The 55665-nt window shown below is 73.0% G+C and carries 52 protein-coding genes and 7 tRNA genes (2 of these 59 only partly in view); 38 read left to right on the top strand and 21 right to left on the bottom strand.

What is annotated here, in order from left to right; genetic code table 11:
- Window positions 1-399: the final stretch of a serine hydrolase domain-containing protein gene (locus BA175_RS22620; RefSeq protein ID WP_069173331.1), read on the top strand. Its footprint begins 753 nt before the window's first position; 399 of the gene's 1152 nt are visible here — the last part of the coding sequence; its start codon lies off the left edge, out of view; its stop codon occupies window positions 397-399.
- A 96-nt stretch (window positions 400-495) separates the two neighbouring features.
- Here the strand turns inward: BA175_RS22620 and BA175_RS22615 are convergent, their stop codons facing one another.
- Complete coding sequence (locus tag BA175_RS22615) at window positions 496-1287, bottom strand: LysR family substrate-binding domain-containing protein (protein ID WP_069173330.1); 792 nt, start codon at window positions 1285-1287, stop codon at window positions 496-498.
- A gap of 58 nt (window positions 1288-1345) precedes the next feature.
- Here BA175_RS22615 and BA175_RS22610 point away from each other — a divergent pair, with 58 nt between their 5' ends.
- Window positions 1346-1747 (top strand): DUF5997 family protein, encoded by a 402-nt coding sequence (locus BA175_RS22610; protein WP_069173710.1) that lies wholly within the window; start codon window positions 1346-1348, stop codon window positions 1745-1747.
- Between the two features lie 370 nt (window positions 1748-2117).
- On the opposite strand, the gene BA175_RS22605 is transcribed toward BA175_RS22610, so the two are convergent.
- Window positions 2118-2750: an SRPBCC family protein gene (locus BA175_RS22605; RefSeq protein WP_069173329.1), complete on the bottom strand. Its 633-nt coding sequence runs from the start codon at window positions 2748-2750 to the stop codon at window positions 2118-2120.
- Window positions 2751-3019: 269 nt separating this feature from the next.
- On the bottom strand, window positions 3020-3580 hold the full coding sequence (locus BA175_RS22600; protein WP_069173709.1) for a cysteine hydrolase family protein: 561 nt from the start codon (window positions 3578-3580) through the stop codon (window positions 3020-3022).
- A gap of 278 nt (window positions 3581-3858) precedes the next feature.
- On the opposite strand from BA175_RS22600, the gene argC reads away from it, so the two are divergent.
- The 5 genes from argC to BA175_RS22575 are packed head-to-tail and all read left to right on the top strand — an operon-like array spanning window position 3859 to window position 8701.
- Window positions 3859-4887, top strand: a complete 1029-nt coding sequence (gene argC, locus BA175_RS22595) for an N-acetyl-gamma-glutamyl-phosphate reductase (protein ID WP_069173328.1) — start codon at window positions 3859-3861, stop codon at window positions 4885-4887.
- On the top strand, window positions 4884-6038 hold the full coding sequence (gene argJ / locus BA175_RS22590) for a bifunctional glutamate N-acetyltransferase/amino-acid acetyltransferase ArgJ (protein WP_069173327.1): 1155 nt from the start codon (window positions 4884-4886) through the stop codon (window positions 6036-6038). Before argC ends, argJ begins: the two co-directional genes overlap by 4 nt.
- Window positions 6035-6961: an acetylglutamate kinase gene (gene argB / locus BA175_RS22585; protein WP_069173326.1), complete on the top strand. Its 927-nt coding sequence runs from the start codon at window positions 6035-6037 to the stop codon at window positions 6959-6961. The genes argJ and argB overlap by 4 nt, the downstream gene beginning before the upstream one ends.
- Window positions 6958-8154: an acetylornithine transaminase gene (locus BA175_RS22580; protein WP_069173325.1), complete on the top strand. Its 1197-nt coding sequence runs from the start codon at window positions 6958-6960 to the stop codon at window positions 8152-8154. Before argB ends, BA175_RS22580 begins: the two co-directional genes overlap by 4 nt.
- Before the next feature lie 10 nt (window positions 8155-8164).
- Entirely contained in the window at window positions 8165-8701 is a 537-nt protein-coding gene (locus BA175_RS22575) for an arginine repressor (RefSeq protein WP_069173324.1), read from the top strand.
- Between the two features lie 153 nt (window positions 8702-8854).
- On the opposite strand, the gene BA175_RS22570 is transcribed toward BA175_RS22575, so the two are convergent.
- Window positions 8855-9556 (bottom strand): L,D-transpeptidase family protein, encoded by a 702-nt coding sequence (locus BA175_RS22570; RefSeq protein ID WP_069173323.1) that lies wholly within the window; start codon window positions 9554-9556, stop codon window positions 8855-8857.
- A 64-nt stretch (window positions 9557-9620) separates the two neighbouring features.
- Window positions 9621-10223 carry a pyridoxamine 5'-phosphate oxidase family protein gene (locus tag BA175_RS22565; RefSeq protein WP_069173322.1) on the bottom strand — a complete coding sequence of 201 codons (603 nt, stop codon included), beginning with the start codon at window positions 10221-10223 and terminating at the stop codon, window positions 9621-9623.
- A 243-nt stretch (window positions 10224-10466) separates the two neighbouring features.
- Between BA175_RS22565 and argH the strand changes: the two genes are divergently transcribed.
- The 4 genes from argH (at window position 10467) to BA175_RS22545 (ending at window position 15283) form a co-directional block, all read left to right on the top strand.
- Window positions 10467-11900, top strand: a complete 1434-nt coding sequence (gene argH / locus BA175_RS22560; RefSeq protein ID WP_069173321.1) for an argininosuccinate lyase — start codon at window positions 10467-10469, stop codon at window positions 11898-11900.
- Window positions 11901-11963: 63 nt separating this feature from the next.
- Entirely contained in the window at window positions 11964-12935 is a 972-nt protein-coding gene (locus BA175_RS22555; protein ID WP_069173320.1) for an aldo/keto reductase, read from the top strand.
- Window positions 12936-13187: 252 nt separating this feature from the next.
- Complete coding sequence (locus tag BA175_RS22550) at window positions 13188-13739, top strand: TetR/AcrR family transcriptional regulator (RefSeq protein WP_069173319.1); 552 nt, start codon at window positions 13188-13190, stop codon at window positions 13737-13739.
- A complete protein-coding gene (locus tag BA175_RS22545; RefSeq protein ID WP_069173318.1) occupies window positions 13736-15283 on the top strand; it encodes an MFS transporter in 1548 nt (515 codons plus the stop codon). Before BA175_RS22550 ends, BA175_RS22545 begins: the two co-directional genes overlap by 4 nt.
- A gap of 87 nt (window positions 15284-15370) precedes the next feature.
- Here BA175_RS22545 and BA175_RS22540 read toward each other — a convergent pair whose 3' ends face one another.
- A complete protein-coding gene (locus BA175_RS22540; protein ID WP_069173317.1) occupies window positions 15371-16042 on the bottom strand; it encodes a lysophospholipid acyltransferase family protein in 672 nt (223 codons plus the stop codon).
- 234 nt (window positions 16043-16276) lie between these two features.
- Between BA175_RS22540 and BA175_RS22535 the strand changes: the two genes are divergently transcribed.
- The 3 genes from BA175_RS22535 (at window position 16277) to BA175_RS22525 (ending at window position 18799) form a co-directional block, all read left to right on the top strand.
- Window positions 16277-17437 (top strand): glycerophosphodiester phosphodiesterase, encoded by a 1161-nt coding sequence (locus tag BA175_RS22535; RefSeq protein ID WP_069173316.1) that lies wholly within the window; start codon window positions 16277-16279, stop codon window positions 17435-17437.
- A gap of 263 nt (window positions 17438-17700) precedes the next feature.
- The gene (locus BA175_RS22530; RefSeq protein WP_069173315.1) at window positions 17701-18258 is read left to right on the top strand and encodes a sigma-70 family RNA polymerase sigma factor; all 558 of its coding nucleotides are present in this window, start codon (window positions 17701-17703) and stop codon (window positions 18256-18258) included.
- Between the two features lie 37 nt (window positions 18259-18295).
- Window positions 18296-18799: a GNAT family N-acetyltransferase gene (locus tag BA175_RS22525; protein ID WP_069173314.1), complete on the top strand. Its 504-nt coding sequence runs from the start codon at window positions 18296-18298 to the stop codon at window positions 18797-18799.
- A 70-nt stretch (window positions 18800-18869) separates the two neighbouring features.
- Here BA175_RS22525 and BA175_RS22520 read toward each other — a convergent pair whose 3' ends face one another.
- Both BA175_RS22520 and BA175_RS22515 read right to left on the bottom strand, forming a co-directional pair.
- Window positions 18870-19316 (bottom strand): hypothetical protein, encoded by a 447-nt coding sequence (locus tag BA175_RS22520; RefSeq protein ID WP_069173313.1) that lies wholly within the window; start codon window positions 19314-19316, stop codon window positions 18870-18872.
- Between the two features lie 2 nt (window positions 19317-19318).
- Complete coding sequence (locus BA175_RS22515; protein ID WP_069173312.1) at window positions 19319-19678, bottom strand: hypothetical protein; 360 nt, start codon at window positions 19676-19678, stop codon at window positions 19319-19321.
- Window positions 19679-20240: 562 nt separating this feature from the next.
- Here BA175_RS22515 and BA175_RS22510 point away from each other — a divergent pair.
- From BA175_RS22510 to BA175_RS22475, 8 genes are all read left to right on the top strand, one after another.
- The gene (locus BA175_RS22510) at window positions 20241-21311 is read left to right on the top strand and encodes a methionine ABC transporter ATP-binding protein (protein ID WP_069173311.1); all 1071 of its coding nucleotides are present in this window, start codon (window positions 20241-20243) and stop codon (window positions 21309-21311) included.
- A complete protein-coding gene (locus tag BA175_RS22505) occupies window positions 21308-21979 on the top strand; it encodes a methionine ABC transporter permease (RefSeq protein ID WP_069173310.1) in 672 nt (223 codons plus the stop codon). The genes BA175_RS22510 and BA175_RS22505 overlap by 4 nt, the downstream gene beginning before the upstream one ends.
- 69 nt (window positions 21980-22048) lie before the next feature.
- The gene (locus BA175_RS22500; protein ID WP_069173309.1) at window positions 22049-22915 is read left to right on the top strand and encodes a MetQ/NlpA family ABC transporter substrate-binding protein; all 867 of its coding nucleotides are present in this window, start codon (window positions 22049-22051) and stop codon (window positions 22913-22915) included.
- 101 nt (window positions 22916-23016) lie between these two features.
- Window positions 23017-23700, top strand: coding sequence for a GNAT family N-acetyltransferase (locus BA175_RS22495; RefSeq protein WP_069173308.1), 684 nt, complete (start codon window positions 23017-23019; stop codon window positions 23698-23700).
- Between the two features lie 121 nt (window positions 23701-23821).
- Window positions 23822-25060: a precorrin-6y C5,15-methyltransferase (decarboxylating) subunit CbiE gene (gene cbiE / locus BA175_RS22490; RefSeq protein ID WP_069173307.1), complete on the top strand. Its 1239-nt coding sequence runs from the start codon at window positions 23822-23824 to the stop codon at window positions 25058-25060.
- Window positions 25061-25393: 333 nt separating this feature from the next.
- Entirely contained in the window at window positions 25394-29182 is a 3789-nt protein-coding gene (gene cobT / locus BA175_RS22485) for a nicotinate-nucleotide--dimethylbenzimidazole phosphoribosyltransferase (protein ID WP_069173306.1), read from the top strand.
- A gap of 228 nt (window positions 29183-29410) precedes the next feature.
- Complete coding sequence (gene cobA, locus BA175_RS22480; RefSeq protein WP_069173305.1) at window positions 29411-30664, top strand: uroporphyrinogen-III C-methyltransferase; 1254 nt, start codon at window positions 29411-29413, stop codon at window positions 30662-30664.
- A gap of 81 nt (window positions 30665-30745) precedes the next feature.
- The gene (locus tag BA175_RS22475) at window positions 30746-31564 is read left to right on the top strand and encodes a TrmH family RNA methyltransferase (RefSeq protein WP_069173304.1); all 819 of its coding nucleotides are present in this window, start codon (window positions 30746-30748) and stop codon (window positions 31562-31564) included.
- 241 nt (window positions 31565-31805) lie between these two features.
- Here BA175_RS22475 and BA175_RS22470 read toward each other — a convergent pair whose 3' ends face one another.
- Window positions 31806-33131, bottom strand: coding sequence for a serine/threonine-protein kinase (locus tag BA175_RS22470; RefSeq protein ID WP_069173303.1), 1326 nt, complete (start codon window positions 33129-33131; stop codon window positions 31806-31808).
- A 213-nt stretch (window positions 33132-33344) separates the two neighbouring features.
- On the opposite strand from BA175_RS22470, the gene BA175_RS22465 reads away from it, so the two are divergent.
- The 4 genes from BA175_RS22465 (at window position 33345) to BA175_RS22450 (ending at window position 35742) form a co-directional block, all read left to right on the top strand.
- Entirely contained in the window at window positions 33345-33596 is a 252-nt protein-coding gene (locus tag BA175_RS22465) for a hypothetical protein (RefSeq protein ID WP_069173302.1), read from the top strand.
- 351 nt (window positions 33597-33947) lie between these two features.
- Entirely contained in the window at window positions 33948-34154 is a 207-nt protein-coding gene (locus tag BA175_RS22460; RefSeq protein ID WP_069173301.1) for a hypothetical protein, read from the top strand.
- Between the two features lie 208 nt (window positions 34155-34362).
- On the top strand, window positions 34363-35394 hold the full coding sequence (locus BA175_RS22455) for a phosphotransferase family protein (RefSeq protein WP_069173300.1): 1032 nt from the start codon (window positions 34363-34365) through the stop codon (window positions 35392-35394).
- 63 nt (window positions 35395-35457) lie between these two features.
- Window positions 35458-35742 (top strand): zf-TFIIB domain-containing protein, encoded by a 285-nt coding sequence (locus tag BA175_RS22450; protein WP_069173299.1) that lies wholly within the window; start codon window positions 35458-35460, stop codon window positions 35740-35742.
- A 557-nt stretch (window positions 35743-36299) separates the two neighbouring features.
- On the opposite strand, the gene BA175_RS22445 is transcribed toward BA175_RS22450, so the two are convergent.
- The 5 genes from BA175_RS22445 to BA175_RS22425 form a co-directional block, all read right to left on the bottom strand.
- Window positions 36300-36371 (bottom strand) — tRNA-Val (locus tag BA175_RS22445).
- A gap of 23 nt (window positions 36372-36394) precedes the next feature.
- Window positions 36395-36466: transfer RNA gene (locus tag BA175_RS22440), tRNA-Val, on the bottom strand.
- Window positions 36467-36485: 19 nt separating this feature from the next.
- Window positions 36486-36557, bottom strand: a tRNA-Val gene (locus BA175_RS22435).
- Between the two features lies 1 nt (window position 36558).
- Window positions 36559-36632 (bottom strand) — tRNA-Cys (locus tag BA175_RS22430).
- Between the two features lie 37 nt (window positions 36633-36669).
- Window positions 36670-36742 (bottom strand) — tRNA-Gly (locus tag BA175_RS22425).
- Window positions 36743-36887: 145 nt separating this feature from the next.
- On the opposite strand from BA175_RS22425, the gene BA175_RS22420 reads away from it, so the two are divergent.
- The 3 genes from BA175_RS22420 to BA175_RS22410 are packed head-to-tail and all read left to right on the top strand — an operon-like array spanning window position 36888 to window position 39650.
- Window positions 36888-37940, top strand: a complete 1053-nt coding sequence (locus BA175_RS22420) for a chorismate-binding protein (RefSeq protein ID WP_069173298.1) — start codon at window positions 36888-36890, stop codon at window positions 37938-37940.
- Entirely contained in the window at window positions 37937-38758 is an 822-nt protein-coding gene (locus BA175_RS22415) for an aminotransferase class IV (protein ID WP_069173297.1), read from the top strand. Before BA175_RS22420 ends, BA175_RS22415 begins: the two co-directional genes overlap by 4 nt.
- 55 nt (window positions 38759-38813) lie before the next feature.
- Entirely contained in the window at window positions 38814-39650 is an 837-nt protein-coding gene (locus BA175_RS22410) for a GNAT family N-acetyltransferase (RefSeq protein ID WP_069173296.1), read from the top strand.
- Window positions 39651-39681: 31 nt separating this feature from the next.
- Here the strand turns inward: BA175_RS22410 and BA175_RS22405 are convergent, their stop codons facing one another.
- The gene (locus tag BA175_RS22405) at window positions 39682-40197 is read right to left on the bottom strand and encodes a DsbA family protein (RefSeq protein ID WP_069173295.1); all 516 of its coding nucleotides are present in this window, start codon (window positions 40195-40197) and stop codon (window positions 39682-39684) included.
- A 154-nt stretch (window positions 40198-40351) separates the two neighbouring features.
- Here BA175_RS22405 and BA175_RS22400 point away from each other — a divergent pair, with 154 nt between their 5' ends.
- The 3 genes from BA175_RS22400 (at window position 40352) to BA175_RS31250 (ending at window position 42461) form a co-directional block, all read left to right on the top strand.
- Complete coding sequence (locus tag BA175_RS22400; RefSeq protein ID WP_069173294.1) at window positions 40352-40819, top strand: hypothetical protein; 468 nt, start codon at window positions 40352-40354, stop codon at window positions 40817-40819.
- A 311-nt stretch (window positions 40820-41130) separates the two neighbouring features.
- Complete coding sequence (locus BA175_RS22395) at window positions 41131-42150, top strand: LacI family DNA-binding transcriptional regulator (RefSeq protein WP_069173293.1); 1020 nt, start codon at window positions 41131-41133, stop codon at window positions 42148-42150.
- Window positions 42151-42305: 155 nt separating this feature from the next.
- Entirely contained in the window at window positions 42306-42461 is a 156-nt protein-coding gene (locus BA175_RS31250) for a hypothetical protein (protein WP_175420900.1), read from the top strand.
- 45 nt (window positions 42462-42506) lie between these two features.
- Here BA175_RS31250 and BA175_RS22390 read toward each other — a convergent pair whose 3' ends face one another.
- Both BA175_RS22390 and BA175_RS22385 read right to left on the bottom strand, forming a co-directional pair.
- Window positions 42507-43064 (bottom strand): CGNR zinc finger domain-containing protein, encoded by a 558-nt coding sequence (locus tag BA175_RS22390; protein WP_069173292.1) that lies wholly within the window; start codon window positions 43062-43064, stop codon window positions 42507-42509.
- Window positions 43065-43721: 657 nt separating this feature from the next.
- Window positions 43722-44135, bottom strand: a complete 414-nt coding sequence (locus tag BA175_RS22385) for an SsgA family sporulation/cell division regulator (protein ID WP_003959770.1) — start codon at window positions 44133-44135, stop codon at window positions 43722-43724.
- Window positions 44136-44325: 190 nt separating this feature from the next.
- On the opposite strand from BA175_RS22385, the gene BA175_RS22380 reads away from it, so the two are divergent.
- A complete protein-coding gene (locus BA175_RS22380) occupies window positions 44326-44781 on the top strand; it encodes a TIGR02611 family protein (RefSeq protein ID WP_069173291.1) in 456 nt (151 codons plus the stop codon).
- Window positions 44782-44835: 54 nt separating this feature from the next.
- A tRNA-Val gene (locus tag BA175_RS22375) sits at window positions 44836-44907 on the top strand.
- 242 nt (window positions 44908-45149) lie between these two features.
- Here BA175_RS22375 and BA175_RS22370 read toward each other — a convergent pair.
- Window positions 45150-47591 (bottom strand): SCO7613 C-terminal domain-containing membrane protein, encoded by a 2442-nt coding sequence (locus BA175_RS22370; protein WP_175420899.1) that lies wholly within the window; start codon window positions 47589-47591, stop codon window positions 45150-45152.
- Between the two features lie 90 nt (window positions 47592-47681).
- Between BA175_RS22370 and BA175_RS22365 the strand changes: the two genes are divergently transcribed.
- From BA175_RS22365 to thrS, 3 genes are all read left to right on the top strand, one after another.
- Window positions 47682-48128, top strand: a complete 447-nt coding sequence (locus BA175_RS22365) for an SRPBCC family protein (protein WP_069173289.1) — start codon at window positions 47682-47684, stop codon at window positions 48126-48128.
- 39 nt (window positions 48129-48167) lie between these two features.
- A tRNA-Val gene (locus tag BA175_RS22360) sits at window positions 48168-48239 on the top strand.
- A gap of 483 nt (window positions 48240-48722) precedes the next feature.
- On the top strand, window positions 48723-50708 hold the full coding sequence (gene thrS / locus BA175_RS22355) for a threonine--tRNA ligase (RefSeq protein ID WP_069173288.1): 1986 nt from the start codon (window positions 48723-48725) through the stop codon (window positions 50706-50708).
- Between the two features lie 36 nt (window positions 50709-50744).
- On the opposite strand, the gene BA175_RS22350 is transcribed toward thrS, so the two are convergent.
- A complete protein-coding gene (locus tag BA175_RS22350; protein WP_069173287.1) occupies window positions 50745-51422 on the bottom strand; it encodes a potassium channel family protein in 678 nt (225 codons plus the stop codon).
- A 66-nt stretch (window positions 51423-51488) separates the two neighbouring features.
- Here BA175_RS22350 and BA175_RS22345 point away from each other — a divergent pair, with 66 nt between their 5' ends.
- Complete coding sequence (locus tag BA175_RS22345; RefSeq protein WP_069173286.1) at window positions 51489-52061, top strand: HIT family protein; 573 nt, start codon at window positions 51489-51491, stop codon at window positions 52059-52061.
- 75 nt (window positions 52062-52136) lie between these two features.
- Here BA175_RS22345 and BA175_RS22340 read toward each other — a convergent pair whose 3' ends face one another.
- Window positions 52137-53807, bottom strand: coding sequence for a hypothetical protein (locus BA175_RS22340; RefSeq protein WP_069173285.1), 1671 nt, complete (start codon window positions 53805-53807; stop codon window positions 52137-52139).
- Between the two features lie 151 nt (window positions 53808-53958).
- Window positions 53959-55665: the 3' portion of an elongation factor G-like protein EF-G2 gene (locus BA175_RS22335; RefSeq protein ID WP_069173708.1), read on the bottom strand. 513 nt of this gene lie beyond the right edge of the window; only the last 1707 of its 2220 coding nucleotides appear in the window; its start codon lies off the right edge, out of view; the stop codon is at window positions 53959-53961.

The following is a 55665-nucleotide window of genomic DNA, read 5'->3' as shown; positions in this document are numbered from 1 at the left end:
GCCGAGATCCCCGCCGCGAACGGCCACGGCACCGCCCGCGCGGTCGCCGCCCTCTACGGCATCGTCGCCGGACGCGGCAGCCTGGACGGCCGGCGCGTCCTCTCCGAAGAGGCCGCGGAACGGGTCCGCGAGGGGCAGGGCAGCTGCCGGGACCTGGTGCTGGGCACCGGCTTCACCCACGACACCGAGCTGGGCCTCGGGCTCTGGCTGAGCGGTCCCCACGCCTCGTACGGCCCCAACCCGCGCGCCGTGGGGCACGACGGCGCCGGCGGTTCCTGCGGGCTCGCCGACCCGGAGGCCGGCCTCGCGCTCGGATACGTCATGAACCGCATGGGCCCGCACATCGCGGACGACCCGCGCAAGATGGCACTGGTCGAGGCGGTGTACGGGGCCCTATGAGCCCGTGCGGTACCCGGCCGGAGGCATCGGCGGGCCGACCGGCCGGTGCGCACGGCAGCCCGCGGCCGGTCCCTGCGGGCCCGTTCGCCCGGCCCGCTACGGGCGGCGGCGGGGCTTTCCGCGCTTCGCGCCGCCTTTGGTGTTCTTCGCGCCGCTCCTGGGGCTCTTCGCGCCGCCCGAGCCGCCGCGGGAGGTCTGGCCCGCCGCCGGTTTGCGGGGGGTACCGCTCTTCTTGTCAGCGGCCTTGGCCTTGCTCCTGGGCTGCGGAGGCGTCGGCGGCCGGCCCCGGGTGCTGTTGACGGTACGGCCGCGGACGATCCCGATGAACTCCTCCACCAGGTCGGTTGTCCGCTCCTCCGGCCACGACAGCGCGATCCGCGACTCGGGGGCGCCTGTCAGGGGCCGGTAGGTGAGGTCCTTGCGGTGGTGCAGACGGGCCAGCGACTGCGGGACGACGAGCAGTCCCACCCCCGCCGCGACCAGCTCGACGGCGTCCGCCGTCGTGGCGGGCCGTTCGAAGGCGGGCAGGCCGGGCGGGTGCTCCCAGTCGAGGCTGTCGTCGAGGGGGTGCAGCACGACCTCCTCGGCGAGGTCCTCGGCCGACATCTCCTCGACGGCCGTGGCGACGTGGTCCTTGGGGATCACGACCACGGTCGTCTCGGTGTACAGCGGGATGGCGCTGAGATCCGTCCGGTCGACGGGCAGCCGCACGAAACCGGCGTCGGCGCCGCCGTCACGCAGCAGACCGGCCGCCTCCGCGGCGGGCACGCCGACGAGGGTCAGAGGGGTGCCGGGCAGTCGCTCGTTCCAGATTCGCACCCACTTGGTCGGGGTCACGCCCGGGACGTAGGCGAGCCGGAACGAAGGGGGTACTTCCGAGCCTGTCACCCCGCCAGGTTACCGGCCGTGGTCGGAGGCGTCGTACGTGGTGGATACCCTGGGCTTCATGACGTCGCACCAGACCACCCAGACGATGAAGCCCGCCACCGCGGCGAAGAAGCTGGGTGTGTACCTCGAAGCCACCCCCGCCGAGTTCCAGGAAGGCGTCGTCTCGCGCGCCGAGCTGAACGCGCTGCAGTCCGACCCGCCCGAGTGGCTGCAGGAACTGCGCCGCAACGGCCCGCACCCCCGGCCCGTGGTCGCCTCGAAGCTGGGCGTCTCCATCGCCGGGCTCGCCCGCGGCGGGGTCACGGAGCCGCTCACGACCGAGCAGATCGACGAACTGAAGAAGGAAAGCCCGGAGTGGCTCCAGAAGGAGCGCGCCACCCAGGCCGATGTCCGCAAGGAGGCCGCGCGGATCAAGGAGCGCGACGCGGCCCGTGCTCAGGACTCCGGACGCCGCTCCTGACCCGCGTCCTCCGGGGACGGTGAGCTGTGCCGGCCGTCCCGCACGGCCCGTGCGGGACGGCTGTCCCCCGGAGGTGTACGCCCTGAGCGGAGGACGGACCGGGCGGCGGCCGCGGCCGACCGGACAGGGGCCTGCGACCTTCGCGGAGAGGATCCCTCCCGGCAGAGGTCGGGCCTCCCGTGCGACCCCTCACAGCGAGCGCCCGCCCCGCTCCCGCCCCGGTGCCTGCGCCGGTTGCCGGACCGCCGGTCATCCGCACGACCATCGATGCCGGGTCAGCCGCCGCCATGCGCCCCTCCGCCCGTACGACAGCCGTGGTCGGTACGGGGCATACCGTTCCCCGCAGACGTGACCCGGGGAACGCAGGCGCTCACGTCTGCGTGTAGAAGCCGATCGTCGCCGCCGTGGTGGCCGCCACGACCTCCGCGTCCGCACCCGACGCGGCGTACGCGGCACCCCACGCCTCTCCCGAGAGCGTCACGAAATCCTTCGCCTCGGGGGAGGCCGGCCAGTCCGCCCCCGCCTCCACGTCGCTCGCGGCGCCGGAGAGGTGCCTGCTGAGCCCCAGGAGCATCAGGTCCCAGCCGACCCCGGCCGCCCCGGGGCCGAACTGCCGCCAGAATTCCTCGGGCACCTCGGAGGCATGCTCGAGTTCGAGGACCGTGCGGCCTGCGCCGTCCGGCGCCAGCCGCAGTTCCACCTCGCTGAACCCGGGGTCAGGCCCGGCCAGCCAGCTGACCCGCAGCCGCTCCGGCGCCACGCACGCCAGGATCTCGCCCTCGGCGCTCCCCTCGATCCGGTACCGCCCACCGGCCCGGAGATCCCCGTCCACCGGGAGGAACCACGTGCGCAGCCGCTCGGGAGAGGTCACCGCGTCCCAGACCTCGGCGACCTCCGCGTCGAAGACGCGCCGCGCCAGCACGGTGCGAACCGGGCCGGCGGCCCCACGCCGCTCGCCGGTCTCCCGGTGGACGCGGTAGATCTCGTCCGCGATGTCACTCATCGCCGCTCATTCCCTCCGGGGGCCCGTGCCCGCGTTCGCCCCGCGCGAGCTCTGTGTCGCGTAGGTCCGGGCGGGGTTCCGCGCTGTTCCCGGCACGGTCCGCAGCCCGAAGGCCTCACCCCACCACTCTGCCACCTGTGACCCGCGCGGGGTCCGCAACCGGCCCGCCGGCCCGGGCGGCCGGGTGGCCGGGTGGCCGGGCGGACCGGTGCGCGATCCGGCCGGCCCCGGGTGTGCGTCGTGGCCGCCGACGGGCGCGACGCGGGGCGTCAGGAGGCGCCGCCGAGGACGACGTCCGCGCTCGCGACCGCCTCAGCCGTCCGTCCCGGAGCCGTCTGGTACGTCCAGTACAGGTTCGTGTGCGCGATGACCTGGTCCGGCGGCGGCGCGCCCCATGCCGTTCTGTCGCCCGTCGTGTGGGCGTCGCTGACCAGGGTCGCGTCGTACCCCCTGGTGAACGCACCGTGCAGGGTCGAGCGGATGCAGGCGTCCGTCTCCGCGCCGACGACGACGAGCCGTCCGACACCGAGTTCCGAGAGCACGGTCTCCAGAGTGGTGTCCTCGAAGGAGTCGCCGTAGCTCTTCTCGACGAGCGGCTCGGCGTCCACGGGAGTGAGCTCCGGCACGATCCGCCAGTCGTCGCTCCCCCGAGTGAGTTCCTCGTCGGAGTGCCGGACCCAGATCACCGGGATCCGCTCCTGCCGCGCCCGCTCGACGAGGCCGGCGATGTTCGAGACGACCGCGTCGCGCCGGTGGCCCTCCTCGACGACGCCCTTCTGCACGTCGACGACCAGGAGGGCGGTGTTCGGCCGGTTGTCCAATGTGGTCATGATCATCTCCTGCTCGCGCCGGGCCGTTTCCACGCACGGTAGCCCCGCCCACCGACAGGGGGCCGGTCGGCGCCGCCGCCCCGTCCCGCAGCATCCGCGCGGGTGGGCAGGGCGGGCCTCCGCCCGGTCTGCGGCCGCGGCTCTCACCGAGCCGGTCGAGCCGGTCGAGCGCTCGTGGGCCGGGTCGGCGCGCAGTCGTACCCGGGTGCCCCGGAACCCGAGTCTTTGCATAAAAGTGCGTAGCTGCGTATAGTCATGCCATCGACGAGGAGGTTTCGATGGTGGTACGAGCGGCCGTGGCCGGAGCGAGCGGATACGCGGGCGGGGAGCTGCTGCGTCTGCTGCTGACGCACCCCCTCGTCGAGATCGGCGCGCTCACCGCCCACTCCAACGCGGGCCAGGAACTCGGCGCGGTGCAGCCGCACCTGAGGCCGCTCGCGGATCGGGTGCTGCTGCCGACCACGGCCGAGGTGCTCGCCGGGCACGACGTCGTCTTCCTCGCCCTGCCGCACGGGCAGTCCGCCGCCGTCGCCGAGCAGCTCGGTGACGAGGTGCTCGTCGTCGACATGGGCGCCGACTTCCGGCTGGCGGACGCCGCCGACTGGGAGAGGTTCTACGGCTCGCCGCACGCCGGCACCTGGCCCTACGGCCTGCCCGAACTACCCGGGGCCCGCGCGGCCCTGGAGGGCTGCAAGCGCATCGCCGTGCCCGGCTGCTACCCGACCGCCGTCTCGCTCGCGCTGTTCCCGGCGTACGCCGCCGGCCTCGCCGAACCCGACGCCGTCGTCGTCGCCGCCTCCGGTACGTCCGGCGCGGGCAAGGCGGCCAAGCCGCACCTGCTCGGCTCCGAGGTGATGGGCAACATGTCCCCGTACGGCGTCGGGGGAGTGCACCGGCACACCCCAGAGATGATCCAGAACCTCAGCGCCGCGGCCGGTGAGCCCGTCACGGTCTCCTTCACGCCGACCCTGGCGCCCATGCCGCGCGGCATCCTCGCCACCTGCAACGTGAAGGCGAGGCCCGGAGTGGACGCCGGGGTGCTGCGCGCGGTCTACGAGAAGGCGTTCGCGGACGAGCCGTTCGTCGACCTGCTGCCCCAGGGGCAGTGGCCCGCGACCGCGGCCGTGTACGGGTCCAACGCCGTCCAGGTCCAGGTCGCGTACGACGAGGCGGCCCGCCGGATCGTGGTGATCAGCGCCATCGACAACCTCGCCAAGGGCACCGCCGGAGGCGCCCTGCAGAGCATGAACATCGCCCTCGGGCTTCCCGAGGACACAGGTCTTTCCACGATCGGAGTCGCACCGTGAGCGTCACGGCAGCCAAGGGATTCACGGCGGCGGGCATCGCCGCCGGAATCAAGGAGAGCGGTAACCCGGACCTGGCCCTCGTGGTCAACGACGGGCCCCGCCGCGCCGCGGCCGGCGTCTTCACCTCCAACCGCGTCAAGGCCGCACCCGTCCTGTGGACGGAGCAGGTGCTCAAGGGGGGCGAGGTCACCGCCGTCGTCCTCAACTCCGGTGGCGCCAACGCCTGCACGGGTCCTCAGGGTTTCCAGGACACGCACGCCACGGCCGAGAAGGCCGCCGAGGTCCTCACCGGCCACAGCGCCGGCGAGATCGCGGTCGCCTCCACCGGGCTGATCGGCGTGCTCCTGCCCATGGACAAGCTGCTGCCCGGCATCGAGAAGGCCGCCGCGGCCCTGAGCGAGCACGGTGGCGAGAAGGCCGCCCTCGCGATCAAGACCACCGACACGGTCCACAAGACGGCCGTGGCCGACGGTGGGGGATGGACCGTCGGCGGCATGGCCAAGGGTGCCGGCATGCTCGCCCCGGGCCTCGCCACGATGCTGGTCGTCCTCACCACCGATGCCGACGTCGACGCGCCCACTCTCGACACCGCGCTGCGCGCCGCCACCCGCACCACCTTCGACCGGGTCGACTCCGACGGCTGCATGTCCACCAACGACACCGTGCTGCTGCTCGCCTCCGGGGCCAGCGGAATCACCCCCGGCGAGGCCGAGTTCGGCCGGGCCGTGCACAGCGTCTGCGCCGACCTGGCCCGACAGCTGATCGGTGACGCCGAGGGGGCCTCCAAGGACATCCGGATCGAGGTCGTCAACGCGGCCACCGAGGACGACGCCGTCGAGGTCGGTCGGAGCATCGCGCGCAACAACCTCCTCAAGTGCGCCATCCACGGTGAGGACCCCAACTGGGGCCGGGTCCTCTCCGCGATCGGCACCACGAAGGCCGCCTTCGAACCCGACCGGCTCAACGTCGTCATCAACGACGTCTGGGTGTGCAGGAACGGCAGCGTCGGCGAGGACCGCGACCTGGTCGACATGCGCTACCGCGAGGTCAGGATCACCGCCGACCTCGCGGCGGGGACGGAATCGGCCGTCATCTGGGCCAACGACCTCACCGCCGAGTACGTCCACGAGAACAGCGCGTACAGCTCATGAGCGCGGCGAGGAAGCACACCGCGCTGCCCAAGGCCCAGATCCTCATCGAGGCGCTGCCCTGGCTGACCCGCCACAACGGCAGGACCGTCGTCATCAAGTTCGGCGGCAACGCCATGATCGACGAGGAGCTGAAGGCCGCCTTCGCCCAAGACGTGGTCTTCCTGCGGCACGCCGGCCTGAAGCCCGTCGTCGTGCACGGCGGAGGCCCGCAGATCAGTGCCCAGCTCGACAAGCAGGGTCTCGTCAGCGAGTTCAAGGCGGGGCTGCGCGTCACCACACCGGAGGCCATGGACGTCGTCCGCATGGTGCTGGCGGGCCAGGTGCAGCGTGAACTCGTCGGCCTGCTGAACCAGCACGGTCCGCTCGCCGTCGGCATGACGGGCGAGGACGCCCACACCATCACCGCCACCCAGCACCGCCCGGTGATCGACGGCGAGTCCGTCGACATCGGCCGGGTCGGGGAGATCACCTCGATCGACACCGGAGCCATCCAGGCCCTGCTGGACGACGGCCGGATCCCGGTCGTCTCCTCCATCGCCCGCTCCGCCGAGGACAACCACGTCTACAACGTCAACGCCGACACCGCGGCCGCCGCCCTCGCCGCCGCGCTGAACGCCGAGACGCTGATGGTCCTCACCGACGTGGAGGGCCTGTACGAGGACTGGCCGAACAGCGACGACGTGATCAGCCGCCTCACCGCCACCGAGCTGGAGAAGCTTCTGCCCGACCTCTCCAGCGGCATGGTGCCCAAGATGCAGGGGTGTCTGCACGCCGTCCGCAACGGCGTCGAGACCGCCCGGGTCATCGACGGCCGCGTCCAGCACTCGATCCTGCTGGAGATCTTCACCGACGAGGGGATCGGCACGATGGTCGTGCCCGACCCGGCACCCGCCACCGCGGACGACGCCGAGGGGGAGTCATGAGCAACGAGGGGTTCACCCGGCGCTGGCAGGGCGCGCTGATGGACAACTACGGCACCCCGCAGCTTCCCCTGGTACGCGGCGCGGGCGCCCGCGTGTGGGACGCGGAGGGCACCGAGTACCTCGACTTCGTCGGCGGTATCGCGGTCAACGCGCTCGGTCACGCCCACCCCGCCGTGGTCGAGGCCGTCGCCACACAGATCGCCTCCCTCGGCCATGTCTCCAACCTCTACACCGCCGAGCCGCCCATCGCGCTCGCCGAACGGCTCCTCCAGCTCTTCGGCCGGAAGGGCAGGGTCTACTTCTGCAACTCCGGCGCCGAGGCCAACGAAGCCGCGTTCAAGATCGGCCGGCTGACCGGGCGCACGCACATGGTCGCCACGGACGGCGGTTTCCACGGCCGGACCATGGGCGCCCTCGCCCTGACGGGCCAGCCCGCGAAGCGCGAGGCGTTCCTGCCACTGCCCGGCGACGTCACGCACGTGCCGTACGGCGACACCGAGGCCCTCCGGGCCGCGGTCACGACCGATACCGCCCTCCTGGTCATCGAGCCCGTGCAGGGTGAGAACGGCGTCGTCGTCCCGCCGAAGGGCTACCTGGAGGCCGCCCGGGAGATCACCCGTGCCACCGGCACCCTGCTCGTCCTGGACGAGGTCCAGACCGGGATCGGGCGCTGCGGCCACTGGTTCGAGCACCAGGCCCACCAAGGGGTCGAGCCGGACGTCGTCACGCTCGCCAAGGGTCTCGGCGGCGGACTGCCCATCGGCGCCACCGTCGCGTTCGGTGCGGCGGCCGACCTGCTGAAGCCGGGGCAGCACGGTACGACGTTCGGCGGCAACCCCGTCGCCTGCGCCGCCGGGCTCGCCGTCCTGGACACCCTCGCCGCCGACGGCGCCCTGGACCGGGTGAAGCGGATCGGCGAGAAGATCAGGAACGGCGTCGAGGGCCTCGGGCACCCCCTGGTCTCCCACGTCCGCGGCTCCGGACTGCTGCTGGGTATCGTGCTCACCGGACCCCTCGCACCGCAGGTGCAGCAGGCGGCTCAGGGAGCCGGACTCCTGGTCAACGCGCCCGCCCCCGATGTCGTCCGGCTCATGCCGCCGCTGATCATCGGTGACGCGGAGGCGGACGCGTTCCTGCGGGTCCTTCCGGGAGCCCTCGACGCGGCTTACGGGGACGGACGAACCGGAGAATGAGGCCACGACGATGAACGAGGCGCACGAGACCGACCACGGCGGGCCGTCGGTGCCGCAGACCCGCACGGCGCGCCACCGCAGGATCGTGGACATCCTGAACCGGCAGCCGGTGCGGTCGCAGAGCCAGCTCGCCAGGCTCCTCGCCGACGACGGGCTGAGCGTCACCCAGGCGACCCTCTCCCGCGACCTCGACGAACTCGGCGCGGTGAAGATCCGCAACACCGGCGGCGAGCTGATCTACGCGGTGCCCAGCGAGGGCGGTTTCCGCACCCCGCAGGCGCCGCTCGGCGGGTCGGCGAAGGAGGAACGGATGCGCCGGCTCTCCGCGGAGCTGCTGATCTCCGCGGAGGCCTCGGCCAACCTCGTGGTGCTGCGCACCCCGCCGGGCGCCGCCCAGTTCCTCGCTTCCGCCATCGACCAGGCCGAACTCCAGGCGATCCTCGGCACGATCGCGGGCGACGACACGCTGATGCTCATCAGCCGTGACCCGGCCGGCGGGCAGGCGCTGGCCGACCATCTGCTGCGGCTGGCGCAGAACGACGTCTGAGGGCCTGTCGGGTGACCTCTGATCGAGCGGACGTGGTCCGGCACGCACGCTTCCGAGGCGCCGACAGGCTCGTAGGCCGTGTGGCGAAAGTGGCGTCGTCTGCCCGGAGGGCAGACGGGACTTTCGCAACACGGCCTAGCCGCCCGGCGCCGGTCAGTACCGGGTGATCGCGGTCGGGCCCGACCGGGTCCCGACCGCGATGTGCGGCCGGCGGGCCGGGTCGGCCCAGGCCAGGATCCGCTCCATGGCGGCCGCGGGCACCGACACGCAGCCGGCCGTCGCGCCCCGGCCGTCGACGTGGAGGAAGATCCCGGCGCCCCGGCCGCGCACCGGCCGCGCGTAGTTGAAGCCGATCACGAGCGCGCGGGCGTACTGCGTCCCGTACGAGGCGAGGTGTTCGGACTCCTCGGCCCGGCAGTCGTCCGGCCGTGGTTCCACCCAGCGGTTGTACGCCCGCGAGGCGTTGTCCTGGCACCACCAGGAGCGGTCGCCGACCCGGCGGTAGGGGTAGCGGGTACCCGGCCGGGCGGGCTCGGTGCCGAAGGCGTACGGCAGGTCGTACAGGCCGGTGGGGGTGGTGTTCGTGCCCTGCGTGCGGGTGGCCCCCTCGGCCAGGCCGTTCGCGCCGAAGCGTGCCGGGGCCGAACCGGCGGCCACCCACCCTTCCCGTCGGCGGTCCCACCACCGGAGCCGGCCCGTGGTGGAGCCCGTGGTGGGTGCCTCCGCCGTGATCAGCTGCGTTCCGCCGCCCGTGTCGGCCAGCCGGGCGGGCAGCGGCGGAGGGCCGGCGGGCCCCGCCGCGAGGGAACCGGCCAGCGCCGTCAGGACGGCAGCGGTCACCACGAGTCTGCGCATGCTCCGGACCGTACGGCGGGCAGCGGCGGGACGCCCTCCCGTCTGCTCCGGACGGCCCAGTCCTTCATCCGGCGGCCGGTGGCGCGGGCATCGCGGGCAGCGGCAGCGGCAGACCCGGCAGCCCGTCGATACTGGTCGCGATGTGGTCCTTCTTCCGGAAGTAGGCGCCCAGGCTGTCGTCGTCCTCGCGCCGGAAGCGGTCCGCGTGCAGGGTGCGCTCCTCGTCGTAGGACATGAACGGCACCGCGTACCCACAGGTGTCCCGGACCAGTTCGGCCGTCACGAGGATCACCGCACGAAGCCCGTGCGCGGCCGGGTCGGCCGTCGGGAAGTGGGCGAGCAACCCGGGGAACCGGGGGTCGTCACGGAAGACGGGCTCACCGCGCCCGTGCACCCGGACGATGTTCGGCGGGCCCTGGAAGGCGCACCACATCAGCGTGATGCGCCCGTTCTCGCGGAGGTGTGCGACCGTCTCGGCGTTACTGCCGGCGAAGTCGAGGTAGGCCACGGTCCGTTCGTCGAGGACGGCGAACGAACCCCTGATCCCCTTCGGGGAGAGATTGACGGTGCCGTCGCCGTCCAGGGGCGCCGTCGCGGTGAAGAACAGGGGCTGCTCCTCGATGAAGGCCCTGAGCCGTCCGTCGATGCGTTCGTATGTCTTTCCCATGGGCGCATTGTCCCCTGGCCGGCGGGTCGCGGCCGGGCGTTCGGCACTCCTGGACCGGTTCTCGCGCGTGGGCGCGCTGCGGGTGTGCGCCGGGCGCCGCTCGCACGAGCTCCTGTTTCCGGCCGGCCTCTGCGCGCCCCGGCCGGCAGCTTTGACAAAACATACGGTGCGCCGCATAGTTATGCTATTCGTGAGTGCGCCGTGAGGCGGACGCACATCCCTTGCACCCCGAGGAGCACCGCAGTGAGCAACGGCACCGGTAAGAGCGACGTACGCCTCTGGGGTGGCCGCTTCGCCGACGGCCCGGCCGAGGCCCTGGCCAAGCTGTCCGCCTCCGTCCACTTCGACTGGCGGCTCGCCCCCTACGACATCGCGGGCTCCCGTGCCCACGCCCGTGCCCTGCGCGCGGCGGGTCTGCTCACCGAGGACGAGCTGACGCGCATGATCGCCGGACTGGACGCCCTCGAGGCCGATGTCGCCGACGGCTCGTTCACCGGCACCGTCGAGGACGAGGACGTCCACACCGCCCTGGAGCGAGGCCTGCTGGACCGCCTCGGCCCGGACCTCGGCGGCAAACTGCGGGCCGGCCGCTCCCGCAACGACCAGATCGCCACGCTCTTCCGGATGTACCTGCGCGACCACGCCCGGATCATCGGCGGGCTGATCGCCGAACTGCAGGACGCCCTGGTCGGCCTCGCCGAGGCGCACCCGGACGTGGCCATGCCCGGCCGCACCCACCTCCAGCACGCCCAGCCCGTCCTCTTCGCCCATCACGTCCTGGCGCACGCCCAGGCCCTGGGCCGGGACGCCGAGCGGCTGCGCCAGTGGGACGAGCGTACGGCGGTCTCCCCGTACGGCTCCGGCGCGCTGGCCGGGTCGTCCCTCGGGCTGGACCCCCAGGCGGTCGCGGCCGAGCTCGGCTTCGAGCACGGCTCCGCCGCCAACTCGATCGACGGCACCGCGTCCCGCGACTTCGCCGCGGAGTTCGCGTTCGTCACCGCGATGATCGGCGTCAACCTCTCGCGCATCGCCGAGGAGATCATCATCTGGAACACGAAGGAGTTCTCCTTCGTCACGCTCCACGACGCCTTCTCCACCGGCTCGTCGATCATGCCGCAGAAGAAGAACCCGGACATCGCCGAGCTGGCGCGCGGCAAGTCCGGCCGCCTCATCGGCAACCTGACCGGCCTGATGGCGACGCTGAAGGCGCTTCCGCTCGCGTACAACCGTGACCTGCAGGAGGACAAGGAGCCGGTCTTCGACTCCTGCGACCAGCTCGAGGTCCTGCTGCCCGCCTTCACCGGGATGATGGCCACGCTCACCGTCAACAGGGAGCGCATGGAGGAGCTGGCCCCGGCCGGCTTCTCGCTCGCCACGGACATCGCCGAGTGGCTGGTCAAGCAGGGTGTCCCGTTCCGTGTCGCGCACGAGGTCGCCGGCGAGTGCGTGCAGGTGTGCGAACAGCAGGGGATCGAGCTCGACGAGCTGACGGACGAGCAGTTCGCCAAGATCTCGGAGCACCTCACCCCGGAGGTCCGTACGGTCCTCGACGTGCGGGGCGCCCTCGCCTCGCGGGACGGCCGCGGCGGCACGGCTCCCTCGGCCGTCGCCGTCCAGCTCGCCGAGGTGAAGGCCGGCCTGGCGGAGCAGCACGCTTGGGCTACCGCGCGCGGGTGACCGGGAGGCGTCGCGGGCCGCCTTTTCGGGAAGGCGTCGGGAACCGACCCAGAGGAGCCCGCGATGCCCTTCGCCCGCCTGAACCGAGCGACCACCCCGACCGCCCACATCGGGCTGGGCCTGGCAGCCGTCGGCAGGCCCGGCTACATCACCCTGCACCGTGACCGGGACCTGCCCGCCGACCGCAGCGTGGACGCGCTGCGGGCCCGCACCCACGAACTGCTGGAAGCGGCCTACGCGCAGGGGGTGCGCTACTTCGACGCGGCCCGCTCCTACGGCCGTTCGGAGGAATATCTCGCCGACTGGCTGACAGCCCGGCCGGACGTGACGGACGTCGTGATCGGCAGCAAGTGGGGATACGCCTACACGGCCGACTGGCGTGTCGACGCCGAGACGCACGAGGTGAAGGACCACAGCCTCGCCATGTTCGAGCGCCAGCGCGCCGAGACCGCCGCGCTGCTCGGCGACCGGCTCGACCTCTACCAGATCCACTCGGTGACGGCCGACAGCCCGGCACTGAGCGACAAGGAGCTGCACGCCCGGCTGGCCGCGCTGGCCGCCGAGGGCACCACCGTCGGTGTCTCCACGAGCGGCCCGGGCCAGGCGGACGCCATCCGGGCCGCCCTCGCCGTGACGGTGGACGGTGAACCCCTCTTCCGTACGGTGCAGGCCACCTACAACGCCCTGGAGACCTCCGCCGCGCCCGCCCTCGCCGAGGCTCACCAGGCGGGGGTCACCGTCATCGTCAAGGAGGCCATGGCCAACGGCCGGCTCGCCGGCGCGGAAGCCCCGGCCGTCGTGCGGGAGATCGGCGCCGATGCCGGACTGGACGCGGACGCCGTCGCCCTGGCGTTCGTGCTCCACCAGCCGTGGGCGGGCGTCGTCCTGTCCGGAGCGGCCACGGTGACCCAGCTCGCCGGTAATCTGCACGCCCCCGTCCTCGACCTCGACGAGGGTCGGCTGGACCGCTTGGACGCCCTGGTCGAGGAGCCGGAGGCGTACTGGCGCCACCGTGCCTCGCTGCCCTGGAGCTGACCCGCCTCACCCCGGCCGGCGAGCACGCCCAGGTCCCGCCGCACCGGCCCCGCCGTCCACCCCGCCTGCCGCACGAGGTGCCGTCGGTGTACCGGGGGCGTCCGGCGGTGGGACGGTGCCGCGTACGGGGTGGGGCGGGCCGTCGACATCGAGCGGCGGCGGCGGCTTCGTGGCCGCGTGGTGCCCTGGGGCTGCGGAGAGCCGACGCCCTACGATGAGACGTTAGTGTCTCATTCGGGTTACTCTCGTCTCATGACTCTCGACCGCGAGCAGGTGCTGCGCAGTGCCGCCGCCCTGCTGACCCGCAGATCCACCGCGACCATGGACGAGGTCGCCAAGGCCGCGGGGATCGGCCGCGCCACCCTGCACCGGCACTTCGCCGGCCGGGACGCCCTGGTGAGGGCGTTGGAGGACCTCGGTATCCGCGAGTTCGAAGCCGCACTGGACGCCGCCGCCCTCGACGAGGGCAGCGCCGAGGAGGGGCTGCGGCGGCTCGTCGCCGCCGTCGAACCCGCCGCCGGACTGCTGTCCTTCCTCGTCACCGAGAACCAGCTCTTCGAGGGCGACCAGGTCAACGAGGGGTGGAACCGGCTCGACGCCCGCGTCTCCGCCTTCTTCCGGCGCGGCCAGGAACGCGGTGAGTTCCGCATCGACCTCACACCCGCCTGGCTGACCGAGGCCCTGTACGGCCTCATCGGGACGGGCGCGTGGGCCGTTCAGGCCGGACGGGTCGCCGCGCAGGACTTCCCCTACATGATCGTCGAGTTGCTGCTCGGCGGAGCACGCCGGAGCGTGGAGAAGTGACGAGCACCCACCAGCACCCGAAGACACCGGACGGGCTCCACCATCCCGGGCGGTGGATCGCCCTCGCGGTCCTCGTCCTCGCCGTACTCCTGGTGGCCGTCGACGCCACCGTCCTCGGGCTGGCGACCCCCTTCCTCAGCGAGGACCTCGAGCCGACCGGCACCCAGCTGCTCTGGATCGGCGACGTCTACTCCTTCGTCATCGCCGGACTCCTCGTCTCGATGGGCAGCCTCGGTGACCGCATCGGCCGGAAGAAGCTGCTGCTGAGCGGGGCGACCGCCTTCGGCGCGGTCTCGGTGCTCAACGCGTACGCGACCACGCCCGAGATGATGATCCTGGCCCGTGCGCTGCTCGGCGTGGCGGGTGCGACCCTCATGCCGTCCACGCTGGCCCTGATCCGCAACCTCTTCCACGACCCCCGCGAGCGCAGCCTCGCCGTCGGCATCTGGGGCGCGATGGCCTCGGCGGGTGCCGCCGTCGGACCGGTCGTCGGCGGCCTGCTGCTGGAGCACTTCTGGTGGGGCTCGGTCTTCCTGATCAACCTGCCGGTGATGGCGGTGCTCGTCGCCGTCGGCATCAAGATGATCCCCGAGTCGAAGAACCCGGCGCCCGGCCCCTGGGACCTGCCCAGCGTGGGGCTCTCCCTCGTCGGCATGTTCGGCATCGTCTACGCCGTCAAGGAGGCCGCCGCGCACGGCGTCGGCTGGGAGGTCGCCGTCTCGGCCGTCTGCGGCACGGCGGCCCTCGTCTGGTTCGTACGCCGTCAGCTCAGGCTGCCGTCCCCGCTCCTGGACATGCGGCTCTTCCACCACCGGGGCTTCTCCGGCGCCGTGCTCGCCGACCTGCTCACCATCCTGGGGCTCTCCGGGCTCGTCTTCTTCCTCTCCCAGTTCCTCCAACTGGTCCAGGGGCGCGGACCGCTGGAGGCCGGCCTTGCTGAGCTCCCGGCGGCCGTCGGCGCGGTGACCGCAGGTCTCTCGGCGGGGGTCGTCGCGCGCCGCTACTCGGTGCGCGCGGTCGTCTCCGGCGGCCTCGCGGCGATCGGTGCGGCGCTCGCCGTGGTCACCGTGATCCACAAGGAGACCGGCTACCCGCTGATCGGGGCGCTGCTCCTGGTCGTGGGAGTCGGCGCGGGATTCGCCTTCACCGTCACCTCGGACGTGATCCTCTCCAGCGTCCCCAAGGAGCAGGCCGGATCCGCCTCCGCGGTCTCCGAGACGGCCTACGAACTCGGCGCCGCCCTCGGGATCGCCCTGCTCGGGTCCATCGTCACGGGCGTCTACCGGGGGTTCGGCACCCCCGAGGGCGTCTCGGCGGCAGCGGCGAAGGCGGCCCACGAATCGCTCGGCGGCGCCGTCGAAACGGCCCAGCGCCTTCCCGCTCCCCTGGGCGGCGACCTGGTCCTCGCGGCCCAGGAGGCGTTCGTCAACGGGCTGCGGGTGTCCGCGGCCGTCGGTGCCGTGGTGCTGCTGGCCACCGCCACGGCCGCGTGGCACCTGCTGCGGGGGCAGAAGCTGGAGGAGGGCATCATCCCGGAGGAGTGAGGGGGCGCGCCCCCGCGCCCGGACCGCGGTACGCCGAAGGGCCCGTACCCGCCTCGTACGGCGGGTACGGGCCCTTCGGCGTACCCGTCAGGCGGCCTTGGCCTTCGTGGCGTAGACGTCGACGTACTCCTGGCCGGACAGCCGCATCACCTCGGCCATCACCGAGTCCGTCACCGCCCGCAGTACGTAGCGGTCGCGGTCCATGCCCTCGTAACGGGAGAACTCCATCGGCTCACCGAAGCGGACTGTGACCTTGCCCGGGCGGGGCAGCCCCGCGCCCCCCGGCTGCAACTTGTCCGTGCCGATCATGGCGAACGGCACGACCGGCGCGCCCGTCATCAGCGTCAGCCGCGCGATGCCCGTACGCCCCCGGTAGAGCCGGCCGTCGGGGGAGCGGGTGCCCTCCGGGTAGATCGCGAAGGCGTTGCCCTCGTCCAGCACCCGGCGGCCCGTCATCAGCGCCGCGACACCGCCGCGGCCGCCGTCCCGGTCGACCGGGATCATGCCGCACCCCGTGAAGAACCACGCCATCAGACGGCCCTTGAGGCCCTTGCCGGTGACGTACTCGTCCTTGCCGATGTAGAACACCGGACGGTCGCAGCAGATCGGCATGATCATCGAGTCGATGAACGTCAGGTGATTCCCCGCGAGAATCACCGGCCCCGTCCCCGGGATGTTCTCGGCGCCTTCCACCTGCGGGCGGAACATCAGGCGCAGGATCGGTCCGAGCACTGCCTTGATGACCGTGAGTCGGGACAACGCATCCTCCGGTGTCGTGGCCGGGCCGGCCGGGTCGGGTTTCGCAAGGGTCTGTGCAGGTGAGGACGATACTCGCGGGTACTGCCTGATCGCACATCGGGTTCACGGAGCGGATACGCGGTGTTGACGCGTGTTTCCGCCATGTTCGCCCACGGGCTGCCCCGTCGAGGGCACGGCTGCCTACGATCGGGCCTCGCTCGACACGATGCCAGACATCCCACCCGAGGAGCATTCATGACAGAGCGCGCGCGGACGAGTCCCGGCCGACGGAGCCTTCTGGGGGCCGCCGTCCTCGGCACGGCGGCCCTCGGGCTGCCCGGTACGGCCGACGCCGCCGAGCGCGGCGCGGGCGGGCGGGCCGGCGGTCACGGGTCGTACCGGGACCTGCCCGTGCCGACCGTCATCGGCCACCGCGGAGCCAGCGGCTACCGCCCCGAACACACCCTCGGCTCGTACCGGCTGGCTCTGGACATGGGCGCGCACATCGTCGAGCAGGACCTGGTGCCGACCAAGGACGGACACCTCGTCTGCCGCCACGAGAACGACATCACCGCCACCACGGACGTCGCCTCGCACCCCGAGTTCGCGAGCCGCAGGACCACCAAGAGGATCGACGGCGTTCCGCTCACCGGCTGGTTCACCGAGGATTTCACCCTGGCCGAGCTGAAGACCCTCCGGGCGAAGGAGCGCATCCCCGGAACCCGCCAGGAGAACACCCTCTACGACGGACGCTGGGAGATCCCCACCTTCGAGGAGGTCCTGCGCTGGGCCGACGAGGAGGGCCGCAGGCGCGGCAAGCCCGTCTGGCTGTACGTCGAGACCAAGCACCCCTCCTACTTCCGCGGCATCGGGCTGGCGCTGGAGGAGCCGCTCGCGCGGCTGCTGCGCCGTCACAACCGGCACCGGGCGCACTCCCCGCTGATCCTCCAGTCCTTCGAGCCGAGCTCCGTACAGCGCCTGGCCGAGCTCGTCGCCACCCCGCGTGTCGTCCTGCTGTCCGGGGCGGGGGAGCGGCCGTGGGACTTCGTCGAGGCGGGTGACCCGCGCACCGTCGCCGACCTGGTGAAGCCCGCCGGGCTGACGTGGATCGCGTCCTTCGCCGAGGGCATCGGCCCGACGCTCGACCTGGTCATCCCCCGGGACGGCACCGGCCGGCTGACCACGCCCACCACCCTGGTGGACGACGCGCACGCCCGCGGCCTGATCCTGCACCCGTACACGATGCGCAACGAGAACACCTTCCTGCCGGCGGACTTCCGGCGCGGTACGGACCCCACCGCGTACGGCGACGCCTTCGGCGCCCTGCGCACCTACTTCGGGACGGGTATCGACGGCGTCTTCGCCGACAACCCGGACACCGCTCTGCTCGCGGCGTCCGACTTCGCCGAGGGCTGAGCCTGTCCGACAAGGCGCGTCGCCCGGAGTGCCGCCCCGCGGCGTCAGGTGCGTGCTCCAGGCGTGCCGGGCGTCGAACCTCGTACTGGATGTACTCGGCTCGGCGCCCGGTGCGGCGAGAGTCCGTGCATGGTGTCGCGAGGCAGCCGGGAATTGTCGGACAGGCGCCAGGCCCACGCGTCAGCCGCCCGGCCGTCATGCCCCGGTCGGGTGGAGCTCCCCGCGCACGGCAACCGGCCCAGCGCGGGGAGCGTTCACGGGGCATGACACTTCCTGAACGTGTTCCCCGGCCCCCGGACGCCTCCCGCAGGGCCGCCGTCCGCGCCCTGCACCCCCTGGTGCGCGCGGAGGCGGAAGCCGAGGCGGCGGCGGCCGGGATCGAGGCCGCCGACCTCGAACAGACCGTCTGGGTACGGTTCCTGGAGCGCTCGGCCGGCCGGGGGACGCCCCGGGACCCCGCCCGCTGGGTCCGCGCCGCCGTGCGGGCGGCGGCGCGCGAGGCCCGCCGCAGGTCGCGTCACGAGCACGCCTACCCCGCCGGTGGACCCCCGGGCGACTGGAGCGGCTGCCCCGAACGGATCACCCTGGGCGCCGACGAGCGCCGGGCGCTGCGCGCCGCCGTGGGACGGCTGCCCGGGAGATGCCCCCGGCTGCTGGAGGCGATGCTGGCCCCCCACGACCCGACCTACCGGCAAATCGCAGGGGAGTTGGGTATGTCACAGGGGAGTTTGGGACCGATGCGTTCCCGATGCCTTGGATGTCTGCGCAGAATGCTCGCGGCGGAGGTTGTAGCTCCTGACCCGAGGGGAATGGAGCGGTAGACAACCGGCGGAGCAGGTGAGCGGGAGGCATGCACACATGGGCATGAGCGTGACCATCTCGGCGGCGACAGCGCAGGACGCCGAGCAGATCTTCAGGCTCCAGTACCTCTGTTTCCAGAGCGAGGCGGAGCTCTACGGCAACTACCGGATCGACCCGCTCGTCCAGAGCTTCGACTCGGTCCGCGACGAAGTCGCCACCGATCTGGTCTTTGTCGCCCGGCTCGGCGACGAAGTCGTCGGCTCGGTACGCGGGTTCACCGACAAGGACGGCACCGGCAGGATCGGCAAGCTCTGCGTGCACCCCCGCCTCCGGGGGCACGGACTCGGCACCCGCCTGCTGCGCGCCGCGGAGTCCGGTCTGACGGACGGCCGTTCGGCCACGCGCTTCCGGCTGCACACGGGCGAGCGCAGCGAGGGCAACCTGCGGCTCTACCGCAGGGCCGGATACGCCCAGGTGGGCAACACCACCGGCGAGGACGGTGTCCGGCTGGTCATGCTCGAGAAGGACGCCACCGCGCCGGCGTACGTCGCCAGCGCCTGAACGCCCGCCGGGTGGCCCGCCGCACGGCGGCCACCCGCCGGACGGCGAACAGCCGGGGCGGAGCCGGGAGTCACGCGCTCCGCGCGCGGCGCAGCCACATCATCCCGGTGACCGGCAGGATCACCGGGATGAACAGGTAGCCCATGCCGAAGTCCGACCAGACGGTGGCGTCGCGGAACGCGGACGGCTCCGCCAGGGTCCACGTACCGACGACCAGCACGCCCGCGAGCTCGGCGGCGCAGCACACCAGCGCCGCCCTGCGCGCCTTCTCACCGCCCCGCACCAGCGAGTACGTGATGAAGCCGTACACGACGGCGGCGACGGCGGACAGCACGTACGCCAGGGGCGCGCGGCCGAAGTCCAGGATCATCTGGACCACCGCGCGGGAGGCGGCCGCCACGGTGAACACCCCGTAGAACCAGACCAGTACGCGCCCCGGTCCCGTGCCGAGTTCGAACTGCTGCTTCGGCCGGGTCCGAGGGCCCGCGGACGTCCCGGTGCGGTCGGTGTCGGTCACGGTCACTTTCCCCAGATGTCGTAGAGCCGCACTTCGAGGACGGCCAGCACCACCGCGCCCGCCGCCACGGTCACCGAACCCCAGCGGGTCCGCTCCGTCAGTGACAGGAAGCCCGCCGCGGGCACGGCCGCGAAGGAGCCGATCAGATAGGCGATGAAGATCGTCATGCCCTGGTCCGGCCGCTCGCCCCGGGCGAGTTGCACGATCCCCACCACGAGCTGGGCCAGTGCCAGCACGGAGACGACCGCCATCCCGATGAAGTGCCAGTCCTTGGTGGGCTGGTCCCGGTAGGCGGCCAGTCCGCACCAGGCGGCGAGGGCGAGCGCGGTCACGGCGACCGCGACCGTCAGGGCGTCAAGCATGACCCGAGGGTATTACGGACCGCGGGTACGGCCGCGTGCGCCCCTGGCGCGGGGCCGTACGGCGGGTGCCGGGGGATCGTGGCCTTGGCCACAGCCGCCGTGAGCCGGGTGCCGGGGCGCGCCAGGCAGGCGGAGCGCTCGGTTCCGTATCGCCGCAGGTCACAGGGGTGGGACGGACTCCCGGCAGAAGGCGGCCGGACGTCCAGGCGTGTCCGCTATACGGACAGGAGGGCTTGGCGGAACGTCACGTCTGTTTTACTGGGGCCATGACCACGACGAGCTTCCGCAGCCCTGCGACCGAGGCGATCACCGCGCCCGGTGCTCGTTGTATGTGTCGAATGCGCACGTTCTGAGGGCCCCCGCCGATCCTCGCGCCCCGAAGCGAGATTGAGCCACGCGCCGTCCGCACTCCTGCGGATCGGGCCTGCCCCGGCATGCGCCGCGCCCGGCCGCCCGGCCGTGGGGGGACTCCCACCGGTCGACCACTGAGAACAGTCTCAGCAGACGAATGCCCCGTGCCCGGCGGACACCGCGCCGCGCACTCGACAGTGACGGAAACCCTGTGATCACCACTTCGGGCCTCACGAAGGTCTACCAGTCACGCGGCCGCGAGGTCACCGCCCTGGACGGCGTGGATCTGCACGTCCGCGAAGGAGAGGTCTACGGCGTCATCGGACAGAGCGGTGCCGGCAAGTCCTCCCTCATCCGCTGCGTCAACCTGCTGGAACGCCCCACGTCCGGCACCGTGACGGTGGCCGGGCAGGACCTCACCGCCCTGGCCGGCCGGGGCCGGCGCGCCGGCCAGGAGCTGAGGCGGGCGCGCAGCCGCATCGGCATGGTCTTCCAGCACTTCAACCTGCTCGACTCGCGGACCGTCCGGGACAACGTCGAACTGCCCCTGGAGATCCTCGGCGTCTCCGGACGTGAACGCACCCGTAAGGCCCTGGAACTCCTCGACCTCGTCGGCCTCGCCGACAAGGCGAAGGCCTACCCCGGGCAGCTCTCCGGCGGTCAGAAGCAGCGCGTCGGCATCGCCCGCGCCCTGGCCGGCGACCCCAAGGTGCTCCTCTCCGACGAGGCGACCTCCGCCCTGGACCCCGAGACCACCCGCTCCATCCTGCAGCTCCTGCGCGACCTCAACCAGGAGCTCGGCCTGACCGTCCTGCTCATCACCCACGAGATGGACGTCGTCAAGACCGTCTGCGACTCGGCCGCCCTGATGAGGCGGGGACGCGTCGTCGAATCGGGCACGGTCGGCACGCTGCTGGCCACCCCCGGCTCCGAGCTGGCCCACGCGCTGTTCCCCGTCGGCGGCACGGCCTCCGGACCCGGCCGCACCGTCGTCGACGTCACCTTCCACGGCGACGCGGCCGCCCGCCCGGTGATCTCGCAGCTCTCCCGTACGTACAACATCGACATCTCGATCCTCGGTGCCGCGATGGACACCGTCGGCGGCCGGCAGATCGGCCGGATGCGCATCGAGCTGCCCGGCCGCTTCGAGGAGAACGTCGTGCCCATCGGTTTCCTGCGCGAGCAGGGCCTCCAGGCCGAGATCGTCGGCGGCGAGCCCGCCGGCGCCACCGGCATCCCCGCCCCCGTGTCCGCACCGCTCACCGAGGAGGTGGCGAAGTGACCTGGTCCGAAATGCAGCCGCTGCTCACCCAGGGGACCATCGACACCCTCTACATGGTGCTCTGGTCCACTCTTGTCACCGTCGCCGGCGGACTGCCGCTGGGCGTTCTGCTCGTCCTCACCGACAAGGGCGGACTGCTGCAGAACACCGTGGTCAACAAGGTCGTCGGCGTGATCGTGAACATCGGCCGCTCGCTGCCGTTCATCATCCTGCTGATCGCCCTGATCCCCTTCACCACCTGGGTCGTCGGCACCTTCATCGGACCGTCCGCCATGATCGTGCCGCTCGCCGTCGGCGCCATCCCCTTCTTCGCGCGGCTCGTCGAGACGGCGGTGCGCGAGGTCGACCACGGCCTGGTCGAGGCGGTCCAGTCGATGGGCGGGTCCATCCCCACGATCATCCGCAAGGTCCTCCTGCCCCAGGCCCTGCCCTCGCTCGTCTCCGCGGTCACCACCACCGTCATCGTGCTCATCGGCTACTCGGCGATGGCCGGAGCGGTCGGCGGCGAGGGGCTCGGCTCCAAGGCCGTGACGTACGGATTCCAGCGCTTCGACAACCAGTTCATGCTCATCACCGTCGCGCTCCTGATCCTCATCGTGACCGTGATCCAGCTGATCGGCGACGGAGCCGTACGCCTGCTGGCCCGCCGGGGCCGCACCTCCTCCTGACCTCATCTCCCCAGAAGCCCGAACTCCTTGTCCGGGCGCACCACCTCACCACCGAAAGAGGCACTCTTCGTGCGTAAGAACATCAAGATCACCGCTGCGGCCGCAGCGACCGCCGCCCTCGCCCTGGGCCTCGCCGCCTGCGGTACGGACTCCGACCCCGCCGCCAAGGGCGGGACCGGCGCGGACGCCGACACCTCCAAGGCCCTCGTCGTCGCCGCGTCCCCGACGCCCCACGCCGACATCCTCGAGTACGTCAAGAAGAACCTGGCGCCGAAGGCCGGGCTCAAGCTGGAGATCAAGGAGTTCACGGACTACGTCCTGCCGAACACCGCCACCGAGAACGGCCAGGTCGACGCCAACTTCTTCCAGCACAAGCCTTACCTCGACGACTTCAACAAGAAGAACGGCACCCACATCGTGCCGGTCGTCGACGTGCACCTGGAGCCGCTCGGCCTCTATTCCAAGAAGGCCGCGAACATCAAGGACATCAAGGCCGGCCAGACCGTCGCCGTGCCCAACGACACCACCAACGAGGGCCGCGCCCTCCAGCTCCTCGCCGACAACGGCCTGATCACCCTCAAGGCGGGCGTCGGCACCAGTGCCAAGCTCAGCGACATCACGGACAAGAAGGGCCTGGAGTTCAAGGAGCTGGAGGCCGCGACCGTGCCCCGCGCCCTGAACGACGTCGACGCCGCCGTCATCAACGGCAACTACGCCATCGAGGCCGGTCTGAAGCCGGGCAAGAACTCGCTGGCGCTGGAGAGCGCCGACAAGAACCCGTACGCCAACTTCCTGGCCGTCAAGGAGGGGCACGAGAAGGACGCCCGCGTCCAGAAGCTCGCGAAGCTCCTCAACTCGGACGAGGTCAAGAAGTACATCGAGGACACCTACCAGGGCTCGATCATCCCTGCCTTCGGGACCCCCGTCGCATCCTGACAGCTCACGGCACCCGCTCACCGGGCCCCGCACACCCGCACCGGGTGCGCGGGGCTCCGCCGTCCCCGGCCCGGCCATGCGCGGGACGGCCCCGATGCTGCATGCTGTGCCTTTACACGGTCTTCGGCATGGAGCTGCGCATGACTACCACCTTCCCGTCCATCTCCATCAGCACGGACCGGTTGGTGCTGCGCCCCTTCGACATGGCCGACGTCCCCGCGTACATCGAGATGATGAACGACGAACTCGTCACCGCCTGGGTCGACGCACCGCACCCCTACACCCAGGTCGACGCCGAACGGTGGGTCCGCCGGATCGCCCCCGCCGAGCGCACCCAGGGCCACGGCATCGTCTTCGCCGTCACCGAGTTCCTCACCCAGCGCCTCGTCGGATCCGTCCGGCTCCTCAACACCGACTGGCGCACCCTGGCGGCCGAGGTCCGCTACATCACCGCACCCTGGGCGCGCGGCGAGGGGTACGCCACCGAGTCCGTGCTGGCACTCGCCGAGTGGCTCTTCCGCGACCAGGCCTTCGAGCGCATCGAACTGCGCACCCCCGCGGACAACACCGCCTCGCAGCAGGTAGCCCAGAAGCTCGGCTGCATCAGCGAGGGAGTCCTGCGCAACGCCCGGATAGCGCGGACCCGGACCGAGAACGGCACGGACGGCGGCTGGACCGACATCAGGACCGACCTCATCGTCTGGGGACTTCTGCCCGAGGACCTGGAAGGCGTCGCCGAGCAGCTCGCCGACGCGGGCGGTTACACCTACGACGACTGGCGCTGACCCGCGCCCGGTCTCCGGGCAGCCGCCGGTCGGACACGGGTACGGACCGGATACGCTCACCCTTGCTCCGCCACGACCGCGCAGAGCTCCCGCCCGAGAAGACCTCTGGAGACACACGACGATGGCCGACCGGGTCACGGTGATCGGCTGGGACGGCTCGCCTCTGACCAGAGCGGCGACGGCCGCGCTCTCGGCCGCCACGCTCGTCGCCGGAGCCGCCCACCACCTCGCACTCCCCGAAGTCCCGGAGCGCGCCGAACGCATCCGTCTCGGCAGCGTCGACCTGGCCGCACGAAGGATCGCCGGCCACCGCGGCAGCCCCGTGGTCCTCGCCGACGGCGACCCCGGCCTCTTCGGCGTCGTACGGACCCTGCGCGCACCCGAACACGGCCTCGAGGTCGAGGTCGTTCCCGCCGTCTCCTCCGTCGCCACCGCCTTCGCCCGCGCCGGCATGCCGTGGGACGACGCCCAGATAGTCGTCGCCCACCCACGCACCCTGCGCCGCGCGGTCAACGTCTGCCGCGCACACCACAAGGTCGCCGTGCTCACCTCCCCGGGTGCCGGCCCCGCCGAACTCGCCCTGCTCCTCGAAGGCGTTCACCGCACCTTCGTGATCTGCGAGGAACTGGGCACCGAACGCGAGCGCGTCACCGTGCTCACCTCGGACAAGGTCGCCGACCACACCTGGCGCGACCCCAACGTCGTGATCGTCATCGGCAGCGGCCCGGAGACGTCCGGCGGAGCCTGGATCGGCGGACGCCGGCCCGACTGCGCCCGGGGCATGCGCGGTTGGGCGTTGCCCGAGGCCGCCTTCGGCGCACCCGGCGCACCCCGTGGTTCCGAGGAGCACGGCGAGGGCGAGTCGCCCGGGCTGCGCGCCGCCCAACTGGCCCGCCTCGGTCCCCGCTCCGGCGACCTGGTCTGGGACATCGGGTCGGGCGGCGGCGCCCTCGCGGTCGAGGCGGCCCGCTTCGGTGCCGCGGTACTGGCCGTCGACAGCGACCCGGACGCCTGCGCGCGCACCGCGGCGGCGGCCCGGGCCTTCCAGGTGCCCGTCCAGGTCGTCCAGGGCCAGGCACCGCACGTACTGGAGCGCCTGCCGGAACCGGACGTCGTACGCATCGGCGGCGGGGGTGTCCCCGTCGTCACCGCGGTCGCCGACCGGCGGCCGGAACGCATCGTCACCCACGCGTCGAACCGGGACGAGGCCGAGGCCCTCGGCGCGGCCCTCGCGGGGAACGGTTACACCGTCGAGTGCTCGCTGCTCCAGTCCGTCGAACTCGACACCTCCGCCTGGACCGAGCGCGAACGGTCCGTCGTCTTCCTGCTCTCCGCGCTGCGTTCCGACCTCGCCCCCTGAGGTGCCGCCGACCTGGTGCGAGGTAAGCTGACCGATTGTTGTACCGCACCCGGCCGTTCGACGGTTCGTTCGTCAATGTCCGGAAAAGGGGACCGTTTTGGTCCGCGATGTGGTACGGCACCACCGGGGGGACGCGCAACGTGGCGCAGTCCACAGCGAGCCGTGGCAGATCCGTCTGCCGCGGCGGCGAACGACCGCGAGAATGTATACCTCCGCGCGCGTTTCGTGCCGCGCGGCGAGCCCGCTCGTTCTAGTCGACGAGCACCGGCGTGCCATGGTTCGGGCATCCCGGCGAAGGGCCGAAGGAGCACTGACGATGGGCGAGGGGTACGCATGACTGACACCGGCCGGATCCCGGGTGAGGGACTGCCGGAGAACGCAGGCATGGTGGAGCAGCCGGGCGTCCCCGCCCCGGACGCGCACACCTTCCTCGAACCCTCCGAGCAGACGCCCGACGACGACCTCCTCCTGATGCCGGCACCCCAGGGCGCGTGGAGCGACGCACCGGCGGGGCAGTCCGAGCCCCAGCCGCGGGCCCACGCGCGCCCCTCGGCGGACCGGACCGCGGGCGGCGCCCACGGTTCCGGGGCCACCGACGTCGGCGCGGTCCGCATCCCGGCCCCCGCCCAGGTGCCCGTGGCCGCCCACGCGGCCCCGGCTGCCCGGCGCCGCCCGCACCGCGGCCCCGCCTCTCCCGAGGCGCCGTCCTACGGCGGCACGCCGAGCGGCGGAGTGGTGCGTTCGCTCGCGGACCGCGGCCCCGCCGGCGCACCGCAGAGCCCCACGCCCGTACGGCACGTTGTACCGCCGACGACGGGGCCCGAGTACGTCGGCCTCCCGGCCGACGACGGGGCCCGGCTGCCCGGTCCCCAGCTCGGGGAGATCCCGCCGCAGGGCGGGACCCCGTGGGGTGCCCAGCCGCCGGAGGCGGCCGCCCAGGCCGTACCGGCGGCCCAGGCCGAGGCCGGAGCCCAGCCGGAGCCGGCCGTCCAGGCCGGGCCCGGGTTCGTGACGCCCGCCGAGCCGGTCGTGCAGGCCGGGCCCGGGTCGGTGGCCGAGTCGGGCGAGCCTGCGGTCCAGGCTGAGCCGCCGGTCCAGGCTGAGCCCGCGTTCGTGGCGGCTGTCGAGCCTGCGGTCCACGCCGGGCCCGAGACGGCTGCCGAGCCGGTCGTGCAGGCCGGGCCCGAGGCCGTGGCGCCCGCCGAACCGGTGGCCGCCGCCCAGCCGGTGGCTGCCGCCGAGCCGGCTACCGCTCCCGAGGCTGTGCCTGCTCCCGCTGCCGACGCTGTGCCTGATCCCGCTCCGGTTCCCGTTGCCGACGCTGTGCCCGCTCCGGCTCCGCAGGACGCGTCCGCTCCCGCTGCCGCCCCCGTCCCGCCCGCAGAAACGGTCGTCCCCGAGCCGGTGGCCCCTGTGGAGCCCGACGCCGTCGAGAAGCCCGTGGCAGAGCCGGTCGCGACCGCGACCCCCGACGTCCCGGCCGGGGCCCCGGCGGAGGCGGCTGTCGCGACCGCGGACGAAGGACCGCTCGCGCCCCTGGAGGTCCCCGCTCCGGCGGCGGAGAACCCCACCCCGGCCGCCGTTCCCCTCACGCCGACGGATCCCGCCGAGCCCGTGCGGCCCGAGGCCGTGGAGGCCGTGGCGGCACCGGTGCAGGTTCCGCCCGCGGCCGACGTCACACCGGAGCCTGCCGCCGTCCCGGCCCCGCAGGCGGCTCAGGCCGCCGAAGCAGCCCCGGTTGCCGAGGCACCCCCGGCCGCCGAAGCGGCTCCGGTCGCCGAGGACGCCCCGCAGGCCCCGGTCGCCGTGGAAGAACCCTCCGCTGCTCCGGAACCGGAGCCGGAGGCGCCCGAGGCGCAGGAGCTCCCCGCCCCCGCTGCGACCGTCCAGCCCGAGCCCGTGGTGGCTCCCGAGCCGACGCCGGCCGCCGCGCCGGAGCCTGTGGCAGAGGCCGCCCCCGTGGTCCAGCCCGAGCCCGTGGTGGCACCCGAGCCCGTACCGGCCGCCGCGCCGGAGCCGGTGGCAGAGGCCGCCCCCGTGGTCGATCCCGAGCCCGTCGTGGAGCCCGAGCCCGTGCCCGTACCGCAGGCCGAGATCCCGGCGCCCGCCGAGTCCGAGGCCGGTGCCGGGCCCGAGATCATCGAGACGCCGGAGGCGGAGGTCGAGGAAGCCGTGTCCCAGGAAGCCGGAGACCCGCAGCCCGTGCCGTCCGGGACCGGAGCACCGTCAGCCGAGGGGCCCGCCTCGCCGGACCCGGAGACCGCTACCCCCGAAACCCAGGCCCCCGAGGCCGCTCCCTCCGGAACCCAGGTCCCCGAGGCCGGAACGCCGGAGAACCAGGCCATCGAGGCCGAGGAGTTCCACGTCGCGGCGGACGAGGCGCCCGCCACGCCGCCCGCCCCCGGATACGACGACGCCGAGCGCGAGGCCGTCCTGCGGGTCATGCGCGAGCGCCGCGACATCCGCAACGGCTTCCGCAGCGACCCCATCCCGCACGAGGTCCTGCTCCGCGTCCTCGAGGCCGCGCACACCGCACCCAGCGTCGGCCACTCGCAGCCGTGGGACTTCGTCGTCATCCGGTCCGCGGAGACGCGCCGGTCGATGCACGAACTCGCTCAGCGCCAGCGTGACGCGTACGCCAAGTCGCTCCCCAAGGCCCGGGCCAAGCAGTTCAAGGAACTGAAGATCGAGGCCATCCTCGACACCCCGGTCAACATCGTCGTCACCGCCGACCCCACCCGCGGCGGCCGCCACACCCTCGGCCGGCACACCCAGCCGCAGATGGCCCCGTACTCCTCCGCGCTCGCCGTCGAGAACCTCTGGCTCGCCGCCCGCGCCGAGGGCCTCGGCGTCGGCTGGGTGAGCTTCTTCGACGAGCGCGAGATGGTCCGCGCCCTGGGCCTGCCCGAACACCTCGAGGTCGTCGCCTACCTGTGTGTCGGTTACGTCGACGAATTCCCCGAGGAGCCCGAGCTGATGCAGGCGGGCTGGTCCAAGCGCCGCCCGCTGTCCTGGGTCGTCCACGAGGAGACGTACGGCCGGCGCGCCCTGCCGGGCGAGGAGCCGCACGACCTGCTCCAGGAGACCATCGCCAACATCCGCCCGCTGGACGCCAAGGCGCTGGGGGAGGCCTGGGAGCGCCAGAAGCGGATGACCAAGCCCGCCGGTGCGCTCGGCATGCTGGAGATCATCTCGGCGCAGCTGTCCGGGCTCTCCCGGAAGTGCCCGCCGCCGATCCCGGAGCCGGCGGCGGTCGCGATCTTCGCCGGTGACCACGGGGTGCACGCCCAGGGCGTCACCGCGTGGCCGCAGGAGGTCACCGCGCAGATGGTCGCCAACTTCCTCGGCGGGGGCGCGGTCTGCAACGCCTTCGCCGCCCAGGTCGGCGCCGAGGTCTGTGTGGTCGACGTGGGTGTCGCCGCCGAACTGCCCGCCACCCCCGGTCTGCTGCCGCGCAAGGTCCGGCCGGGAACGGCCGACTTCACGACCGGCCCCGCGCTCACCCGCGACGAGGTCCTCGCCGCGATCGAGGTCGGCATCGAGACCGCCCGTGATCTGGTGGCCGCGGGCAACAAGGGCCTGCTCACCGGTGAGATGGGCATCGCCAACACCACGGCGTCGGCGGCGCTGATCTGCGTGTACACGGGCATGGACCCGGCCGAGGTGACCGGTCGCGGCACCGGCATCAACGACGAGATGCACGCCCGCAAGGTCGACGTGGTCCGCCGGGCCCTGGAGCTGCACCAGCCCGACCCCGCCGACCCGATCGGGGTACTGGCCGCGGTCGGCGGGCTGGAGCACGCCGCGATGGCCGGCTTCCTGCTGGGCGGCGCCTCGCTGCGTACGCCCGTGATCCTGGACGGGGTGAGCGCCGGAGCCGCGGCCCTGGTCGCCCGGGCGATCGCCCCCGAGGCTCTGGCCGCCTGCATCGCGGGCCACCGCAGCGCGGAACCCGGCCACGTGGCCGCGCTCAACAAGCTGGGCCTGCGTCCGCTGGTCGATCTCGACCTCCGCCTCGGCGAGGGCACCGGTGCGCTGCTCGCGCTCCCCATCGTGCAGAGCGCGGCGCGGGCGATGCACGAGGTGGCGACGTTCGACTCGGCGGGAGTGACGGAGAAGTAGCCGGGGGGAGGTGCTCCGGGCCACCCGTGGCCCGGAGCACCTCCCCCCCCCGGGCCCCCGGCCCCACGGCCGGACGGCCCCGTGGCACCACCCCGTATCGTGGTCCCACCCGTACCGCCCCGGCGCCGTCCCGCCGTCCCCGCCCGCACAGACCAGCGCAGTCCCCGCCGCTCCACCGCCGCAGCGGCCCGCAGCACACCGCACCCTGCACGAGGAGCCCGCACGACCATGGCCGAGTACGACGAGCACCCCGCCTACCCTGTCGGACTGCGCCTCAACGGGCGCCGCGTGGTCGTCGTCGGCGGCGGCCAGGTCGCGCAGCGCAGGCTGCCCGCCCTCATCGCGGCCGGAGCGGACATCACCCTCGTCTCCCCCTCCGCGACCGCCTCCGTCGAGGCGATGGCCGACACCGGGGAGATCCGCTGGGAGCGCCGCAGGTACCAGGACGGGGACCTCGCCGACACCTGGTACGCGCTCATCGCGTCCTCGGACCCCGCGGCCAACGACGCCGCGTCCGCCGAGGCGGAGCGCACCCGCACCTGGTGCGTCCGCAGCGACGACGCGGAGGCGGCGACCGCCTGGACCCCGGCCACCGGCCGCAGCGAGGGCATCACGGTGGCCGTCCTCAGCACCACCTCCGAGGGCCGCGACCCCCGGCACTCCGCCGCCGTCCGCGACGCCATCGTGGAGGGCCTGCGCGACGGGACCCTCGCCGCCCCGCACCACCGCACCCGCACCCCCGGGGTGGCCCTGGTGGGCGGCGGCCCCGGCGACCCCGACCTCATCACCGTCCGCGGCCGCCGGCTCCTCGCCGAGGCCGACGTGGTCATCGCCGACCGGCTCGGCCCCCGCGACCTGCTCGACGAACTCCCGCCCCACGTCGAGGTGATCGACGCCGCGAAGATCCCGTACGGCCGCTACATGGCCCAGGAGGCGATCAACCAGGCGCTGATCGACCACGCCAAGGCCGGCAAGTCCGTCGTGCGCCTCAAGGGCGGCGACCCCTACGTCTTCGGGCGGGGCATGGAGGAGGCCCAGGCGCTGGCCGCCGAGGGCATCGCCTGCACCGTCGTCCCCGGGATCTCCAGCTCCATCTCCGTACCGGGCGCGGCCGGGATCCCCGTCACCCACCGCGGTGTCGCCCACGAGTTCACCGTGGTCAGCGGACATGTCGGCCCCGACGACCCGCGTTCGCTGGTCGACTGGGATGCCCTCGCGCACCTGCGCGGCACACTCGTCCTGCTGATGGCCGTCGACAAGATAGGCGCCATCGCCCACGCGCTCGTCGCCCACGGGAAGTCCCCGCAGACCCCCGTCGCACTGATCCAGGAAGGCACCACGGCCGCGCAGCGCAGGGTGGACGCCACGCTCGCGACCGTGGGGGAGCGGGTGGTGGCCGAAGAGGTGCGCCCCCCGGCCGTCATCGTCATCGGCGACGTCGTCGCCGTCGGCTCGGACGTGCCCGGACCCACCACCCACTGAGCGGCACACCCCCGCTACGCGTCCGGGGACCGGGCTCCGGCCCGGCCCCGGCACCCACACCCGACAAGGCAGCATCACCCCGTGGCTGAACTCATCACCGTCACCGACCCCGACGACCCGCGCCTGAGCGACTACACCGGTCTGACCGACGTCGAACTGCGGCGCCGGCGGGAACCCGCCGAGGGCCTCTTCATCGCCGAAGGCGAGAAGGTCATCAGACGCGCCGTCGACGCCGGGTACGCGATGCGGTCCATGCTGCTCTCCGCCAAGTGGTTCGACGTCATGCGCGACGTGATCGACACGACGCCCGCACCGGTCTACGCGGTCGCCCCCGAACTCGCCGAGCGCGTCACCGGGTACCACGTGCACCGCGGCGCCCTCGCCTCCATGCAGCGCGCCCCGCTGCCGGCCGTCGGCGCGCTGCTGGGTCCGGAGTCGGGGGACGTCCGCCGGGTGGCGGTGTTCGAGGACATCGTCGACCACGCCAACCTCGGGGCCGCCTTCCGCAACGCGGCCGCACTGGGCGTCGACGCGGTCCTGCTCACCCCGCGCTGCGCCGACCCGCTCTACCGCCGGGCGGTCAAGGTCTCGATGGGGTCCGTCTTCCACGTGCCGTGGACGCGGCTGGAGTCATGGCCCGGGGATCTCGGCCTGCTGCGGGCGGCGGGCTTCACGACCGCCGCGCTCTGCCTGAGCGAGCGGTCGATCACCCTGGACGAACTCGTGGCACACGGGTACGAGAAGCTGGCCCTGGTCTTCGGTACGGAGGGCGACGGGCTCACGCCCCAGGCACTCGGCGCCGCCGACTGCCACGTCCGCATCCCGATGGACGCCGGCGTGGACTCACTGAACGTCGCCGCGGCCTCCGCCGTCGCCTTCTACGCGACGCGGGTCAGCTAAGGGCTCCACCGCACTTCACGGCGGGCGCGCGACGACAGCTACGGCACCTCGCCGCGTTGTCGGAACGTCCCCGTACATCCAGTATGCGGACGCCCCTCCGCCGTGCGACGCACCGCATCCGACGCCGCGCGCTGATCCACCGGGAACTGCGGGACAGCCCTTGGCGCCCGGCCCAGGCGTGTCCGGCCGGCCGGGCAGACGGACCGCGGCGGACGCGTGCGGTCCCTCCCCGTACGGGCGGTCAGGGCCCGTCGCTTCCCCGGGGATGATCCGCAGCCCGGTCCTGCGTCTGCGACGGCGTACCGCCCAGCCCGCGCGCCGGGCCCTGGCAGCCCTGGGCCGCCGCGATCCCCAGTGCCACCAGCAACGTCACCACGACGAAGACGACGAGCCGCTGACGCAGCAGCCGCGGATTGGCGGGCCTGCGCGGGCCGTTCTTCCCCGCCGAGGTGGTCCGCACCCCGGAGCGGGTGCCGGGACGGCCGTTCGTACGGTGCGTCCCGTTCGTGCCGTGCGGGCGCTTCCCCACGGGCGTACCACCCCGGGAGGCCTGGGGGCGTGAGCCGCCGGTGCGGGCCGGCGCCGGGCGCCCGGACGACGGCCGCCGGGCCGGGGGACGCGTCTCCGGGCCCGGGCCCGCCGCGCGGCGGGTGTGCTGCTCGGTGTACGGGCCCGGCAGACGGCCGGTCGGGCGGTCCAGCTCCCGCTCGCCGCGGGGCGCCGGCGGCCGGCGCTCGTGAAGCCCCTGTGCCTCGCGTGCGGCGATCTCCTTGAGCCGCATGGACAACTGCAGCGTGCTCGGACGCTCCTCGGGGTCCTTCGCCAGACAGGCCCGCACCAAGGGGGCCAGCGCGTCGTGGACGTCGAGAAGGTGCGGTTCCTCGTGCACCACGCGGTAGAGCATCACCTCGGAACTGCCGTGCCCGAAGGGTGAGTCGGCCATCGCCGCGTACGCCAGCGTGGCACCCAGCGAGAACACGTCCGTGGCCGGCGTCACCGCCGCTCCCCGGACCTGCTCCGGCGCCAGGAACCCCGGCGAGCCGACGGCCGTACCGACATGGGTGAGTGTGCTGGCCCCGGTCGCCCAGGCGATGCCGAAGTCGATGATCCGCGGGCCCTTGGGGGAGAGGAGGATGTTCGACGGCTTCAGGTCACGGTGGACGACCCCGGCCTCGTGCACCGCCACCAGCCCCTCCGACAGCGCCGCCCCGATCGACGCCACCTCGGCGGCCGACAGCGGCCCCTCCTCGGCGACCTTGTCGTGGAGCGAGGGCCCGGGCACGTACTGCGTCGCGAACCAGGGGCGGTCCGCCTCCAGATCGGCGGCCACCAGACGTGCCGTACAGCCGCCGCGGATCCGCCGGGCGGCGGACACCTCGCGCGCGAAGCGCGAACGGAACTCCTGGTCCTCCGCCAGGTCCGGCCGGATCACCTTCAGCGCCACCCGCTGGCCCCGGCGGTCGGAACCCAGGTAGACGACGCCCATGCCGCCCGCGCCGAGCCGCCGGTGGAGCCTGAACGAGCCGACGACACGCGGGTCCTCGCGCCGGAGCCGCATCATCGCCATCGTCTGCCCATCCCCGCTGCCTGGTCCGCCGTCCGCCTGACGAGGCACAGCTTACGTACCCGCGGCGCGGCGCGCTCAGAGGCCGCGCCCTCGCCGTCCCATCGATTGTCAGTGCCCGGTGGGAGGATCGAAGAGTGGTCAGGGAGCCGCAGATCCAGGCTCTCCGGCCCGTGCGAGATCTCAAAGGAGCGTCGCAGAAGGGGGATTGGATCAGTGAAGGGCGATCGTGTGGAAATAGTCGTGGACGCCGGGGACACGACACGGACGTACGAGGTGGTGGCCTCCAGAGCAGGCCGCCGGGTGGAGACAGCGGTCCGCAGAGGGGTGGTCGAAGTGAGTGAAGTCACCAGAAGTGGATCAGTTGTCCGTACCGCCCGCTTCATGGCGACCAGGGTGCTCGCCCTGGTCGAACAGCCGGTCCCCCGCGAGGACGCCTCCGAGCGTCCCCTCGGGGACACCCCTTAAGGGCTGCCCCGGCAATTCCCGGCGGGCGTGCGACGACAGCTACGGCACCTCGCCGCGTTGTCAGGACGTCCCCATACATCCCGTATGCGGACGTCCCTCCGCCTTGCGATGCACCGCATCTGACGCCGCACGCTGATCCACCGGGGATTGCGGGACACCCCTTAGGCCGGATCTCCACCCAGGGGAGTACACCGGAGGCGGCCGGCTCATCCTCCGGGAGGCCGGGCAATCGGTACGCGGGCATGACGCCGTACGGCTTCCGTCTCCCTAATGTTGAGGTCAAGCGGCGGGCGGGGAACTCGTCCCCCGAGGCACACGCCCGCCGCCCCGGCACAGGTCAGGAGAGGAACCATGGCGGACACGGCAGCGCGGACCATGATCCGCACGCAGGAACGCAAGGCGTACGCCTCGTTCGGTGTCCGGCCGTCCGGCCGTCGCCACCCCTTGGTGGCGACCGCGATGGTGCTTCCCCTGGCGGCCCTGCTCGTCGTCGTCTTCGGCGGCTGGGAGGCAGTGGTCACACAGGCGTCGTCCGTGGGCGTGATGCTGGGGCGCTGAGCGGTGCCCCGGGTCCGGAAGAGCGGTCCGGACCGGACATCCGGCCAACAGCCCCGTGGGGACGGGGGTGCGGCGGACGGCAGCGATGGTCCGGCCAGCTGGGGAGCTGGCCGGACATCGCGCTGTCCGGGGCCGTCGCCGCGCGCCGCGTAGGCTCGGCGCCGGACCGGCCGCAGGGCCGGCCGGGACCGCCCAGGGAGCCGCCGCGATGACCACCACCCCCGTCGTACGGGCCCTGGGCACCCTCGCGCACGACCGTGCCCACGCCGCCCCTGCCGCCGCGTGTGGCTGCGCGGCGCCGCAGGTGCTCGCGGACCGCCCCGACGGCACGGTGGTGCGCAGCGGTCCCGTGGTCGCCAAGGCCCACGCCTCCGGCACGGACGCCGCCGCCCTGGCGGCCCGGCTCTCCCTGGCCGCCTCCCCGCACCTGGCGGGCATCCTGCTTCCCCCGCTCGACGGTACGCACCCCTCCGCACCGGTCCCGCGGGTGCCGGCCCCGGCCCGCCCAGGCCCCCCGCCGCCTGACCCGGCAGCCGGCCTCCGGACCGTGGACGGCCGTGCCGTGAGCCTCTGGCCGTACGGCGAGCCCGTCGACCCCGCGGACCCCGACGCCGCCCCCTGGGAGGAGGCGGCCGCCCTCCTGGCCGCGCTGCACCGCACCCGGCCACCCCGCCCGCTGCCGCCGATGCGCGGCCCGGCCAAGGCGGCCCTGGCCGTCACCCGGATGTGCGCCGCCCGGCCCGGGGGGCCGGACACCCGAGCCGTGCTCGCCGCCTGGCGCGGCCTGCCCGCCTGGGCGCGTGACGAGGGCCCCGCGCCCGCCGGCCGGACCGGTTTCCTCTGCCACGGGGACCTGCACCTCGGCCAGCTCGTGCGGCACCCCGCACCGCACGGCCCCTGGCTGCTGATCGACGTCGACGACACCGGACTCGGCGACCCTGCCTGGGACCTGGCCCGCCCCGCCGCCTGGTACGCGGCCGGCCTGCTGCCCACCGAGGACTGGCTGCGCTTCCTGGCCGCCTACCGGGATCGAGGAGGCCCGGCCGTGCGGCCGGAGGGTGACCCCTGGCCCGAACTCGACGTCCCGGCCCGCGCCCTGACGGTGCAGACGGCGGCGCTCGCGCTGGCCAGGTCCCGCGCGCAGCGGCGCGAACCCGACGAGAGCGAACAGTTGATGGTCGACGCCTGCGTCCGCATCGCCGCCCTCCCGCCCCGGTCGGCGGCCGGACACGCGTCGTAGGGTGAACCGACCGCCGCCGGGCATCCGTTCCGGTGACGACACGACGACGGAGGAGCCGACCCGATGATCCAGTGCCCCAAGTGTCACGCCCAGATGCACACCTACAACCGCAACGGCGTCCAGATCGAGCAGTGCAGCGGCTGCCGCGGGATATTCCTCGACTACGGCGAGCTGGAGTCCCTGACCCGCCTGGAGGCGCAGTGGACGCAGCAGGCCCCGCCCGCGCCGCCGGCCCCGCAGGCCTACCCCGCCGCGCCCGCCCCCGCCTGGGGCGCGCCGCACCAGGGCGGTCACTACGGCGGCCACCACCGCCAGAAGAGCTTCGGCCGGATGCTCTTCTCCTCCTGACCCGACCGCCGCGCCACGGGCCGGGTGCCGGACGCACCGGCCCGTGACGTACGGACGAAGGCTCCCCGCCCATGATCCCGGACCTCTGGTCAGGTCCACGGCCGGAGCGCGCGCCATGAAGTCCCCGGCAGGTCCCGGACGGCCGCGCCCCGCACCCGCCGGCGCGTACGACCCGCCGCGCTCGCCGGCGGACCTCTCCTTCCGCCCGGCCGACGCCCCCGGACCGCGTGCACACCCCGCTCGCATCCGGCCTCCGCCCCCGCCCTCCGGCCGGGGCCTCGCCGTGCGGGCCTCCCCGCCGCCTTCGGCGGGCACCCTGCCGAACGCGACGGTCCCCGCCGGGCGGTGCCCGCCTCCCTCGCCGCTTCTCGTCCGGTTTCGCCGCCGCCCCCGGAGCGGCCACCGGCCGGTACCGGCCCGTCGTCCTCGGCCAGGGTTTCATCGGCGGCAGCGGACCGGGCACCGACTGCCTCGCACCCCCCACCGGCGTCACCCGCCGACCCCACCCACCGACGAAGAAACCCCCGGTCGTCGAGACGACCGGGGGTTTCGCACGGTGCGCGATACTGGGATTGAACCAGTGACCTCTTCCGTGTCAGGGAAGCGCTCTCCCGCTGAGCTAATCGCGCGGGACGGACCTGCGTGTACTGCGTGCGCGATACTGGGATTGAACCAGTGACCCCTTCCGTGTCAGGGAAGTGCTCTCCCGCTGAGCTAATCGCGCGGGGGTCCTTGCGGACCGGTGGACGATACTGGGATTGAACCAGTGACCCCTTCCGTGTCAGGGAAGTGCTCTCCCGCTGAGCTAATCGTCCTTGGAGGTGGAGACGGGATTTGAACCCGTGTAGACGGCTTTGCAGGCCGTTGCCTCGCCTCTCGGCCACTCCACCACGGATGAGGGTTCGGGAAGATCCCCCACCTTCTGCGAGCGGACGACCAGGTTCGAACTGGCGACCTCAACCTTGGCAAGGTTGCGCTCTACCAACTGAGCTACGTCCGCTTGTCCTTTCCGGCCCGCTTGCGCGTCCCGGCGACGTGTTGAACTCTAGCGGATTCCCGGGCCAGTACAAAAACGCGTTTGCGCAGCGTGCTGCGCTGCCTCCGCCCCGCCGCAGGTCAGCACGGACCGCCCTACACTCGTCGGCGTGTACGACCTCGCCCCCATGGCCCGCTTCGGCGGCCTCGTCGCCTCCGGTCTGCAGGACGTGACCAGCGATCCCGCGGCTCTCGAATCGTCCGGTTTCTGGGCCGTGTGCGCCGACTTCGAAGGCCGCCTGGTCTGCGCCCGCTTCGCCACCGTACGTACGGAGCAGGTGCCCTTCCCCGGGCCCGGGGCCTGGCGCGGACCCGCGCCGCGGGACTGGACCTCGTCACTGGACGAGGACGCCTACCTGGCCGGCGTACGACGGATCCGTGAACACATCGCGGCGGGCGAGGTCTACCAGGCGAACCTCTGCCGGGTGCTGTCCGCGCCCCTGCCCGACCCCGCCGCCGACGTCGACGCCCTCACCGCGCTGCTCGCCCGGGGCAACCCGGCGCCGTACGCGGGCACGATCCGTCTGCCCTCGCACGGGGTGGAGATCGCCACCGCCTCCCCCGAGCTCTTCCTGAAGCGCGACGGCCGGACCGTGGAGTCGGGACCGATCAAGGGCACCGGCCGCACCGAGGACGACCTCCTGGAGAAGGACCACGCGGAGAACGTCATGATCGTGGACCTGGTCCGCAACGACCTGGGACGGGTCTGCGCGACCGGCAGCGTGGGCGTGCCCGACCTCTGCGTGGTCGAGAAGCACCCCGGCCTCGTCCACCTCGTCTCCACCGTGCGCGGGCGGCTCGCCGACGGCGCCGGCTGGCCCGAACTGCTCACCGCGGCGTTCCCACCCGGATCCGTCACCGGCGCACCCAAGTCCAGCGCGCTGCGCATCATCGAAGCCCTGGAGACGTCGCCCCGGGGCCCCTACTGCGGCGCGGTCGGATGGGTGGACGCCGACCGGGTCACCGCCGGACTCGCCGTGGGGATACGGACCTTCTGGATCGACCGCACCGGCCCGGCGCCCCTGCTGCGCTTCGGTACGGGAGCGGGAATCACCTGGGGGTCCGACCCGCGCCGTGAATGGGCGGAGACCGAGCTGAAGGCGTCGCGGCTGCTCGCGGTAGCGTCGGGCGTCCACGAGGAGACAGGAGGGACCGCGCCATGAGGATCTGGGTCAACGGGGAACTGCGGGACGCCGACGACGCACGGGTGTCCGTCCTGGACCACGGGCTGACCGTGGGGGACGGCATCTTCGAGACGGTCAGGGTCGCCGAGGGGCGCCCCTTCGCGCTCACCCGGCACCTCGACCGGCTGACCCGCTCGGCCAGGGGGCTCGGCCTGCCCGACCCCGACCTCGACGAGGTGCGCGGCGCCTGCGCGGCGGTGATCGACGCCAACCCGATGGCGCTCGGCCGGCTCCGGATCACGTACACCGGCGGCCTCTCCCCGCTCGGCTCCGACCGCGGCGACGACGGGCCCAGCCTGGTGGTCGCCCTGGGCGAGGCCGACCGGCGCCCCGACAGCACGGCGGTGATCACCGTGCCCTGGACGCGCAACGAACGGGGCGCGCTGTCCGGGCTCAAGACCACCTCGTACGCCGAGAACGTGGTCGCCCTGGCGCGCGCCCACGAGCGGGGCGCGTCCGAGGCGCTGTTCCCCAACACGGTCGGCAGGCTCTGCGAGGGCACGGGCTCCAACGTCTTCGTCGTCCTCGACGGCCGGATCCACACCCCTCCCGTCACCTCCGGCTGCCTCGCGGGAATCACCCGGGCCCTGGCCGTGGAGTGGACGGGCGCCCAGGAGACCGACCTCCCGATGGACGTGCTGGAACACGCGGAGGAGATCTTCCTGACGTCGACCCTCCGCGACATCCAGGCCGTCCACCGGATCGACGGACGGGAACTGCCGGGCGCCCCCGGGCCGGTGACGGCCAAGGCCGTGCGGCTCTTCGACGAGCGCGCGGGTGACGACCTCGACCCGTGAACCGGATCCGGAAAAGCGGGTGACGGACGGCCGCCCAGCGGATAGAAATCCCGTGATGACAACGACCCTGCGGCCCACCGGGCCGATCCAGCACGGCGCCGACGGTGCCCGGTCCCGCACGTACGACGTCTGCGACAACGGACGTCCCGTCGGGTCCCTCGGCATCAGCACCGACCCGGCGTTCGGTCCGAGCGCCGGCATCCTGCGGGACCTCCGCATCGACGAACCGCGGCGCCGGCGCGGGCGCGGCACCATCGCCGTCCTCGCCGCGGAGGAGGTGCTGCGCGGATGGGGCTGCACCCAGGTCCGCGCGGTGGTGCCGGCGGACGCCCGGGCCGCCGGGGGCCTCGGCGCCGCACTCGGCTACACCGAGCGCAGCCGGAACATGCTGAAGACCCTGGCGCGGCCCGCCCCGGCGCTGCCCGAGGGGCTGAACGGCCGCCCGATGACCGAGGCGGAGTTCGCGGTGTGGGCGAGCACCAGCGCCGAGGCGTACGCGCGGAGCTGGATCGAGCGGGGCGTCCCCGAGGAGCAGGCCCGGCACAAGTCCGAGACCGACCACGCCACGAAACTCCCGGACGGACTGTCGACGCCGGGCATGCGCTTCCACGTCCTCGTCCGCGGCGAGGAGACACTCGGGCACCTCTGGCTGGCCCGGCTCCCCACGCCCGAGGGCGACGAGATCGGCTACGTCTTCGACGTCGAGGTGGCCGAGGAGCACCGGGGCCACGGCTACGGGCGGGCGCTGATGCGCCTCGCGGAGCAACTCACCCTCGAAGCCGGACCGGCCCGGCTGGGCCTGCACGTCTTCGCGTCCAACACGCCCGCCCTGCGGCTCTACGAGTCGCTGGGCTACGAGGTGACCCAGTACAACCTGGCCAAGGCCCTGTAGGCGCCCGGCGCCCCGGTCGCGCCGGGCGGCGTCAGCCCTGTTCCGCGAGCAGGCGGTCGGCGATCTCCTCGATCCTCGCGCGCAGCCCCTCCTGGCTCTTCCCGCCGTCCAGCCGCTCGTCGCCGATCACATACGTCGGAGTGCCGGTGACGCCGATCGCCTTGCCTTCCGCCTGGTCCGCGTCGACGATCAGCAGATGCCGGCCGTCGATCAGGGCGGTGTCGAACTCCTCGGCGTCCAGGCCCAGTTCCCGCGCCACCTCGAGCAGCAGCGGCTCACCGGTGCGGGAGAGGTCGGCCGCCCGCCCCAGAACGGCCTCGACGTACTCCCACGCCTTGCCCTGGTCGGCGGCCTCCTCGGCCGCCTGGGCCGCGGCGTAGGCGTGCTTGTGTTTATCCAGGGGGAAGTGGCGCAGCCGTACGTCGAGCCGGTCGCCGTACCGGGCGCGCAGGGCGTGGACGTCGGAGAGGGCCTGATGGCAGTCGGGGCACTCGAGCTCGCACCAGAGGTCGAGGACGACCGGCGCCGCGAGGGTGGAATCGCTCATGGAATCAGTCTTCCAGGCCGGAGCCGCGCCTCCCAAACGGGACCTGGGGAGGATCGCGGCCCTGAAATGTCCCTGATGTGGCTCGGAGACGTGGCCCCGCCGCGGGTGGCCGGTGCAGGATGGAAGGGACGTTTCCCGATCGCTGGAGGCCGCGATGCTTGCCGAGACCATCTGTTCCGCGGTGTCGGCGGCGGGACTGGGCATCGCCGCGGTCACCGCCTACCGCAAGCGGTACCTCGCGGCCACCCGGATCGCCGCCTACTCACTGGTGCCGGTGGGCCTGGTGCTCACGGGCCTCGTGGAGTGGGTGTCCGGCATCGCCTTCAAGCCGAGCATCTGGATCGGCTTCGGGCTGCTGGGCGTCGCCTGGCTGCTCTTCATGACCACGCGTGCCGTGGAGCGCCGGGGCGGTGGCACCCGCAAGGAGCGCAGGGCCGCACGGGCCGCGTCGCGGGGTGAGGCGGTGGCGCCCGGTGCGTCGGCGCCCTCGATCGGGCCCGGTGCCGGTGCGGTTCCCCCGGCGGCCTCGCGGGACGGCAGCGGGAAGAAGTCGCAGCGGTCCGCGGGGGCCGGGGACGATTTCAGCGACATCGAGGCGATCCTGAAGAAGCACGGCATCTGACGGAGCGCGCCGCCCGGCGGGACGGTCAAGCCTCCCGCCGCGTGGCGCAGCGTCCATGAATCGATTCATGGCGCATCGCCAGGCCCTGGCGCGGCACCCTCCGCCGGGACTGGGTATATTTCGCCGCACGGCGCCACGAGCTTGACTGTACGCCGAGGGCGGGTTTAGCGTCCCGAGCGTATTGAAACAATTCATTCCGGTGGTGCGGCCCCGGACGACGCGAGGGCGGGCCGTGCCGGGACGTCCGTCCGTACGACAGTGAGACGTCGCGCCGGGGCGCGGCGGCCGAGTGCATCAGTGGGGCAGGGCAAGTGGCGCGTGTGGCAGGGATCAAGGACGTGGCCCGGCAGGCGGGTGTCTCGGTGGGCACGGTCTCGAACGTGATCAACCGCCCCGAGGCGGTGCTGCCCGACACGCGCGCCCGGGTGCTGGCGGCGATCGACGAGCTGGGTTACGTACGGAGCGAGTCGGCCAGGCAGCTCAGGGCCGGCCGCAGCCGCATCATGGCGCTGCTCGTCCTGGACATGGGCAACCCCTTCTTCGTGGACATCGCCCGCGGTGCCGAGCGCGCGGCCCGGGACGCCGGACTCGGCGTCATGGTCTGCAACAGCGGCCAGAGTCAGGAGGAGGAGTCCGAATACCTCGGGCTCTTCGCCGAGCAGCGGGTCTGCGGGGTGCTGGTCACCCCCGCGGACGCCACCGGGAAGAACCTGGAGGCGTTCGCCCGCCACCGCATCCCCTACGTGCTGGTGGACCGGGTCGCGGCCTCCACCGAGAACTGCGCGGTCTCCGTGGACGACGTACGCGGCGGCATGCTGGCCGTCGGGCACCTCGTGTCCGCCGGCCGCACCTCGGTCGCCTACGTGAGCGGGCCCGGCGACCTGCATCAGATCAGGGACCGCCGCGAGGGAGCCCTGGCTGCCCTGGCCGAGGCCGGGCTCGGGCCGGAGGCGCTGGTCGAGATCCCCTCGGACCGCCTGGACGTGGCGGCGGGCCGTGATGCCGGGGCCCGCCTGCTCGGCCTGGTGCCCCGGCCGACCGCCGTCTTCTGCGCCAACGACCTGCTGGCCCTCGGCGTCCTGCAGGCGCTGTACGCCGCCGGGGTCCGGGTGCCTCAGGACGTGGCCATCGTCGGGTACGACGACATCGAGTTCGCCGCGGCGGCGGCCGTGCCGCTCACCTCGGTCCGGCAGCCCGCCGTGGTGATGGGCAGGATGGCGGCCGAACTCCTCCTCGAGGAGGCGGACGACGAGAACGGCGGGCACCAGCACCGCAGTGTGGTTCTCCAGCCGGAACTGGTCGTACGCGCCTCCAGCGCCGCCCCTCGCTGAGCCGCTCCGGCCGGGCCGCAGGGGCGTGCGCTCGAACGGGTCCCGGGGGTTCGGACGCCGGAGCGATTGTTCGCGACCTGGAGTGGGTGAACTCACCGCTCCGGAAGGCGTATTGATCACCCGCACTGCTCCCGGTGCGTCATGATCACTACGAGATGGTGGACACATCCCGGGGCGAGTCCCCCGCACCCCCTGCCGAAGAGCCGCGCGGCTGCCTCTTCGCCCTGTCGCAGCCGCCCCTGATGATCTTCCTGACGGTGATCGGCGGCCTGCTGCTGATGGCCGCACTGCATGATCTCTTCCTCCTGTGAGCGGTCCCCGGCCCGGCGCGGGCCGTCTCCCCGGGCCGCCGGCCGTCAGCCGGTGGCTTCCCGGCGGCGGGCCCGGTACGCGGCTACGTGCAGCCGGTTGCCGCAGGTGCGGCTGGAGCAGTAGCGGCGGGAGCGGTTGCGCGACAGGTCTACGAAGGCGCGCCGGCAGTCCGGTGCCTCGCACCGTCGCAGCCTCTCCCGCTCGCCCGCTACGACGAAGAACGCCAGGGCCATGCCGCAGTCGGCCGCGAGGTGATCGGCCAGGGAGGCACCCGGCGCGAAGTAGTGCACGTGCCAGTCGTAGTCGTCGTGGTTCGTGAGCTGCGGGGTGGTGCCCGCGGCGGCCACCAGGGCGTTGACGAGTTCGGCGGCGGTGCGGGCGTCGGGCGCCGCGAATATGTCCGCGAAGCGGTTCCGCACCTCCCGGACGGCGCCGAGGTCCTTCTCGCCGAGAGTGCCGACGCCGCTGATGCGGTGGCGCTCAGCGAAGTCGTGGAGCGCGGCGACGTCGGCGAGTCCGTCGGCCGGCTCCGTCTCCGGCGCGGTGTTCACCAGATCGACCACCGCGTCGAGGGCGATCCGGGTGTCGTGTGGGATCAGCACGCTTCGCTCCCTGGCCTCCGGCGGACGGGCGCCCGCCGATGCGGGCTGACTCTACTGGCTCCGCGAGGCCACTCAGGGCCCGGTGGGGGCGTACGGGGCGGGGCGGGCACCCTCCCGCCGCCCGGGTGCGCGGAGGAGCCGCTGACGCCCGCCCGGCGGATGCGGCCCCGTTCCGGCGGGGGGAGCGGACGGAGCCGCCGGCCGGGCGGAGGCGGAAGGCCGCGGACCGGTGGCCGCCGGTGACGCGCCGGGTGGCCGTCCGGTGGGCTCCGTGCCGCTCGCGCCGGTCCGGTCGGGGGCGGCGGTTCCGGGGCAGGGGCCGGCAGGGAAGGAGCCCTTCACGACGGGGTCCGAGGCGTGCGGGGTGTCCGGGCGCGGGCGGTGAGCGGTCCGTACGAGGCCCCCCGGTGGATGCGACCGCGCAGCCTTCCCCCGGGACGCCGCACGCCGCGGCGGGATCCACCCCTTCCGGGCCCGGCCGGGTCCCGGGAGCCGACCGTCCCCGCTGCCACCCCCCCGTGCGTCCGGTGAACGGCACGCGACGGCGCCGTCGCCGCGGTGGGTTCCGCGGCGACGGCGTCGGTGTCCGCCGTATGAGGTTGTCCGCGCGACGCCGTCTCCCCGAGTCGGACGGCGTCCCGCAGCTCTCGGCCTGGCTCAGCTCTCGGCCAGGATGTGTGAGAGCTCCGTATCGAGGTCGAAGTGGCGATGCTCGGTGCCGGGCGGGACCGCGGCGTCGGTCCGCTTGAGGAACGACTCCAGGGCCCTGGCCGGGGCCTCCAGCAGGGCTTCTCCCTCCGGGGAGCTCAGGGCGATGCAGACGACGCCTTGGCCGTGACTACGGGATGGCCAGACGCGGACGTCTCCGGTGCCGGTGGGCCGGTGCAGCCCCTCGGCAAGGAGGTCACGGGCGAAAACCCACTCGACCGTTTCCTCCGCTCCGGTGTGGAAGGTGGCGTGCACGGCATAGGGATCGGCCGTGTCATACCGCAGGCCCGCGGGTACAGGCAGTGAGGACTCGCTCGACACAACGAGGCGCAGGTGCAGCTCGCAGCTGACCGTGGTGTTCATAAGCGCCAGGGCCTTTCGCTCAGTGTGCGCTCGGGGATTCGCACGTCGGCGAAATCGACATGCCACCTACGGTGGCGTTGTAAACCCCTCTGCCCCATTTGTGGTGCTTCAGGTAGCTCGTACAGCGGTGTGTAACTTTGGGTCATGCGTCCATTCCGGTGACGAACGCGCTTCCGGTAGGTTGTCCTCCATGAACGCGGAGAGTGACGAGCGGAGCGAGGTCGCCGCACCGGTGGCCCCGGCGTCCGCCACGGGGGACGGGCGGCAGGCGGAACGCGAGCTGGGATCGCGCGCGCCCGCATTCATCCGGACGTCGAAGGTGCTCCACCTGAGCTGGCAGGTCGGTATCTTCGTCGTGGGTCTCGCCGTGGTCGGGGCGGGCATCGTGATGCTGCCGCTGCCCGGCCCCGGCTGGCTGGTGATCTTCGGCGGCATGGCGATCTGGGCGACCGAGTTCGTCTGGGCGCAGCTCGTCCTGCGGTGGACCAGGCGCAAGGTCACCGAGGCCGCCCAGCGGGCCCTCGACCCCAAGGTCCGGCGGCGCAACATCATCCTCACGACCCTCGGGCTGGTGATCATCGCCGTGCTCGTCGGGATCTATGTCTGGAAGTTCGGGATCACGATGCCGTGGGAGATCGACCAGTGACCCGAAGATGGTCCGGGAGCGCCGCTGACATGGGGTAATGTGTGCGGTGCGCCGGGGCGATTAGCTCAGTGGGAGAGCGCTTCGTTCACACCGAAGAGGTCACTGGTTCGAACCCAGTATCGCCCACCCCGTACCGATGGCCGGAAGCTTCGCCGAAGCTTCCGGCCATCGGTGTTCCCCCGTGTTCACGTTCCCGCCGTTCGACGTCCCGGACCTCGTCCGGTTCGCCGGGTGGGCTGCCCGGCGGACCGGACGTGCGTCCGCGCCGTCGGCGTGCTCGGCCCCACCGGCGCCCCCCTCGCGGTCGTATCGGGGCCCGCCTGCCCGCCCGACCCCGGCAGGACGCCGTGGGCCGGGCCCGGGGGAGGTCACCGCATCCGGCCCACGGCGTCCTTCAGCCGGCGCGCGTCACGCAGCCGCTGTTCGTACGTCGCCCCGACCGCGAGCAGTACCAGTCCGGCGACGGCGGGAGGCGCCCAGCGGGGGAGTGCGTCGAAGACCTGGACCACGTGCGGCGCCAGTTCGTGCAGCCCGTCCAGGGCCAGCACCGAGGCGCCCAGCACCAGCGGCGCCCGCAGGCGGAACCGGGCGCCGGCCAGCGTCACCGCCAGCGCTGCGGCCCCCAGCAGCAAGGGCCGCAGCCAGTGGGCGTCACCCCACGCCGCGACGAGACTCGGCACCATCGTGACCGAGAGGGCCGGCCCGTACGCCACCCAGGAGGACGCCTCCGCGTCCCGGCGCCGCAGGGCCCCGACGCCGAACGCGGCCACCGACACCGGCAGGGTGTACGCCTCCGGGGCCGTCACCCCGGAAGCCCCCAGGCGCACCCACGCCGCCGCCACGAACAGTGCCGCCGCCGCGGCCCCCGCCGTCCGCCGCCGTTCCGGGCGCAGCGCGCTGCCCGTGGCCAGCACCCCGCACAGCCCGAGCACCAGCGAGAGGTACGGGGCGTCGGACGCCGCCAGCCCCACCGCCACCACCGCGCCGCACATTCCCGCGGCCTCCACCGGCATCGCCACGGCGTCCGCCCGCAGCCGCGCGCCGAGCACCGTCGTCACCGCGGGCACGACCAGCACCAGCGGCGCCGTACCGGCCGGGTCCAGGCCGACGGCCGCCCCGGCGGCCGTCGCCGCGGCCACGGCCCACAGCACCGAGCCGCACGCCAGGACCGCCCGCACCACCGGCACCCGCGACCGGGCGGCCGCACCGGCGAACAGCATCACCAGCGCCCCGGACACCGCGAGCGTGGCGGGCTCGGTGGCCAGCGCCAGTACCCCGGCGCTCACCGACCCGGCCAGGGCGTACGCCGGCCCGGCCGTCCCGACGCCGCCGGGACCACGCCGCAGGGAGACCAGCAGCAGCCCCGCCACCAGCGACAGTTCGCCCGCTACCGCGAGCGCGTACGGCACGTCGGCCACGGCGAGCAGCGCGAGGACCGCCGCCCAGGACAGACCGAGCGCACCGGCCCCCGCCGCCTCCCGCCACGCGGATCCGGGCGCGAGCGGCGACGTACCGACCCGCAGCCGCCCGGCGTACAGCGCCGTGAGCAGGGCGGCCACCACCCCCAGCACCACCGGCGGCGCGGCGGATCCCGCACCCGGCACCGGCACCCCGAGAGCGTCGCGGAACCCTTCCGGTGCCCCCGCCCAGACCTCCGTCACCAGGGACAGCGGCCCCAGCAGCACGGCGGCCACCACGGGCAGCGCCCACAGCAGCGCGCCCGCCACGACGGCGGCCGACGCGCCCAGCACACCGCGGCCGACCGGCTCCGGGACCCGGAGCCCCGCCACCGCGGTCAGCGCCGCACCGCACAGCAGATACCCCACGACCGACCAGCCCCACGGCAGCCCCGCGCGCGCCACACCGCCCACCGCGGCCACCGCGGCCAGACCGGCCACCGCGCTCGCGGCCGCGGCGGTCTCCTTCGGGGCGTGCCACGCACCGACCAGCGCCACTGCAGCGCCCGCCAGCAGCAGGACGCCCGGACCGACGGCCGCCGGCGGACCGGCCGCCGCCAGGGACTGACCCAGCCCCACGCCCAGGGCGGCCAGCCCGGTCGCCGACGCCCCGGCGCACGCCGTGACCCGTACCGCGAGTCCCCGTCCTCGCACGGCCACCGCCACATCCGCGGCGGCCGTCACCAGGAGCGCCCAGCCGAACACCGAGGCGGACGCGTCCGCCGCCCAGGCCCACAGGACGAGCGGCAACTGTCCCGCCACCACCGCCGTGGGCAGGGGGAGCCGCAGCCGCCCCACTCCCAGCCCGTACGCCGTCCACGCCGAGGCCAGTACCGCGGAGGCGACCGCCGAGAACCGGAGCCCGTCCGTGCCCGGCGCCGCCACCGCGTGCAGGGCGTACGCGTCCAGCACCGTCAGCACCACCGCGACCGCGGCCAGCGACTCGGCGGTCGCGGCCAGCCCGCGTCGCAGCAGCAGGACGGGCGCCACGAGCGCACCCGCAGTCACCGCTGCCAGCACGAGGGAACGGCCGGCGATGCCCATCTCGCCCCAGCTGAAAAGGGTGAACGCGATCGCGGCGACGGTCAGCAGCAGACCGCCGAGGCCCAGCAGCACGTTCCGCGTCCCCCGCGAGGCGTCGGCGGGCCGGGCGGGCGTGGCGGGGCCCCAGGGGCGCGGCCCGGCGGCGGAGGGAGGGGGAGGCACGGCGGAGGCAGGAGCCCCGGCCGGTGCCCGCAGCACACTCAGCAGCCAGGCGCGACGGTTCAGCAACTGCAGACGGCGGGCGTCCAACCGGACGAGTTCGCGATCGAGGAGCGCCAATTCCTCGGCGGGCGGCGGCAGATGTTCCATGTACGGGAGTGTGGCGCCGCTCACGTGCTCGTACATGCGCTCGGGTACTCACTTCCGTCGCTGAGTACGCCCGCGCGCCAGACTGGGACCATGGACTGGAATCACTACCGCTTCACGAGCGTCTGGGAACTCCCCGCCCCGCCCGACACCGTGTACGCCGCCCTCGAACGCGCCGAGGACTACCCCCGCTGGTGGCCGCAGGTCCGCGAGATCAGCCGGATCGACGACTGCGCCGCCACGGCGCGCTTCCGCTCCTCGCTCCCCTACGACCTCGTCCTGACGCTCCGCCAGCACCACCGCGACCCCGCGTCGCGGACCCTCGAAGCCACGATGAACGGCGACCTGGACGGCTGGGCCCGCTGGACCGTCGCCCCGCAGGAGGGCGGCAGCCGGGTCACCTACGAGCAGGAGGTCGACGTCCGCAAGGCGCTGCTGCGCCGGCTCGCCGTGCCCGGGCGCCTCCTCTTCCGCGCCAACCACACCCTGATGATGCGTGCCGGATGCCGCGGACTGCGGGCATGGCTCGAAGCGGTTTGAACCCGGGCCGCCACGCACTGTATGGTTCAACCCGTTCCCGGGCGATTAGCTCAGTGGGAGAGCGCTTCGTTCACACCGAAGAGGTCACTGGTTCGAAACCAGTATCGCCCACCCGGGCAGGGCCGGTCCGTCAGCACCACCGACGGACCGGCTTCTGCGTGCCCGGGCCCTTCGCGCACCCCGGACACCCCGCGGGAGAGACTCCGACGCACCGGTCGACGGGCGAGCCCGCGGGCGGAGCCGCCCCGGCGGGCCCCGCGCATCCGCAGACCCGCCGCGCCGGCCGGGCCGAGGGCCGATCCAGCGGCGTCGCCCCCGTGCTGCGGGTCCTCGGCCCGGCCGGCCGTCGCCGCGGGGGAGGGCGGGCCGGAGAGCCGGAGCGGCTCACCGCCGCGCGCCCGCCCGGGTGGACGGGGCTGAGGGGAGGGCCGGCTGACGAAGCCGCTCCGGGAGGACCCCGACCCGTGGAGGGGCCTGCACGGGAGGCGAGGGGCCGGGACCGGAATCCTTTTGGCGTCCGGCGGCCCCGGCTCGGTACGATTCGCCTTGCGTACGCGAGACGAAGCGGCGCGCCCCCTCAGTCAGGAGAGACCGGTGTCAGACGTCCGTGTGATCATCCAACGCGATTCCGAGCGGGAAGAGCACGTGGTGACGACGGGCACGACGGCCGCCGAGCTCTTCCCCGGGCAGCGCACCGTCGTCGCAGCCCGGGTGGACGGCGAGCTCCGCGACCTCGCGTACGAGCTCGGGGACGGCGAGGTCGTCGAGCCCGTCGAGATCTCCTCCGAGGACGGCCTGAACATCCTGCGGCACTCCACCGCACACGTGATGGCGCAGGCCGTGCAGGAGCTGCACCCCGAGGCCAAGCTCGGCATCGGCCCGCCGGTCAAGGACGGCTTCTACTACGACTTCGACGTCGATAAGCCGTTCACGCCCGAAGATCTCAAGGCCATCGAGAAGAAGATGCAGGAGATCCAGAAGCGGGGCCAGAGGTTCTCCCGCCGCGTCGTGACCGACGAGGCGGCCCGCGAGGAGCTCGCCGACGAGCCGTACAAGCTGGAACTCATCGGCATCAAGGGCTCCGACTCCGTCGAAAGCGCGGGCGACGGCGCGGACGTCGAGGTGGGCGGCGGCGAGCTGACCATCTACGACAACCTCGACCCGAAGACCGGCGAGCTCTGCTGGAAGGACCTCTGCCGGGGTCCGCACCTGCCCACCACCCGGTTCATCCCGGCGTTCAAGCTGATGCGGAACGCCGCGGCGTACTGGCGGGGCAGCGAGAAGAACCCGATGCTCCAGCGCATCTACGGCACCGCCTGGCCCACCAAGGACGAGCTGAAGGCGCACCTGGAGTTCCTGGAGGAGGCCGCCAAGCGCGACCACCGCAAGCTCGGCAACGAGCTGGACCTCTTCTCCTTCCCCGACGAGATCGGCCCCGGTCTCGCCGTGTTCCACCCCAAGGGCGGCGTCATCCGCCGGGCCATGGAGGACTACTCGCGGCGCCGCCACGAGGAGGAGGGCTACGAGTTCGTCTACAGCCCGCACGCCACCAAGGGCAAGCTCTTCGAGAAGTCCGGCCACCTGGACTGGTACGCCGACGGCATGTACCCGCCCATGCAGCTCGACGACGGGGTGGACTACTACCTCAAGCCGATGAACTGCCCGATGCACAACCTGATCTTCGACGCGCGCGGCCGCTCCTACCGCGAACTGCCGCTCCGCCTCTTCGAGTTCGGCACGGTGTACCGGTACGAGAAGTCGGGTGTCGTCCACGGCCTGACCCGCTCGCGCGGCTTCACGCAGGACGACGCGCACATCTACTGCACCCGTGAGCAGATGGCCGAGGAGCTCGACAGGACGCTCACCTTCGTCCTGAACCTGCTCCGTGACTACGGTCTGACCGACTTCTACCTGGAGCTGTCCACCAAGGACCCGGAGAAGTTCGTCGGCTCGGACGAGGCCTGGGAAGAGGCCACCGAGACGCTGCGCCAGGTCGCCGAGAAGCAGGGCCTGCCGCTGGTCCCGGACCCGGGCGGCGCCGCCTTCTACGGCCCGAAGATCTCGGTGCAGTGCAAGGACGCCATCGGCCGTACCTGGCAGATGTCGACCGTGCAGCTCGACTTCAACCTCCCCGAGCGCTTCGACCTGGAGTACACCGGCCCGGACGGCACCAAGCAGCGCCCGGTCATGATCCACCGCGCGCTGTTCGGCTCCATCGAGCGCTTCTTCGCGGTGCTGCTGGAGCACTACGCGGGCGCGTTCCCGGTCTGGCTGGCCCCGGTCCAGGCGGTGGGCATCCCGATCGGCGACACGCACATCCCGTACCTGCAGGAGTTCGCCGCCGAGGCGCGCAGGAAGGGGCTGCGGGTCGAGGTGGACGCCTCCTCGGACCGGATGCAGAAGAAGATCCGCAACCACCAGAAGGCCAAGGTCCCGTTCATGATCATCGTCGGTGACGACGACATGAAGGCGGGTACGGTCTCCTTCCGCCACCGCGACGGTTCGCAGGAGAACGGCATCGCCCGTGACGAGGCGATCGCCAAGCTCGTCGACGTGGTGGAGCGCCGCGTACAGGTGTGATGCCCGCGCCATGAGGCCGGTGAGGCCCCCGGGGAGCTACCCGCTCCCCGGGGGCCCCTTCTCGTCCTGCCGGGAGAACAACTGCACCAGCCACGACGAGAACGATCCCGTCACCGCCCCCAGCAGCGCCAGCCCACACGCCATCAGCCCCGCCGCGATCACCCGGCCCACCGCCGTCACCGGAACCGCGTCGCCGTATCCCACGGTCGTCAGCGTCGTGCAGGCCCACCAGACGGAGTCGCCGAACGTACGGATCGTGGAGTCCGGGGCGCCGCGCTCCTGCTGGTACACGGCCAGCGAGGCGGTGTAGCCCAGCAGGAGCGCGGATGTGCCCGCGTAGGCCATCACCCGGGCGTGCAGGCTGAGCCGGGGCTCCTTCCGGCGCAGCTGGAAACGGGTGTAGAGCTGGACCACCCGCAGCGGGCGCAGCGGCGGCAGGAGGAGGGTGAGGGTGTCCAGCCAGTGGGTGCGGGCGAAGCGCCGCCCTTGGCCGCTGAGGTGGAGCCGGGCGACGTAGTCCACGGCGAACAGGACCCAGGCGACGGCCACCAGGAGGAGGGCGACGTCGTGCCAGGGCCGGGTCGAGCGAGGCATCAGGACGTGGATCGTGTAGCCGGCGAGATAGACGACGGACGCGACGAGGAGCGGCATCTCCGTGCGGTGCTCCCACTCCGCGAGCCGGGGCGGGACGGGGGCGGTGGGGCGGTCGCTCATGGCGCCAGCATCGCCGTGGGCCGGCCGGGTCGGCCCCGGCGACACGCGCGGCGGGAGTGAAGCAATATGCTGGCCGGCATGACGAGTGAGCCGGAGCAGCAGATCGGAGTGGGGTCGCCCGACGCGTTCCAGCGCCTGTGGACGCCTCACCGTATGGCGTACATCCAGGGCGAGAACAAGCCCAGCGGGCCGGGGTCGGGGGACGGCTGTCCTTTCTGCGTGATCCCGTCGAAGTCGGACGAGGACGGGCTGATCATCGCGCGGGGCGAGCGGGTCTACGCCGTCCTGAACCTGTACCCGTACAACGGTGGTCACCTGATGGTGGTGCCGTACCGGCACGTCGCCGACTACACGGAGCTGACCCTGCCGGAGACGGCTGAGCTGGCGGACTTCACCAAGCGGGCCATGGTCGCGCTGCGGGCGGCCTCGGGGGCGCACGGGTTCAACATCGGGCTCAACCAGGGTGCGGCGGCCGGCGCGGGTATCGCCGCCCATCTGCACCAGCACGTCGTTCCCCGCTGGGGCGGGGACACGAACTTCATGCCGGTGGTGGGGAACACCAAGGTGCTGCCGCAGTTGCTGGGTGACACCCGGACGATGCTGGCCGGGGAGTGGCCCGCCGAGGCGCCGTCGGTCTGAGCGGCTCGCGCCGCGGGTCGCCCGGCGCGGTCCTGTGGGGGTGTTCCCGGCGGGGAGCACACCCCCACAGGCATGTCATGCGTCGTAGACGTCGGCCTTCTTCGGTGCGGGGTCCTGGACCAGGCCGCTGAGGACCATGGAGCGGTTGTCGAAGCGTTCGGTGTCGACGCCGTGTTCCTTGAGGACCCGCATCGCCGCGGAGTGCACGACGCGCAGGACGGGGGTGGCCGCCCGCATGGCGTCGTCGGCCATGAAGCGGTGGCCCCAGGGCTTGGCGGCCCAGGCGTGGCGCAGCCCGAACGGCTCCGGCAGGACGAGCTTGCCGCCGAGGTAGTCCAGCAGGGGCGGATACCAGGTGAAGGGTGCGCGCAGGGCGAGCCTGACGACCTCGTTCGCCTTCACGAGCGGGAGGGTGATGGTCCGGGTCTCCCAGAACCGGACGGCCTTCTTGACGGTCTTGGTATCGGCGGCCGGCTTGGTGAGGAACAGCGAGTGGACGGGGCCCAGGGCGTGGCCCGTCACCTCGATGCGCAGGGTCTCGTGGAGCACGGTGACGGTGATCAGCATGGTGATCACCAGCTGGCCGTCCCAGAGGGTGAACTGGACGCCGAGGTAGTGCCGGTCGCCGCTGCCGAACTGCTGGTGGTTGCAGATGCGCTGTATCTCGTGGGGCTTGATCTGGAAGGTGGCGACGTCCTCGCCCTCGGGGCGGGTGACGGAGTCGGCGTTCTCGCCGATGGGGGAGACGATCCAGTGCTTGACCGACGGGGTGGGGAAGCCGCCGGTGTTCAGGGGGCCGCGTTCGAGCATCTTCAGCTGGTCGTGGATGGCCCGGACGACGTCCCAGCTGCGGAACTGGTGGATCTCCTTGGCGGGGTCCGCGGGGGTGAGTTCCTCGGCGAGCTGCCAGCTGCCCCAACGGGTGCCCATGCCGAGGATGCCCTTGGGGCCCGCGTAGAACACGGAGTTGGACTGCTGTTCCGCGGAGAGCTTCTCCAAGCCCTGGCGCAGCGCCTCGCGGGCGGTCTCGCTGGGGTTCTTGGGTACGGCCTCGGGGATCTTGGCGCTCACGGCGGCGCCGGACAGCAGCCCCTCCCAGCGGGCCCGCAGATCCTTGGCCGAGGTCTCGGCGATGCGCTTGGCGAGCACCCAGCCGATGAGGGGGGCGATCACCGTGAGACGGAGGTAGAGGGCGAGGAAACCGGTGAGCGGCATGGCGATCAGGGCCACGGCGGCGGCGGCGCCGAGCACGAGGAGCAGGATGCCGCCGAGCGCCTGGAACGCCTTGTCCTTGGACTTGTTGAGCGAGTCGCGCAGCCTGAACGCGAGGACCCAGAAGAGCAGCCCGGGGAGGAAGGCGAAACCGAAGACGGCCGTCACCAGGGTCAGCCGGGTGTCGCGTGTCTTGCGCAGCCGGGACGCGGACAGGCAGTGCTCGACGACGGTCTGCGGGTCGGTGCCGAAGGACTGGATGAGTGCCTTGCGGGCGCCGCCGAGCATGCGTTCCTGCACGGCCCGGGAGAAGGCCTCACCCAGATTCGGCTTGAAGTAGTCGGACTTGAAGAGCTTGGAATTGCCCGGCTTCACCTCGGACTTGTGCCACTCGCTGTTGGCCTTGAGGATCTCCGTCACATCGCTGTCGCGGTACGCGGCGGAGGCGAGGGCGTTGGTCGCCACCGCCTGCCCGGCCGAGCCCTGGAGCGGGATCTGAGCTCCAGGAGAGAAATCGAATCCGTCGTTGGCCACTGCCGCCCCCACTCGCCGCACGGTCTGCTCCTGCGGCCCTTCCCAACTACCGTATGTCGCACACCTTCTGAGCTGACCCCCCAGCGTATCGTCCGGAACGTGCCGCCGCCCGCAGGCAGAACCGGGTGCGGGCGGCGGACGCCATATCCGGTCAGCCGGCGGTGTTCTCCTCCGTTTCGCGCAGGCGTTCGGCGAGCTGTGCGGGCATGGCCTCGTGCCGGGCGTACGCCCGGTCGAACCGGGCGGTGCCGTGGGTCAGCGAGCGCAGGTCGACGGCGTACCTGCCCATCTCCATCTCCGGCACCTCGGCGCGTACGAGGGTGCGTTCCCCGGCCTCCTGTTCGGTGCCGACGACCCGGCCCCGCCGTCCCGCGAGGTCGCTCATGACCGCCCCCACGTAGTCGTCCGGAACCAGCACCCGTACGTCGGCGACGGGTTCGAGGAGCTGGATCCGGGTGCCCGCCGCCGCTTCGCGCAGAGCCAGCGCACCCGCCGTCTGGAAGGCGGCGTCGGAGGAGTCGACGGCGTGCGACTTGCCGTCGAGCAGCGTGACGCGCACGTCGACGAGCGGATGCCCCGTCGCGAGCCCGCCGGCCGCCTGCGCGCGCACGCCCTTCTCGACGGACGGGACGAACTGGCGGGGCACCGAACCGCCGACCACCTTGTCCACGAACTCGACACCCGTACCGGGGGGCAGCGGCTCCACCTCGATCTCGCAGACGGCGTACTGGCCGTGGCCGCCCGACTGCTTGACGTGCCGGCCGCGGCCGACGGCCCGGGAGGCGAAGGTCTCGCGCAGGGGGACCCGGTGGGGTACCGCGTCCACCCGCACGCCGTACCGGCTGCGCAGGCGTTCCAGCGCCACCTCCGCGTGTGCCTCGCCCATGCACCACAGGACCACCTGCCGCGTGTCCCGGTTCTGCTCCAGCCGCAGGGTGGGGTCCTCGGCGACCAGCCGGGCCAGCCCCTGGGAGAGCTTGTCCTCGTCCGCCTTGCCGTGCGCGCGCACCGCCAGCGGCAGCAGCGGGTCCGGCATCGTCCACGGCTCCACCAGCAGGGGGTCGCCGGGGTCCGAGAGGGTGTCCCCGGTCTCCGCCCCGCCCAGCTTCGACACGCACGCCAGGTCGCCGGCCACACATCGGTCCAGGGGACGCTGCTGCCGGCCGAAGGGTGCGGAGAGTGCGCCGACGCGCACGTCGGCGTCGTGGCGGGGGCGCGTCCCGTGCCCCGGGTCGGTGAGGCCGCGGCCGCACACGTGTACGGGGTCCTCGGGGCGCAGCGTGCCGGAGAAGACGCGGACGAGGGAGACCCGTCCGACGTACGGGTCGGACGTCGTCTGCACGACCTCGGCGACCAGCGGCCCCCCGGGATCGCAGAGGGGGGCGGGGCGCGGTGAACCGTCAGGGGTGGTGACGGCGGGCAGGGCCCGCTCCAGGGGGGAGGGGAAGCCCCGGGTGATCAGCTCCAGCAGTTCGACCGTGCCGACGCCCTGCCGTGCCCCCTCGACGGCAGGGGCGGCCGTGAGGACGGGGTGGAAGGAACCGCTTGCGACGGCCCGTTCCAGATCGGCCACGAGCGTCTCCCCGTCGACGGCCCCGCCGCCGAGGTAGTGGTCCATCAGGGTCTCGTCCTCGCTCTCGGCGATGATCCCCTCGATGAGCCGGTCGCGGGCCTGCGGGAGCGGCTCGCGCCCGTCCCCGTCGGGTGCCGTCTCGCGGCGCTCCCCGGAGGAGTAGTCGAGGGTCCGGCCGGTGAGCAGTCCGGTGAGCCCGGTGAGCGGGGCGTGCCCGTCCGGGCCCTGCGGCCCCTGTACGGGCAGGTAGAGCGGGAGCACGGCATCGGGGTCGTCGCCGCCGAA

The sequence above is a fragment of the Streptomyces griseus genome (assembly GCF_001715295.1).
Taxonomy (GTDB): domain Bacteria; phylum Actinomycetota; class Actinomycetes; order Streptomycetales; family Streptomycetaceae; genus Streptomyces; species Streptomyces griseus_G.
The sequence above is the reverse complement of the archived record's forward strand: the minus strand, read 5'-3'. Positions and strand labels throughout refer to the sequence as shown.

What these genes read in the sequence shown, in the direction of transcription:
- BA175_RS22610 (WP_069173710.1), top strand. Translation starts at nt 1,346, where the DNA reads ATGACGTCGCACCAGACCACCCAGACGATGAAGCCCGCCACCGCGGCG.
- BA175_RS22605 (WP_069173329.1), bottom strand. Translation starts at nt 2,750, where the DNA reads ATGAGTGACATCGCGGACGAGATCTACCGCGTCCACCGGGAGACCGGC.
- BA175_RS22600 (WP_069173709.1), bottom strand. Translation starts at nt 3,580, where the DNA reads ATGACCACATTGGACAACCGGCCGAACACCGCCCTCCTGGTCGTCGAC.
- argC (WP_069173328.1), top strand. Translation starts at nt 3,859, where the DNA reads ATGGTGGTACGAGCGGCCGTGGCCGGAGCGAGCGGATACGCGGGCGGG.
- argB (WP_069173326.1), top strand. Translation starts at nt 6,035, where the DNA reads ATGAGCGCGGCGAGGAAGCACACCGCGCTGCCCAAGGCCCAGATCCTC.
- BA175_RS22580 (WP_069173325.1), top strand. Translation starts at nt 6,958, where the DNA reads ATGAGCAACGAGGGGTTCACCCGGCGCTGGCAGGGCGCGCTGATGGAC.
- BA175_RS22575 (WP_069173324.1), top strand. Translation starts at nt 8,165, where the DNA reads ATGAACGAGGCGCACGAGACCGACCACGGCGGGCCGTCGGTGCCGCAG.
- BA175_RS22570 (WP_069173323.1), bottom strand. Translation starts at nt 9,556, where the DNA reads ATGCGCAGACTCGTGGTGACCGCTGCCGTCCTGACGGCGCTGGCCGGT.
- BA175_RS22565 (WP_069173322.1), bottom strand. Translation starts at nt 10,223, where the DNA reads ATGGGAAAGACATACGAACGCATCGACGGACGGCTCAGGGCCTTCATC.
- BA175_RS22555 (WP_069173320.1), top strand. Translation starts at nt 11,964, where the DNA reads ATGCCCTTCGCCCGCCTGAACCGAGCGACCACCCCGACCGCCCACATC.
- BA175_RS22550 (WP_069173319.1), top strand. Translation starts at nt 13,188, where the DNA reads ATGACTCTCGACCGCGAGCAGGTGCTGCGCAGTGCCGCCGCCCTGCTG.
- BA175_RS22535 (WP_069173316.1), top strand. Translation starts at nt 16,277, where the DNA reads ATGACAGAGCGCGCGCGGACGAGTCCCGGCCGACGGAGCCTTCTGGGG.
- BA175_RS22530 (WP_069173315.1), top strand. Translation starts at nt 17,701, where the DNA reads ATGACACTTCCTGAACGTGTTCCCCGGCCCCCGGACGCCTCCCGCAGG.
- BA175_RS22525 (WP_069173314.1), top strand. Translation starts at nt 18,296, where the DNA reads ATGGGCATGAGCGTGACCATCTCGGCGGCGACAGCGCAGGACGCCGAG.
- BA175_RS22515 (WP_069173312.1), bottom strand. Translation starts at nt 19,678, where the DNA reads ATGCTTGACGCCCTGACGGTCGCGGTCGCCGTGACCGCGCTCGCCCTC.
- BA175_RS22495 (WP_069173308.1), top strand. Translation starts at nt 23,017, where the DNA reads ATGCTGTGCCTTTACACGGTCTTCGGCATGGAGCTGCGCATGACTACC.
- cbiE (WP_069173307.1), top strand. Translation starts at nt 23,822, where the DNA reads ATGGCCGACCGGGTCACGGTGATCGGCTGGGACGGCTCGCCTCTGACC.
- cobT (WP_069173306.1), top strand. Translation starts at nt 25,394, where the DNA reads ATGACTGACACCGGCCGGATCCCGGGTGAGGGACTGCCGGAGAACGCA.
- cobA (WP_069173305.1), top strand. Translation starts at nt 29,411, where the DNA reads ATGGCCGAGTACGACGAGCACCCCGCCTACCCTGTCGGACTGCGCCTC.
- BA175_RS22470 (WP_069173303.1), bottom strand. Translation starts at nt 33,131, where the DNA reads ATGGCGATGATGCGGCTCCGGCGCGAGGACCCGCGTGTCGTCGGCTCG.
- BA175_RS22460 (WP_069173301.1), top strand. Translation starts at nt 33,948, where the DNA reads ATGGCGGACACGGCAGCGCGGACCATGATCCGCACGCAGGAACGCAAG.
- BA175_RS22455 (WP_069173300.1), top strand. Translation starts at nt 34,363, where the DNA reads ATGACCACCACCCCCGTCGTACGGGCCCTGGGCACCCTCGCGCACGAC.
- BA175_RS22450 (WP_069173299.1), top strand. Translation starts at nt 35,458, where the DNA reads ATGATCCAGTGCCCCAAGTGTCACGCCCAGATGCACACCTACAACCGC.
- BA175_RS22415 (WP_069173297.1), top strand. Translation starts at nt 37,937, where the DNA reads ATGAGGATCTGGGTCAACGGGGAACTGCGGGACGCCGACGACGCACGG.
- BA175_RS22410 (WP_069173296.1), top strand. Translation starts at nt 38,814, where the DNA reads ATGACAACGACCCTGCGGCCCACCGGGCCGATCCAGCACGGCGCCGAC.
- BA175_RS22405 (WP_069173295.1), bottom strand. Translation starts at nt 40,197, where the DNA reads ATGAGCGATTCCACCCTCGCGGCGCCGGTCGTCCTCGACCTCTGGTGC.
- BA175_RS22400 (WP_069173294.1), top strand. Translation starts at nt 40,352, where the DNA reads ATGCTTGCCGAGACCATCTGTTCCGCGGTGTCGGCGGCGGGACTGGGC.
- BA175_RS31250 (WP_175420900.1), top strand. Translation starts at nt 42,306, where the DNA reads ATGGTGGACACATCCCGGGGCGAGTCCCCCGCACCCCCTGCCGAAGAG.
- BA175_RS22385 (WP_003959770.1), bottom strand. Translation starts at nt 44,135, where the DNA reads ATGAACACCACGGTCAGCTGCGAGCTGCACCTGCGCCTCGTTGTGTCG.
- BA175_RS22380 (WP_069173291.1), top strand. Translation starts at nt 44,326, where the DNA reads ATGAACGCGGAGAGTGACGAGCGGAGCGAGGTCGCCGCACCGGTGGCC.
- BA175_RS22370 (WP_175420899.1), bottom strand. Translation starts at nt 47,591, where the DNA reads ATGGAACATCTGCCGCCGCCCGCCGAGGAATTGGCGCTCCTCGATCGC.
- BA175_RS22365 (WP_069173289.1), top strand. Translation starts at nt 47,682, where the DNA reads ATGGACTGGAATCACTACCGCTTCACGAGCGTCTGGGAACTCCCCGCC.
- BA175_RS22350 (WP_069173287.1), bottom strand. Translation starts at nt 51,422, where the DNA reads ATGAGCGACCGCCCCACCGCCCCCGTCCCGCCCCGGCTCGCGGAGTGG.
- BA175_RS22345 (WP_069173286.1), top strand. Translation starts at nt 51,489, where the DNA reads ATGCTGGCCGGCATGACGAGTGAGCCGGAGCAGCAGATCGGAGTGGGG.